At 60.9% G+C, this 46,872-nt stretch carries 49 protein-coding genes and 1 tRNA gene (1 of these 50 running past the window's edge); 22 read left to right on the forward strand and 28 right to left on the reverse strand.

From position 1 onward, the window contains the following. Both GIW48_RS16275 and GIW48_RS16280 read right to left on the reverse strand, forming a co-directional pair. Positions 1–32, reverse strand: partial view of a 4-hydroxyproline epimerase gene (locus GIW48_RS16275; RefSeq protein WP_236447743.1) — the beginning only. It extends 895 nt beyond the left edge of the window; the window shows 32 of its 927 coding nt (coding positions 1–32); its start codon is at positions 30–32; its stop codon lies off the left edge, out of view. Positions 33–43: 11 nt separating this feature from the next. Continuing rightward, positions 44–1,669, reverse strand: coding sequence for an APC family permease (locus GIW48_RS16280; protein ID WP_236447742.1), 1,626 nt, complete (start codon positions 1,667–1,669; stop codon positions 44–46). A gap of 321 nt (positions 1,670–1,990) precedes the next feature. On the opposite strand from GIW48_RS16280, the gene GIW48_RS16285 reads away from it, so the two are divergent. The 3 genes from GIW48_RS16285 (at position 1,991) to GIW48_RS16295 (ending at position 5,466) form a co-directional block, all read left to right on the forward strand. Continuing rightward, positions 1,991–2,749, forward strand: coding sequence for an AraC family transcriptional regulator (locus GIW48_RS16285; RefSeq protein ID WP_099549696.1), 759 nt, complete (start codon positions 1,991–1,993; stop codon positions 2,747–2,749). 72 nt (positions 2,750–2,821) lie between these two features. After that, the gene (gene treS, locus GIW48_RS16290; protein WP_099549697.1) at positions 2,822–4,888 is read left to right on the forward strand and encodes a maltose alpha-D-glucosyltransferase; all 2,067 of its coding nucleotides are present in this window, start codon (positions 2,822–2,824) and stop codon (positions 4,886–4,888) included. 185 nt (positions 4,889–5,073) lie between these two features. Further along, a complete protein-coding gene (locus GIW48_RS16295) occupies positions 5,074–5,466 on the forward strand; it encodes a tautomerase family protein (RefSeq protein ID WP_017138868.1) in 393 nt (130 codons plus the stop codon). A gap of 48 nt (positions 5,467–5,514) precedes the next feature. Here GIW48_RS16295 and GIW48_RS16300 read toward each other — a convergent pair whose 3' ends face one another. After that, positions 5,515–6,120, reverse strand: a complete 606-nt coding sequence (locus GIW48_RS16300) for a cysteine hydrolase family protein (RefSeq protein ID WP_236461009.1) — start codon at positions 6,118–6,120, stop codon at positions 5,515–5,517. A gap of 227 nt (positions 6,121–6,347) precedes the next feature. Here GIW48_RS16300 and GIW48_RS16305 point away from each other — a divergent pair, with 227 nt between their 5' ends. Further along, positions 6,348–7,217 carry an alpha/beta hydrolase family protein gene (locus GIW48_RS16305; RefSeq protein WP_236461011.1) on the forward strand — a complete coding sequence of 290 codons (870 nt, stop codon included), beginning with the start codon at positions 6,348–6,350 and terminating at the stop codon, positions 7,215–7,217. Positions 7,218–7,223: 6 nt separating this feature from the next. Here GIW48_RS16305 and GIW48_RS16310 read toward each other — a convergent pair whose 3' ends face one another. Genes GIW48_RS16310 through GIW48_RS16320 form a run of 3 tightly spaced genes read right to left on the reverse strand, consistent with a single transcriptional unit; the run spans position 7,224 to position 8,798 of the window. Beyond that, positions 7,224–7,925 carry a 2OG-Fe(II) oxygenase gene (locus GIW48_RS16310; RefSeq protein WP_176992169.1) on the reverse strand — a complete coding sequence of 234 codons (702 nt, stop codon included), beginning with the start codon at positions 7,923–7,925 and terminating at the stop codon, positions 7,224–7,226. Continuing rightward, positions 7,922–8,191 carry a metal-binding protein gene (locus GIW48_RS16315; protein ID WP_099549701.1) on the reverse strand — a complete coding sequence of 90 codons (270 nt, stop codon included), beginning with the start codon at positions 8,189–8,191 and terminating at the stop codon, positions 7,922–7,924. Before GIW48_RS16315 ends, GIW48_RS16310 begins: the two co-directional genes overlap by 4 nt. After that, complete coding sequence (locus tag GIW48_RS16320; protein ID WP_236461013.1) at positions 8,184–8,798, reverse strand: 2OG-Fe(II) oxygenase; 615 nt, start codon at positions 8,796–8,798, stop codon at positions 8,184–8,186. The genes GIW48_RS16315 and GIW48_RS16320 overlap by 8 nt, the downstream gene beginning before the upstream one ends. A 211-nt stretch (positions 8,799–9,009) precedes the next feature. Here GIW48_RS16320 and GIW48_RS16325 point away from each other — a divergent pair, with 211 nt between their 5' ends. Then, entirely contained in the window at positions 9,010–10,728 is a 1,719-nt protein-coding gene (locus tag GIW48_RS16325) for a hydrogenase maturation protein (protein WP_236461015.1), read from the forward strand. A gap of 83 nt (positions 10,729–10,811) precedes the next feature. Beyond that, positions 10,812–11,357 (forward strand): GNAT family N-acetyltransferase, encoded by a 546-nt coding sequence (locus GIW48_RS16330; protein WP_236461016.1) that lies wholly within the window; start codon positions 10,812–10,814, stop codon positions 11,355–11,357. Positions 11,358–11,377: 20 nt separating this feature from the next. On the opposite strand, the gene GIW48_RS16335 is transcribed toward GIW48_RS16330, so the two are convergent. Next, on the reverse strand, positions 11,378–11,788 hold the full coding sequence (locus GIW48_RS16335) for a VOC family protein (RefSeq protein WP_017138850.1): 411 nt from the start codon (positions 11,786–11,788) through the stop codon (positions 11,378–11,380). A gap of 263 nt (positions 11,789–12,051) precedes the next feature. Between GIW48_RS16335 and GIW48_RS16340 the strand changes: the two genes are divergently transcribed. The 4 genes from GIW48_RS16340 to GIW48_RS16355 all read left to right on the forward strand — a co-directional run bounded on the left by GIW48_RS16340 (position 12,052) and on the right by GIW48_RS16355 (position 17,116). Beyond that, positions 12,052–12,138: transfer RNA gene (locus GIW48_RS16340), tRNA-Leu, on the forward strand. A gap of 376 nt (positions 12,139–12,514) precedes the next feature. Next, positions 12,515–15,346, forward strand: a complete 2,832-nt coding sequence (locus GIW48_RS16345) for a xanthine dehydrogenase family protein molybdopterin-binding subunit (RefSeq protein ID WP_236461017.1) — start codon at positions 12,515–12,517, stop codon at positions 15,344–15,346. Continuing rightward, positions 15,339–15,878: a (2Fe-2S)-binding protein gene (locus tag GIW48_RS16350; RefSeq protein WP_017138848.1), complete on the forward strand. Its 540-nt coding sequence runs from the start codon at positions 15,339–15,341 to the stop codon at positions 15,876–15,878. The genes GIW48_RS16345 and GIW48_RS16350 overlap by 8 nt, the downstream gene beginning before the upstream one ends. A gap of 2 nt (positions 15,879–15,880) precedes the next feature. After that, positions 15,881–17,116, forward strand: a complete 1,236-nt coding sequence (locus GIW48_RS16355; RefSeq protein ID WP_236461018.1) for a c-type cytochrome — start codon at positions 15,881–15,883, stop codon at positions 17,114–17,116. Positions 17,117–17,181: 65 nt separating this feature from the next. Here GIW48_RS16355 and GIW48_RS16360 read toward each other — a convergent pair whose 3' ends face one another. Continuing rightward, positions 17,182–17,463 carry a hypothetical protein gene (locus GIW48_RS16360; protein ID WP_017138846.1) on the reverse strand — a complete coding sequence of 94 codons (282 nt, stop codon included), beginning with the start codon at positions 17,461–17,463 and terminating at the stop codon, positions 17,182–17,184. A gap of 184 nt (positions 17,464–17,647) precedes the next feature. Here GIW48_RS16360 and GIW48_RS16365 point away from each other — a divergent pair, with 184 nt between their 5' ends. Further along, positions 17,648–18,106, forward strand: a complete 459-nt coding sequence (locus GIW48_RS16365) for a GFA family protein (protein WP_017138845.1) — start codon at positions 17,648–17,650, stop codon at positions 18,104–18,106. A gap of 2 nt (positions 18,107–18,108) precedes the next feature. Here the strand turns inward: GIW48_RS16365 and GIW48_RS16370 are convergent, their stop codons facing one another. Further along, a complete protein-coding gene (locus GIW48_RS16370) occupies positions 18,109–18,636 on the reverse strand; it encodes a DinB family protein (protein WP_170037512.1) in 528 nt (175 codons plus the stop codon). Between the two features lie 122 nt (positions 18,637–18,758). Between GIW48_RS16370 and GIW48_RS16375 the strand changes: the two genes are divergently transcribed. Further along, positions 18,759–19,475: a tellurite resistance TerB family protein gene (locus tag GIW48_RS16375; RefSeq protein WP_170037509.1), complete on the forward strand. Its 717-nt coding sequence runs from the start codon at positions 18,759–18,761 to the stop codon at positions 19,473–19,475. On the opposite strand, the gene GIW48_RS16380 is transcribed toward GIW48_RS16375, so the two are convergent. The 10 genes from GIW48_RS16380 to GIW48_RS16425 all read right to left on the reverse strand — a co-directional run bounded on the left by GIW48_RS16380 (position 19,472) and on the right by GIW48_RS16425 (position 28,670). Next, a complete protein-coding gene (locus GIW48_RS16380; RefSeq protein ID WP_170037506.1) occupies positions 19,472–20,293 on the reverse strand; it encodes a hypothetical protein in 822 nt (273 codons plus the stop codon). The two genes, GIW48_RS16375 and GIW48_RS16380, sit on opposite strands and share 4 nt — an antisense overlap. Before the next feature lie 18 nt (positions 20,294–20,311). Continuing rightward, a complete protein-coding gene (locus GIW48_RS16385; protein WP_026013827.1) occupies positions 20,312–20,659 on the reverse strand; it encodes a DUF2493 domain-containing protein in 348 nt (115 codons plus the stop codon). A gap of 65 nt (positions 20,660–20,724) precedes the next feature. Then, positions 20,725–23,439 (reverse strand): magnesium-translocating P-type ATPase, encoded by a 2,715-nt coding sequence (mgtA, locus tag GIW48_RS16390; protein WP_176992180.1) that lies wholly within the window; start codon positions 23,437–23,439, stop codon positions 20,725–20,727. 235 nt (positions 23,440–23,674) lie between these two features. Next, positions 23,675–23,983 carry a hypothetical protein gene (locus GIW48_RS16395; RefSeq protein ID WP_099549718.1) on the reverse strand — a complete coding sequence of 103 codons (309 nt, stop codon included), beginning with the start codon at positions 23,981–23,983 and terminating at the stop codon, positions 23,675–23,677. 318 nt (positions 23,984–24,301) lie between these two features. Next, on the reverse strand, positions 24,302–24,913 hold the full coding sequence (locus tag GIW48_RS16400; protein ID WP_017138838.1) for a LysE family transporter: 612 nt from the start codon (positions 24,911–24,913) through the stop codon (positions 24,302–24,304). A 74-nt stretch (positions 24,914–24,987) separates the two neighbouring features. After that, a complete protein-coding gene (locus tag GIW48_RS16405; RefSeq protein WP_017138837.1) occupies positions 24,988–25,779 on the reverse strand; it encodes an AraC family transcriptional regulator in 792 nt (263 codons plus the stop codon). A 48-nt stretch (positions 25,780–25,827) separates the two neighbouring features. Beyond that, positions 25,828–26,517: an arsenical resistance protein ArsH gene (gene arsH / locus GIW48_RS16410; protein ID WP_419789517.1), complete on the reverse strand. Its 690-nt coding sequence runs from the start codon at positions 26,515–26,517 to the stop codon at positions 25,828–25,830. 9 nt (positions 26,518–26,526) lie between these two features. Next, positions 26,527–26,997, reverse strand: coding sequence for an arsenate reductase ArsC (locus tag GIW48_RS16415; RefSeq protein ID WP_170037474.1), 471 nt, complete (start codon positions 26,995–26,997; stop codon positions 26,527–26,529). 13 nt (positions 26,998–27,010) lie between these two features. Further along, on the reverse strand, positions 27,011–28,294 hold the full coding sequence (locus GIW48_RS16420) for an arsenic transporter (protein WP_099549721.1): 1,284 nt from the start codon (positions 28,292–28,294) through the stop codon (positions 27,011–27,013). A gap of 19 nt (positions 28,295–28,313) precedes the next feature. Further along, positions 28,314–28,670 carry a metalloregulator ArsR/SmtB family transcription factor gene (locus tag GIW48_RS16425; RefSeq protein WP_138454111.1) on the reverse strand — a complete coding sequence of 119 codons (357 nt, stop codon included), beginning with the start codon at positions 28,668–28,670 and terminating at the stop codon, positions 28,314–28,316. A 179-nt stretch (positions 28,671–28,849) separates the two neighbouring features. On the opposite strand from GIW48_RS16425, the gene GIW48_RS16430 reads away from it, so the two are divergent. The 3 genes from GIW48_RS16430 (at position 28,850) to GIW48_RS16440 (ending at position 30,144) form a co-directional block, all read left to right on the forward strand. Continuing rightward, positions 28,850–29,065 carry a hypothetical protein gene (locus tag GIW48_RS16430; RefSeq protein ID WP_017138831.1) on the forward strand — a complete coding sequence of 72 codons (216 nt, stop codon included), beginning with the start codon at positions 28,850–28,852 and terminating at the stop codon, positions 29,063–29,065. 75 nt (positions 29,066–29,140) lie between these two features. Then, positions 29,141–29,836 carry an AzlC family ABC transporter permease gene (locus tag GIW48_RS16435; protein ID WP_017138830.1) on the forward strand — a complete coding sequence of 232 codons (696 nt, stop codon included), beginning with the start codon at positions 29,141–29,143 and terminating at the stop codon, positions 29,834–29,836. Then, positions 29,833–30,144 carry an AzlD domain-containing protein gene (locus GIW48_RS16440; RefSeq protein ID WP_017138829.1) on the forward strand — a complete coding sequence of 104 codons (312 nt, stop codon included), beginning with the start codon at positions 29,833–29,835 and terminating at the stop codon, positions 30,142–30,144. Before GIW48_RS16435 ends, GIW48_RS16440 begins: the two co-directional genes overlap by 4 nt. A gap of 349 nt (positions 30,145–30,493) precedes the next feature. Here the strand turns inward: GIW48_RS16440 and GIW48_RS16445 are convergent, their stop codons facing one another. Beyond that, the gene (locus GIW48_RS16445; protein ID WP_176992183.1) at positions 30,494–31,141 is read right to left on the reverse strand and encodes a TetR/AcrR family transcriptional regulator; all 648 of its coding nucleotides are present in this window, start codon (positions 31,139–31,141) and stop codon (positions 30,494–30,496) included. 159 nt (positions 31,142–31,300) lie between these two features. On the opposite strand from GIW48_RS16445, the gene ggt reads away from it, so the two are divergent. Then, complete coding sequence (gene ggt / locus GIW48_RS16450; protein WP_170037464.1) at positions 31,301–33,025, forward strand: gamma-glutamyltransferase; 1,725 nt, start codon at positions 31,301–31,303, stop codon at positions 33,023–33,025. Here the strand turns inward: ggt and GIW48_RS16455 are convergent. From GIW48_RS16455 to GIW48_RS16470, 4 genes are all read right to left on the reverse strand, one after another. Continuing rightward, entirely contained in the window at positions 33,019–34,140 is a 1,122-nt protein-coding gene (locus tag GIW48_RS16455; protein WP_236462295.1) for an FAD-dependent oxidoreductase, read from the reverse strand. The genes ggt and GIW48_RS16455 overlap by 7 nt on opposite strands. Then, positions 34,137–34,682, reverse strand: coding sequence for an AAA family ATPase (locus GIW48_RS16460; RefSeq protein ID WP_099549725.1), 546 nt, complete (start codon positions 34,680–34,682; stop codon positions 34,137–34,139). Before GIW48_RS16460 ends, GIW48_RS16455 begins: the two co-directional genes overlap by 4 nt. Beyond that, positions 34,679–35,242, reverse strand: a complete 564-nt coding sequence (gene pnuC, locus GIW48_RS16465) for a nicotinamide riboside transporter PnuC (RefSeq protein ID WP_017138825.1) — start codon at positions 35,240–35,242, stop codon at positions 34,679–34,681. The genes GIW48_RS16460 and pnuC overlap by 4 nt, the downstream gene beginning before the upstream one ends. Positions 35,243–35,417: 175 nt before the next feature. Continuing rightward, positions 35,418–37,052 (reverse strand): methyl-accepting chemotaxis protein, encoded by a 1,635-nt coding sequence (locus tag GIW48_RS16470; RefSeq protein WP_099549726.1) that lies wholly within the window; start codon positions 37,050–37,052, stop codon positions 35,418–35,420. Positions 37,053–37,276: 224 nt separating this feature from the next. Between GIW48_RS16470 and GIW48_RS16475 the strand changes: the two genes are divergently transcribed. The 3 genes from GIW48_RS16475 (at position 37,277) to GIW48_RS16485 (ending at position 39,895) form a co-directional block, all read left to right on the forward strand. Further along, on the forward strand, positions 37,277–38,107 hold the full coding sequence (locus tag GIW48_RS16475) for an undecaprenyl-diphosphate phosphatase (protein WP_170037458.1): 831 nt from the start codon (positions 37,277–37,279) through the stop codon (positions 38,105–38,107). Next, positions 38,104–38,487 (forward strand): DUF1294 domain-containing protein, encoded by a 384-nt coding sequence (locus tag GIW48_RS16480; RefSeq protein ID WP_170037455.1) that lies wholly within the window; start codon positions 38,104–38,106, stop codon positions 38,485–38,487. Before GIW48_RS16475 ends, GIW48_RS16480 begins: the two co-directional genes overlap by 4 nt. Before the next feature lie 121 nt (positions 38,488–38,608). Next, entirely contained in the window at positions 38,609–39,895 is a 1,287-nt protein-coding gene (locus GIW48_RS16485) for an amidase (protein WP_170037452.1), read from the forward strand. Positions 39,896–39,899: 4 nt separating this feature from the next. On the opposite strand, the gene GIW48_RS16490 is transcribed toward GIW48_RS16485, so the two are convergent. The 3 genes from GIW48_RS16490 to GIW48_RS16500 form a co-directional block, all read right to left on the reverse strand. Then, on the reverse strand, positions 39,900–40,253 hold the full coding sequence (locus tag GIW48_RS16490; RefSeq protein WP_017138820.1) for an MmcQ/YjbR family DNA-binding protein: 354 nt from the start codon (positions 40,251–40,253) through the stop codon (positions 39,900–39,902). Further along, the gene (locus GIW48_RS16495) at positions 40,250–41,158 is read right to left on the reverse strand and encodes a LysR substrate-binding domain-containing protein (protein ID WP_017138819.1); all 909 of its coding nucleotides are present in this window, start codon (positions 41,156–41,158) and stop codon (positions 40,250–40,252) included. The genes GIW48_RS16490 and GIW48_RS16495 overlap by 4 nt, the downstream gene beginning before the upstream one ends. Positions 41,159–41,270: 112 nt before the next feature. Beyond that, a complete protein-coding gene (locus GIW48_RS16500; protein WP_236462297.1) occupies positions 41,271–42,650 on the reverse strand; it encodes an NAD-dependent succinate-semialdehyde dehydrogenase in 1,380 nt (459 codons plus the stop codon). 157 nt (positions 42,651–42,807) lie between these two features. On the opposite strand from GIW48_RS16500, the gene GIW48_RS16505 reads away from it, so the two are divergent. From GIW48_RS16505 to GIW48_RS16515, 3 genes are all read left to right on the forward strand, one after another. Next, the gene (locus GIW48_RS16505) at positions 42,808–43,734 is read left to right on the forward strand and encodes an AraC family transcriptional regulator (RefSeq protein WP_236462301.1); all 927 of its coding nucleotides are present in this window, start codon (positions 42,808–42,810) and stop codon (positions 43,732–43,734) included. A gap of 129 nt (positions 43,735–43,863) precedes the next feature. Beyond that, positions 43,864–44,475 (forward strand): FMN-dependent NADH-azoreductase, encoded by a 612-nt coding sequence (locus tag GIW48_RS16510; RefSeq protein WP_236462304.1) that lies wholly within the window; start codon positions 43,864–43,866, stop codon positions 44,473–44,475. Between the two features lie 241 nt (positions 44,476–44,716). Further along, positions 44,717–45,754 (forward strand): alpha/beta hydrolase family protein, encoded by a 1,038-nt coding sequence (locus GIW48_RS16515; protein ID WP_017138815.1) that lies wholly within the window; start codon positions 44,717–44,719, stop codon positions 45,752–45,754. Here the strand turns inward: GIW48_RS16515 and GIW48_RS16520 are convergent. Further along, a partial coding sequence (locus GIW48_RS16520) for an MFS transporter (RefSeq protein ID WP_236490672.1) occupies positions 45,748–46,872 on the reverse strand: 1,125 nt, incomplete at its 5' end. The two genes, GIW48_RS16515 and GIW48_RS16520, sit on opposite strands and share 7 nt — an antisense overlap.

A 46,872-nucleotide genomic window follows, 5' to 3' on the forward strand; every position in this document is an offset into this window, starting at 1 on the left:
GTGTGGGAGTCGATAACATGCAGGCGCTTCATAACAGGCTCCATCAGTGAGTGGCCGGGGACAGTGGCGCGTTGTAATGCGCGTCGCTGACCGCTTCGCTTTCGTCGTCTTCGTGTTCCAGGCGCACCAGGTGCGCGGGCACGCCAGTGGCGGCGCCCCAGTAGTAAATGCCCAGGGCGCAGAGGGCGACGACCAGCGTGTCAAACGGGTGGCTGATCGCGCCGATACCGCCGAAACTGCCGAGCTTGGACAGCAGGATAGTCACCGCGTAGAAGCCGATCAGCCAGGCCGACGAGCGCACTTGTTGCTTGAGATTCAGGTGCGCGGTCGGCACCCAGCGTGCGCACAGCAGGTACACCACAAACATCAGGATTTGCAGGCCAAGCAGCCACGACACGGTGCTCCAGCCGGACCAGTAAACGATCAGCGCGGCGATGATGAACGACAGCGGGCCGAGCACCGCCATGCCCTTGACCCGGAACGGCCGGGCCATGCCGGGCGCATTGCGGCGCAGCGCGGCGACGGTCACCGGGGCCACGGCGTAGCTTAAGATCAGCGCCGCCGACACCACATTGATCAGTGCTTCCCAGGACGGAAACGGCAGGGTCCAGAACACCGACAAACCAAAGGTCAACCACAGCGCCGGGCGCGGGATGCCGGACTTCTCATCAATGCGCGTAAAGATCTTGAAAAACGTGCCGGTCTGCGCCCAGCCGTACACCACACGCGGCGTGGCATTCATGTAGATATTGCCGCAGCCGCTGGGTGAGATCACCGCATCGGCCACCACCAGGTAGGCCAGCCAACCCACGCCCAACGCCAGGGCAATATCACGATAAGGCAGCGCCAGTTGCTTGCTGATACCCGCCCAGCCATCGGCCAGCATCTCGGTCGGCACGCCACCGAGGAATGCGGTTTGCAGCAGCACATAAATAGCGGTCGACAGCAGCACCGAGAGGATCAAGGCAATCGGGATCGTGCGTTGTGGGTTCTTCACTTCACTGGCCACCGAGATGATCGGCGTGAGGCCCAGGTAGGCGAAGATCACGCCGCCGGCCGACACCGCCATCTCGATGCCCGACAGGCCGAACGGGGCAAAACCCTGGGTCTGGAAATTCGCCGGTTTGAAGAAGGTGAACAGCACACCAATCACCAGCAGCGGCACGATGAACTTGAATACGCTCACCAGGTTATTGGCGATGGCGAAGGTCTTTACACTGCGGTAATTGAGCACAAAGAACAGGCACAGCAGTGCAAATTGCACCAACCAGCCCAGGGTGGTCGGGTCGCTGGAACCGACCTTGGTCAGCTCGGGAAACCAGGCCGCGGCGTATTGGCGCGAGGCGACCACTTCGATCGCCACCAGGCTGGAGAACGCGATCAGCGTGATAAAGCCCATCAGGTAGCCCAGCAGCGGGCCATGGGAATACACCGGGTAACGCACCACGCCACCGGCGCGGGGCAGGGCGGCGCCGAGTTCGCAGTACACAATGCCCAGCAGCAGCACGGCGAAACCGCCGATCAGCCAGGAAATAATCCCCGCCGGGCCGGCGATGGCGGACACGTGGCTGGCCGCAAACAACCAGCCCGAACCGAAGATGGCGCCTAACCCGATAAAGGTCAGGTCCATCAGTGAAAGTTGTTTCTTGAACTTGCCTTGAGCAGACATGGCGGCGCCTTCTTGTGAGTTATTGGATAGGCATGCAGTGGCGATATCCTGAACCGATCAAGGGCGCTGCGATTGATGTTTTGCGTTGATGTGAATGACGAATTCGGCACAGTTTGAATGCGTAGATCCAGGCTTTTTTGTGGGAGCTGGCTTGCCTGCGATTGCATCACCTCGGTTTGCCTGAATGACCGAGGCGTCTGCATCGCAGGCAAGCCAGCTCCCACATTTTTGATCGAGTGTGGCCTCCAAGGCTGCCACAACCTTGTGTGGATACTCAGGCTGGCATAGGGCAATCTGCTTAAAAAAAATGGAGTGCAGGCCATGCTGCCCAGTGCATTTGCGAGCTTTCTACAGGCCAACCGCCCCAACAGCATCGAGCAACTATTGGCGGGGGTCGCGCAGTTGCTGCCCTTGCTCGACGTAATCCCCAACGCGGCGATTTTCATCAAGGATATCGACGCCCGCTACGTCCTCGCCAACCACACCCTGGTGCAACGCTGCGGCCTCAAACAGCTGCAGCCGCTGCTGGGTAAGACCAGCGCCGAAGTGTTCCCCGCACAATTGGGGCCGGGCTACACCGAGCAAGACCGGCGCGTGCTGGAGCAGGGTTTTGTGCTCGAAGACCAGCTTGAGCTGCACCTGTATGGCAGCCGCGAACCGGGCTGGTGCCTGACGCACAAATGGCCGCTGTACAACGACAAGGGCGCGATCATCGGCCTGGCGGGTATTTCGGTGGACCTGCAATCGGCCAGCGAAAAGCATCCGGCCTACCAGCGCCTGGCCGCCGTGGATGAACACATTCGCCAGCATTTCAACCGCCGTGTCACCCTCGGCGAGCTGACCCGCATTGCCGGGATTTCCGTCGCGCAACTGGAGCGCTACTGCAAACGTGTATTCCACCTCACACCCCGGCAGATGATCCAGAAGGTGCGCCTGGAGCATGCGCACCGGCTGTTGCACACCGACCTGCCGATCACCGAGGTGGCGTTGCAATGCGGCTACACCGACCACAGCGCATTTACCCGCCAGTTCAAGGCATTGACCGGCTTTACTCCCAGGCAGTACCGGCAATTGGAGTAAATGCAACGAATCAAGGCCTCCGCCGCTCCTATGCTTACCAATAACCTTTTCACGGCAATAGGAAACAGGCTTATGACGGCGGCGGATAACGATCATGTGAACTGGCTGGTGCAACAATCCATGCTCAATGCGGCGCGTCAGCGGGCAAGGCTGTACAGCGGGCAAGGGCGTTTGTGGCAGCAGCCGTATGCGCAGACCCGGCCGCGTGATGCCTCAGCGTTGTCGTCGGTATGGTTCACCGCTTATCCGGCCTCGATTGTGACCCGTGAGAACGGCACGGTGCTCGAAGCCCTGGGCGATGAAAGCCTGTGGCAGGCGTTGTCGAAGATCGGCATCCAGGGCATTCACAACGGCCCGTTGAAAAAGTCCGGCGGGCTCGACGGTACACGGCATACGCCGACCATCGATGGCAATTTCGACCGCATCAGCTTCGAGATTGACCCACAGCTGGGCACCGAAGCGCAGTTGCAGGCCCTGACGCGCATGGCCGCCGCGCACAACGCGGTGATCATCGACGATGTGATCCCCTCCCACACGGGCAAGGGCGCGGACTTCCGCCTGGCCGAGATGGCGTATGAGGACTATCCGGGGCTCTACCACATGGTCGAGATCCGCGAGGAAGACTGGCCGCTGTTACCTGACGTCGCCGAAGGGCGTGATGCGCAGAACCTCAGCCCCGCGCAGGTGGATGCGCTGCGCGACAAGCATTACATCGTTGGCCAGTTGCAGCGGGTGATCTTCTTCGAACCCGGCGTCAAGGAAACTGACTGGAGTGCAACCCCGGTAGTCATCGGTGTGGATGACAAGCCGCGCCGCTGGGTGTACCTGCATTACTTCAAGGAAGGCCAGCCGTCATTGAACTGGCTGGACCCCTCGTTTGCCGCGCAGCAGATGATCATCGGCGACGCCCTGCATGCCATTGATGTGATGGGCGCCAAGATCCTGCGCCTGGACGCCAACGGCTTCCTCGGCGTGGAACGCAAGCTGGACGGCACTGCCTGGTCGGAAAGCCACCCGTTGTCGATCACCGGCAACCAGTTGCTGGGCGGGGCGATTCGCAAGGCGGGCGGGTTCAGCTTTCAGGAGTTGAACCTCACTGTCGACGATATTGCCGCCATGTCCCACGGCGGCGCCGACCTGTCCTATGACTTCATCACGCGCCCGGCGTATCAGCATGCCTTGCTGCTGGGCGACACCGAATTTCTGCGCCTGATGCTGCGTGAGATGCACAGCCAGGGCATTGACCCAGGCTCCTTGATCCATGCGCTGCAAAACCACGATGAGCTGACCCTGGAGCTGGTGCATTTCTGGACCCTGCACGCCCACGACAGTTACCTCTACCAAGGCCAGACGTTCCCCGGCAACAGCCTGCGTGAGCATATCCGCGAGCAGATGTACGAGCGCCTGGCCGGCGAGCATGCGCCGTATAACCTCAAGTTCGTCACCAATGGGGTTTCCTGCACCACCGCCAGCATTATCACGGCGGCCCTGGGCATCCGTGACCTGGAGGCGATCACGCCGGCCGATATCGAGCAGATCCGCCGGATCCATGTGCTGCTGGTGATGTACAACGCCATGCAGCCTGGGGTGTTTGCCCTGTCGGGTTGGGACCTGGTCGGCGCGTTGCCGTTGGCGGCCGATGCGGTAGCCCATTTGATGGGCGATGGCGACACGCGCTGGATTCATCGCGGCGCCTATGACCTGGTGGATTTGAACCCGGATGCTGAGCTGTCCGCCGGCCAGATGCCAAGGGCGAAAACCCTCTACGGCAGCCTCAACAGCCAGTTGCAGGACCCGGATTCGTTCGCGTCACAGCTGCAGAAAATTCTCGCGGTGCGCAACGCCTATGGAATCGCCGCCAGCCGCCAGATCCTGGTGCCGGATGTGGAGCACCCGGGGCTGCTGATCATGGTTCACGAGTTGCCGGCCGGGAAGGGCACGCAAATCACTGCGCTCAACTTCGGCAGTACGGCGCTGACCGAAACCCTGCACCTGCCCGACATTGCGCCGGGGCCGGTGGTGGACATCATCAATGAGCGGGTCGAGGGCGATCTCACCGCTGAAGGTGAGTTCACCATCACGTTGGACGCATATGAGGGGCTGGCGCTGCGGGTGGTCAGCCTGTCGCCGATGCTTTAGGGGCGCGAAGCGCTGATCGCCTGGTCGATCAGCGCTGATTATGCATTTGCCGGGAGAATGAATAACATGCAATGTTCGCATTATTAAATAAATGAATATGCGCTTGATGAATTTTGTTGTTCGGGCTAGCGTAGTGCCAATGGCCACTTTCGAGTACCGGCCACTGACCTGCCGAGGAATTTCCCATGCCTTTAGTTCGAATCGACCTGGCTGCCGACACCTCCACTGAAACCGCCGCTGCAATTGGTGACGTGATCTACGCCGCCATGACCAGCGTGGCCAATGTGCCTGAGCACGACAAATTCCAGATCATCAATCGTCACGCCAAGGATGAGTTGGTGTATCCGGCAGCGGGTTATCTGGGGATTACCTACACGCCGAACATCGTGTTTATCCAGGTGACCTGGAGCGCCGGGCGTAGCATCGCAGTGAAAAAGGCTTTTTATAAATGTATCGCTGAGGGCATCCACGCCAAAACCGGGCTGCGCAAAGAAGATGTGTGGATCAACCTGGTGGATGTGAAACGCGAAGATTGGTCGTTTGGCAACGGAGAGATGCAGTACGTGCCCGACGAGTGAGGCAGGCCCGCAAGCAGGCGGCGACTCAGTGATGAGTCGCCGCCGTTTTTATTGGGCGTTCAACGCTTGTAGAAACTGGGTGTGTTTCAGCGTTTGCGAGAACATCGGCAAGGTGAAGTTCTCGGCGGCGTGTTGTTGCTCATCACTGAAGGTCGCGGTGCAGTCGGTCAACGTCACCACGTCGTAGCCTTTCTCATAGCCCGAACGAACCGTGCCTTCAACGCAGCAATTGGTCAAAAAGCCTGCGACGACCAGGTTCTGGATGCCGTTGTTGCGCAGCACCAGGTCCAGGCCGGTGGTGGCAAACGCATCCAGGCCGCGTTTGCCTTCTATGAGGATGTCAGCCGGCTCACGGCTCAGCGCTTCGGTGATTTCAGCGCCCCAGCTGTCGGCCCGGAAGGCACTGCCGTCTGCCACACCCTTGAGAATGCCGTAGGAGCGGTGCGTCAGCTCGGGGTAGCCGTCGGCAAATTGAATCGGCATATGGATGATCTTCACACCAAGTTTTCGGGCTTGCTCAACGGTGGTTGCAGTGTTCGCCAGCATGTCGGTGCTGTGCATGACGCCTTTGACCGCGTCGTGAAACACCCCACCCGCAGTGGTGAAGTCATTTTGGAATTCAATCAGGACCAATGCGGTTTTCGTCGGGTTCATAGTGATGCTCCGTCAGGTGGTTTTTCACAACAGCAGTTATAGGCGCCAAATCCAAGGGCCGCACTCTTCGTGTGGGAGCGGGCTTGCCCGCGAATGCGGTGGGTCAGTCAAAATCCAGGTGTCTGACATACTGTATCTCACTAAAAAGCCGCCAGTCACAAGATAGCAACGCTGCCCAGGCACAGTGGCGCACCGGTACTCGGACGTACCTTTGTGCGGATTGAATCATGCTGCGAAACATCGGCTTTTGGCTGGGCCTTTTCATGTTGACGCCTGGGTTGGCCCTGGCTGCCCGCGCCACTTTTGTGACGCGGGACATTACATTTGCCAACGCTGATGTTGCACTGGCCGGCACGGTTTACCTGCCCGAGCATCCAGTGGCCGGCGTGGTGCTGGTACACGGTTCCGGCCAGATGCCGCGTATGAGTAGTTTTGCCACAACCCTGGCCCAACGTGGCATCGCGGTGTTGACCTATGACAAACGCGGCGTCGGGCAATCTGGCGGTGTGTACGCTGGCCCGGAAGTCGGCGGCAATAACCTCGACGCTTCCAATCTGGCGGCGCTGGCGGGTGATGCGAATGCGGCGCTCGTGGTGTTATCCACCACGCTTGCGGCCAACCCAGTGCCCGTTGGGCTGGTGGGTTTCAGCCAGGCGGGCTGGATCATTCCCCTTGCCGCCGAGCGTAATCGGAGCATCAACTTCATGGTGCTATTCAGCGGCCCACTGCTGACGACACTTGAGCAGCTACGGTTCCAGTTTCTGACCCAGGGCAAGGCAGATTTCTGGCATACCCACAGCGAGGCCGATGCCCGCCAACATATCGCGCAAGACCCGGACCGCTATGATTTTGCCGCTACCGACCCACGCGCCGCACTCGCCAGCATCTCGGTGCCGGGGCTCTGGTTGCTGGGCGGCCAGGACCTGCAAACCCCGGCGTTCATGGCCATCGAACGGCTGGGTGCGCTTAAAGCCCAGGGCAAACCCTTTGAATACCGGCTGTATCCCGAGTTGGGGCACAACGTCTCGCCCGGCGGTGCAGGCCAGTCGGTTGATGATGCGGTTAAGTGGATCAAGGGCGTGAAGCTAACCCGTTGACAGCATTCATTTGGCATCGTGAAAGATGATGCCCAGCGTGTGGCGCTCTCCGCGATGCAGGCGGCTCACCCCATGACGCACGCTGACTGTGCAAAAACCACGCGCGGAACGTGCCGGGCGGCTGTTGACGGCAAAGATCAGTGCCTGGCCTTGTTCAAGGGGCACTACCTCAGCCCGTGCGGGTTTGCTGGAGCCGGTGTGAGTGAGCACGAACTCACCCCCTTCGAAGTCCAGGCCTGGCTGGTCCAGCAGGAACACCGCCTGAAACGGAAACACCTGCTCGCCATACAAGTCCTGATGCAGGCAGGTGTAGTCATTTTGCCGATAGCGCAGCATCAGCGGCGTGGGCCTGCATTGGCCGGCCTGGTGACATAGCGCTTTGAATTCCACATGGGTGTCGGGGAATCGTTGATTCATCTTCAGCGCCGCGTGCCAGCGGTTGGCGACTGGTGCGAGGCGCGCGTAAAGATGCGAGCGCAGGCTGTCGACGAGTGCCGGCAGCGGGTAGCGAAAGTACTGGTATTCACCTCGCCCGAAGGCGTAGCGCTGCATGACGATGCGGCTGCGAAAGTGACTTTCATCAGCATAGAGTGCCGCGAGTTGCCGGCAAGTTTGCCGAGTCAACAGTCGTGGCAGCAGGGCGAAGCCGTCGTTCATCAAGGCCGCTTCGATCATTGGCCAATCGAGATTTTCCAGGTGAGTGTTCATAAAGGCTGCTGAAGTTTCCATTGGCGATACTCGGCCGGCATGCACACGGCGCAAGGGCGATAGCCCGCTGCGATGGCGCTGGATTGATTGAGGAAAAACACCCGGTGCTGCACATAGCAGCCACGGGCGATGGCGTGCAGTGCCGCACGGCAATCCAGCGTGCCGTAGCGTTTACCGCGTCGATGACCAGCCAATGTGCCCGGTTCGGCGCTTGAGTAGGCTTGGCCATCGCTGCCCAATAGCCGCCACATGCGCTCGTCAGTCATGCGCCGCCCCAGGGCATAAGTGAAAACTGAGCAAAAAACCGCGCCGTTCGCCGCTTCGGACGCTGCTGATCGCGTGTTTCATATTCACCCGGTAGTAACCCTTGCTGCCCTTGAACGGGCGGTGTGCCGTGGTGATCACGGCCAGATCGCCGCGCTGCAACGGCACCACCATCGGCCGTGATTGCATTCTGGGGCGTTGCTCGGTAAGGACACATTCGCCGCCGGTGAAATCCTCGCCGGGCGCAGACAGCACGCCGGCCAACTGAAATGGAAATACGTGCTCGCCCTCGGCGTCCTGCCCCAGCGCCTGGTGCTCGTCTTTGCGCAGGCATGTCAGTTGGGGCAGTGCTTGCTGCTGGCCGACGGCGCGGCACTGCGCATGAAAGTCGGTGAGTTGGGGAGGGTAGCGGTAGGGCAGTTGCAGGATGTCGTTCCACCGGTTGGAAACCTGTGCCAATGGCGGATAAAAGCCGTTCAGTAGGTGGGTGAACAAGCCTGGGACCTCAAGCCCGAACATGCCGGGCAGCACGACGAAACCTTCGCGGTCGAGTTCCAGGCCGATGGTTTGCCAATCCAGGCGTTCCAGGGTGGCGGCAAGGGGAGTCATGAAAGCCTCGGTCACTGTGCATTTGCGCCAGTGTAGGCAGGCGCCAAATCACTGAAACTCCGGTTCTTGCGACGCAATTCTCCCTGGCTGACCGAACATTGATCTCGGTCAGGTGCCCCGCCTGACAGGCCTTTTAACCTTGCGCTTCCATCAAAGGCCAGGGACGGCTCAATGCGAGCCTGTGGCCGTGCACCTCAAGGAAGAGTCTGCCATGCGATCACTGAAGATCATCTTGTTGTCCTCTGCATTCAACGGTTTGACCCAACGGGCCTGGCTGGATTTGCGCCAGTCTGGTTTCGACCCCAGCGTGGTGCTGTTCACCGATGAAGCCACGGTGTGCCGGCAAATCGAGGCGGCGGACGCCGACCTGGTGATCTGCCCGTTTCTCAAGGACCGCGTGCCGCAGCAGTTGTGGAGCAACCTCGACCGCCCGGTGGTGATCATTCATCCGGGTATTGTCGGTGACCGTGGCGCCAGCGCGCTGGACTGGGCCATCACCCAGCAGGCCCGTCGCTGGGGCGTCACCGCATTGCAGGCGGTGGAGGAGATGGACGCAGGGCCGGTCTGGTCGACCTGTGAGTTCGACATGCCCGCCGAGGTGCGAAAGTCCGAGTTGTACAACGGCCTGGTGAGTGATGCTGCGATCACCTGTATTCGCGACGTGGTGGAAAAATTCACCCGTGGTGTGCTCCCCGCGCCACTGGATTACACGCAGCCCAACGTTATCGGGCGCTTGCAGCCGAACATGAAGCAGGTAGACCGTGCTTTCAGCTGGCACGACTGCGCGCGCTTCATAAAACGCAGCATCGACGCCGCCGACGGCCAGCCGGGTGTGTTGGCCAGTATCCACGGCGAGCAGTATTACCTGTACGACGCGCACCTGGATGCACGCCGGGGCCTGCCGGGTGAAATGCTCGCGGTACAGGAGGATGCGGTATTGGTCGCAGCCGGCGATCAGAGCGTGTGGGTCGGCTCACTTAAACGCAAGGCCCAGCCAGGCGAGGAAACCTTCAAGTTGCCGGCCCGTCACGTGTTGGCCGGGCGCCTGGCGCGTGTGCCCGTGCTGGACAGCTCAATTGCCCACCAAGCCTTCAATGAGCAGGCCTATCAACCGATTCGCTACCGTGAATGCGGCGATGTCGGCGAATTGACCTTCGAGTTCTACAACGGCGCCATGAGCACTGAACAATGCCAGCGGCTGGTCGTTGCACTGCGCTGGGCCAAGGCACGGGACACCCAGGTGCTGCTGATCAAGGGCGGGCGCGGCAGCTTTTCCAACGGCGTACACCTCAACGTCATCCAGGCCGCACCCGTGCCAGGGCTGGAGGCTTGGGCAAATATCCAGGCGATCGATGATGTGTGCCAGGAACTGCTGACGGCCCGCCAACTGGTGGTCAGCGGCCTGACCGGCAGTGCCGGTGCCGGCGGTGTAATGCTGGCCCTGGCGGCCGATATCGTCTTCGCCCGTGCCGGCGTAGTGCTCAACCCGCATTACAAGAGCATGGGCCTGTATGGCTCCGAATACTGGACCTACAGCCTGCCGCGTGCGGTGGGCAGTGAAATTGCCCATAAGCTCACTGAAGAGTGCCTGCCGATCAGCGCCATTCAGGCACAGCAGTGGGGCATGGTGCAGGACATTGGGCCACGTTGCCCGAGTGCGTTCAGTGCATGGTTGCTGCAAGCGGCCCAAGGCGCGCTGAGCGATGAGAAATACGCCGCGCAACGCATGCGCAAAGCCACTATCGACCTTGAGCCAATGGATCGCTGCCGCCAAAACGAGTTGGCCCAGATGGAACTGGACATGGTGCACAACCGCCAGCAGTTTGCCGAGAAGTGCCGCAACTTTGTGTTCAAGCGTAAAGCCTGCCAGACGCCGCAACGGTTGATTGCGCCGTGGGCGTTGGCGCGTAAGGGCGAACTGGTCGACTGAGCGGTATTGCGCTGCCCCATGTGCTTGCGAGTGCCATATCCCATGCGCGATGATCTGGCACTGTCAGCGCCTGGAGTACAGTGATGCAATCGCTACCCATCCCGCCCTCCATCAAGGGCACGTTACTTGAGCTGCGCCCGCTGAAAGCCGGGGATTTCGAGGCCCTGTATGGCGTCGCCTGCGACCCGTTGATCTGGGCCCAGCACCCCAGCCCCACGCGCTACCAGGAACCGGTGTTTCGCGAATGGTTCGAGCAGGCGCTGGCATCCCCCAGCGTACTGGTGGTGATCGACCTTGAGAGCAACAGGGTGGTGGGCAGCTCTCGTTACTACGACTTCAGTGAGCCGCAACGTGAGGTGGCCATCGGTTACACGTTTCTGGCGCGTGAAAAATGGGGCGGCGGGGCCAATGGCGAGCTTAAGCAACTGATGCTCAAGCACGCCTTTCAGTGGGTCGATACCGTATGGTTCCACGTCGGCGCCGACAATATTCGCTCGCAGCGGGCGATGGAGAAAATCGGCGGGCAGCTTTCGCATACCTCAATAAAAACCTTCGCAGGGCGTTCGCAAGAGAATCGTTTTTATAAAGTTGAGCGAGCTGCATTTGAGCGAGCCGAAACAGGCAGCTGAAACCAAAACCTGACGCCAGCCTAAATGGCAGGGCCTTTGAGCTCGATCCGATTATCATCCGGGTCATTGAAATAGATCGACCAGCCTGTCCCGTCTGCGCCATAGCGCTTCTGCGCCTTTTCCGCAAACACACCCGCCTCAGCCAAGTGGTTGAGAATCGCGGACTCATCAAAAGGCTCAACCCTGAGGCAAACGTGATCGACGTTATGCCTCTGCTTGCCCGCCGGCTCCCCACCCTCACGGCCGATCGACCCGTTCACATCGACCAGGTCAATCAGGGACGTCCCGGCACTCAGGTGGATCATGCCGAGGTCGTCACGGCGTTTTTTGACCTCACAGCCCAGTACCGAGGTGTAAAACGCCAGGCTGCGGGTGATGTCTTTCACGCGTAAAACAACATGATCTATATGTTGGATTGAAAAGGTGCGCATTGCGATCATTCCTGTTTGATCATTGGTTTTGGTGTCGCCAAAGTCTTCAACTTAGCTGATTCTGGAAAACGAGTGCTGCATTTAACCCGTGGCATCGGCCCAGGACAGTCCGCCAACCCGCTTGGTGCAATGCCAGGTTGGCTGCGTAGATCACTGATCTGACAAGGTTTTTCAGCTCAGGATGAGCACGATAAAGGTGCGCCTCGACCTTGCATCCAAGCGCCGGGGTCTATATATTCCCAACCCTGCAACACCGCGCTACCGCCCGAATGGCGAAACTGGTAGACGCATGGGACTTAAAATCCCCCGCTCGTAAGGGCGTCCCGGTTCGATTCCGGGTTCGGGCACCATAGATATCAAGGGCTTGCATGATTTTTCATGCGAGCCCTTTTTCGTTTGTGCTCCCCCAAATTAGAAAACTCCACCGCTCGTTTTGTCGGCATGACATGTTTGCCGATCCTTTTGCGTGTGTAGCCATCCTGACATTCCCCTGATCCTTCGCGACCTTTGCTTCTACTCAGAGCAAAGCGGCAACGCGTTGATTCTTTGTTCGGTTTTTGTAACAGATTGTTTGCGGCAGGCGCAGAAACCTATAAAGTTAACCTTTCGGTCAGCTTTGCACTGTCAACTCCAGCCTTTTGTTTCCAGCGAAAGCGCTCCTGCAAGGATCGAGACCCCCAGAACATAACTAAAAGGGCGGACCCATAACCGCCCAGAGGATGATCCATGTCCAACCGTGATATTTCCCGGCGCTCGTTCCTTCAGGGTGGGCTGGTGGCGGGTGTGAGCGTGACGCTTACACCGCTCAGCACCCAGGCGCTGGCTGCCTTGATGGAAAACAGCGTGACCGTGCCGTCCGAGCAATGGCTGGGCAACAACGGCAAGGCGCGCTCGCGTAACGACGCCTTGTCCAAGGTCTGCGGGAGCAAGGTCTTTGCCCGCGACATCCGCGCCAAGGACATGCCGGGCTGGCCGCAGCAGCAGGGCCACGCCATGTTGCTGAAAACAACCAAGGCCGATCGCATCTACGCCGGCTACGATCTGTCGTGGCTCGGTGCCGATTTGCAGCCTGACCGCATTGTGACCGCCGCCGACCTGGACAAGGACGGTATCGTCTTCCCGGAAGAACACGCGCCGGATCCGCTGCTGCCGGAAGGCAAGGTGCCGATGTTCATCGGTCACCCTGTGGCGATCCTGATCTGGAACGACTTCGAGCGTTTCCGCCAGGCCAAGGCCAAACTCAAATTCAATGACAAAGCCATCCGTTACGGCGCCCAGGTGCCGTACTACGAACGTGACCCATACGGCAGCTTCCGCTACGTGCGCGTCGGCGGTGCGACCTCGGCGGACGAGGATGAATTCGCCAGCCTCAAGGATTCGATCCTGTTCCCCATGCTGAAAAACCGTCGCCCGGTGTGGAATTCCCAGCCGGACCTGCACGGCAACCTGACCGAGCGCGGGCTGTTTTACGCCGACCGGATGCAGCAGCAAATCGACGCGCCGCCCGACAACTGGCTGGTGTTCGACGAGCGCTACAAAACCCCGTCGATTGAACCGGCGGCGATGGAACCGGACAATGGCAACGGCTGGTACGACCCGGCCACCAAAACCTTGCACTTTGTCGTCGCGACTCAGTGCCCGCTGGAAGCCGCCACCGAAACCGCAAAAATGATCGCGCCATCGCGCTTCGGCCTGGCGAACCTGAACATGCACCCGGGCTACACCGTTGGTTACGGTTCCAAGGATCACAACATTTTTGTCTACTACGCAGCCCTCGCCGCGTTGTATGGCGCCGGTGTCCCGGTGCGCCTGGCCAACGACCGCTATGAGCAGTTCCAGAGTGGCATCAAGCGTCACCCGTTCGACATCCGTTACCAATTGGCGGTGGACAAGAACGATCACAGTTTCCAGATTTTTCGCGCCGAGATGAACGTCGATGGCGGCGGGCGGATCAACTACAGCCCTTCGGTGGCGGCGGTTGGCGCCACGGCAGCGCAGTCGATTTACTACATGCCGCAGAACGATTTGCAGGTCACGGCCTACCATTCCCGCGCGGTTGAAGCGGGTTCGATGCGCGGTTACGGCACCCTGCAGAGCATGGCCTCGACCGAGATGATGGTCGACGAAATCGCCGGGCGTCTGGGCATCGACGCCATCGACCTGCGCAAGAAAAACGCCATGCTCTCGGGCATGAAAAACACCCAGGGCGCGGTGCCGGCCGGGGCATTGCGCTTACACGAGATTCTCGACAAAGCGGCTGCCCACGACGTCTGGAAAAACCGCGACCAGATCAAAAAGATGCGCGAAGCCGCTGACCCGGATAACTGGTATGGCGTGGGTTTTGCCATCTGCCAGAAAGACTTCGGCACCGGTTCCGAGGCACCGATGGCCAGCATCGAATTCACCGCCGAAGGCCACGTGACGTTGCGCCATATCGGCATTGAAATCGGCACCGGCATGTCCACCTCGCAAGCGCTGGTGGTGGCGGATTTCATCGGCATTCCGGCCACGCAAGTGAAGACCGGCGAAACCGAATGGGAAGAGTTGCAACTGATCACTGGCGGCAACCCTTACGTCATGAGCCAGGCCGAGCAGGATGGTTTTTTGCGCAACCCACGTTGGGTCGGCAAACTGGCGTCGGCCTCGTCGGCGACCAATTCTGCGTATTACTTCAGCCACGCCACCCGTGAAGCCTCTCGGGTGCTGTTCAACCACGGCCTGTGGCCGGCGGCGTTGCAGATCTGGGGCCAAGGCCCTTACGGCGGCCAGGCCAACCCGTATGTGGTGCGCCGCGAAGACGCGCATTGGGTGGACGGCAAACTTACCGCCAATGGCATGCAGCCGCTGAGTTTTGCGCAATTGGCCAAACACGCCCATGAAAAAGGCCTGGTGACCGGCGCTACCGTGCACGGCTTTAACCGCTGGAGCTGGGCCGAGGCCGATTACAGCATCGACGGCGTGCGTGAACGCCTGCCGCTTGACGGTCTGGCCGTGAAGTACGGCGACGGCGCGCCGAAGGCGAAACAGGCGCAAATGACCAGCAACGGTTTCCACCTGCTGGATCGCCAGAACGTCCACTACCCGGACACCCAGTTGAACAACGCGGCGGTGACTTACTACAGCCCGGTCGCGACGCTGGTGGAATTGAAAGTGAACAAGGGCTCCGCCGACGTGCAAGTGCTCAACCATCACTCGTGGGTCGAGTGCGGTCGGGTGCTGGTGGAAGAGCTGGTCAAGGGTCAGCTCGAAGGCGGGATCGCCATGGGCATTGGCCATGCGTTGATGGAAGAGATGCCGCTGTACGAAGGCGGGCCGGGGGAGGGTGACTGGAATTTCAACCGTTACCGTTTGCCGATGGCCCGCCACGTTGCGGTGTGGAACCAGACGGCCGAAATCCTGGCGCCGCTGTCGCCGAGCGACCCGTCCAAGGGCATTGCCGAAGTGGTGATGATCCCGATTGTCGGCGCCATCGGTAACGCCGTGGCCCACGCCATCGGCAAACGTGTCCGCGACCTGCCCATCACTTCTGCGCGCATCAAGGAGGCCCTCAATGGCTAACCGTCCGTTTCAACTGACCCTCAACGGTCAATCCGTCGGCCCGGTGGACATCCCTGATGACCTGCCGATGATCGATTACCTGCACGAATACAAAAACCTCACCGGCTCGCGGCTCGGCTGCGGCCAGGGCATTTGCCACGCCTGTGTGGTGATCGTCGACAACCCGGACGGCACCAGCGAAGAAGTGCGCACCTGCATCACGGGGGCACACTATTTCGAAGGCAAAAAAGTCCGCACCATCGAAGGCCACGCAACCCGCGACGATCAGGGTAAAGTCACTGAGCTGAACCCGATCCAGCAGCGTTTTGTCGATGAATTCGCCTTCCAGTGCAGCTACTGCGCGCCGGGTTTCGTCAATGCCGCGACCGTGCTGGTCGAGAAGCTGCAGCGTCAGCCCATCGTCAAAAGCCAGCTGGAAAAAGTCATTGAGGACAGCCTCGGCCACCACATCTGCCGCTGCACCGGCTACGTGCGTTACTACAACGCGACCCGCAACGTGCTGACCGATCTCGGCCTGGTCAAGGAGGGTTAAGCATGAAACAACTACTTTCCCGCCTTGCGCTGGCGGTTGGCCTGGCTACGCCGGTGTTGTTGGCGCACGCGGATGATCAAGTCAAACGCGGCGAATACCTCGCCCGCGCCGCTGACTGCATGGCCTGCCACACCGCACCGGGTGGCGCACCGTTTGCAGGCGGTCTGCCGATCATTTCGCCGTTCGGCACCATCTATGGCACCAACATCACCCCGAGCAAAGAGCACGGCATTGGCCTGTACACCGATGACGAATTCTTCGCCGCGCTCACCGAAGGCAAACGCCGGGACGGCGCGAATCTGTACCCGGCGATGCCGTACACCTCGTACCACTTGATGCCCCGTGCAGATTCGGACGCGATCCATGCGTACCTGAAAACCATCGAGCCTATCGAGCGTGCGGCGCCGGTTACCCGCCTGAGCTTTCCGTTCAACGTTCGTCTGGGCCTGATGGGCTGGAACATGCTCTACGGCAAGGATGTAAAACTTGCCCCGACCGAGGGCAAAAGTGAAGCATTCCAGCGTGGCCAATACATGGTCGAGGTGCTCGGCCACTGCGGCGAATGCCACACGCCTCGGGGCTTGCCCGGCGCAATGCAGCAGGATAAACGCCTGACCGGCGGCCTGCTCAATGGCTATCTGGCACCCAGCCTGTTGGCCAATGACCTGGCCGCTCGCGGCTGGAATCATCAGGACCTGAGCACGTTCCTCAAGCACGGCATGAGTGCCCAGGGCACGATGTTCAATGAGATGTTCCCGGTGTTCCACAACAGCACCCAGGGCCTTACCGATCCGGACCTGGCCGCCATGGCGACTTTCCTGCTGGGCGATCAACCGCCGGTGGCCAAGGTGCTGAGCGAGACGTCGCTGGACGCCATGAGCCCAAGCGCCCAACGCGGCCGCCAGGACTATCTGAACGTCTGCGCCGGTTGCCACGCGCCGAACGGCGAGGGCAAGCCGCACATCGCGGTGGCCATGCGCGGCAACACCACGCTGCGCCTGGAAGACCCGCGCAACCTGCTGGGGGTGATCGAGGACGGCATCGGCGAGCAGCAATTCACCGGGTTCGAGCGCATGCAACCGATGCCGGGCTTTGCCGACAAGCTCAATCACCAACAGCTGACCGACCTGCTCAACTATCTGCGCCAGGGTTGGGGTGGCCAGTCGAGTGAGCTGGCGGTCAGCGACGTGCAGAAGTTGCAGGCCGATGCACCGCCAGCCGAGCACAAGGCGCACTGACACCTAGCATCTGCTGCAGGATCCCGATGGGAACCGGGTTAATCTGTTTTCAACGCCTGAACAGCTCAGACAAATGGCTGCCCACTGAAACCGCGTGGCAGGCGCTGCAGCCCAGGCAAGTCGGTGAGGCGTTGCGTCCAGGCACTGCGCCAGTCAACGGCAGTATGGGTTTTGGCTTTGCGCGCGGAGCGGCGGGCAGCGTTGCGCTGGGTGCGGCGCGCTTCTTTGTAGGCGTCGGTATTGCGGCAGGTGCGGCATTTGACTCGGTTCAGCTCGGTGCTGGACGTGAGGTTGGTGCCGTGATGGCCGCAAGCCAGATGCCCGGCGACCTTGAAGTGAGTGACCATGTAAGCGTCTCCTTCTTATGGGGGTACGCGCGGCCATAAAGCAGCGGCGGCGCGTGGGCAGGGCGCGGGCAAACAACCCCGCACCCTCAGGGTTGTGACCTCGCAGGCGGCGCGGCGTTCGGTTTTATTCCGGGGGCAGTTCACGTTACCCTGCGGTGCCAACAATCATGAAAAGGAGTGAGTGATGAGCGTCGAAACCTTGCCGCTGGAAGGCAGTTGTCGTTGTAACCGGGTGCGTTTCAGTGTGAGTTTGCCGCCGGTAATCACCATGGCGTGCCATTGCAACGGCTGCCAGAAGATGACCGCCAGTGCGTTTTCCCTTAGCGCGTTGATTCCGGCCGCAGGCTTCACCGTGACCCAGGGTTGCCCGGTGATAGGTGGCTTGCACGGCGTGGACCGCCATTATTGCTGCCCGCACTGCATGAGCTGGCTGTTTACGCGCCCCCATGGCATCGATGAGTTCGTCAATGTGCGCGCAACCTTGCTGGATAACGCCCGCGATTACGTGCCGTTCATGGAAACCTGGACCAGCGAAAAACTGCCTTGGGCCGCGACGCCGGCGCTCGAAAGCTTCGCGCAACTGCCCGAGCCGCAGGACTTCCCGCGCTTGATGCAGGCTTACGCCACCTTCAGTGCCCGCTGAGTTCAATCAATCAGGGCCAGCAAGTCGGTATCACCGACGTCCACGCCCGCCTGGGTCAGCAACGTGGTTGCCTGGCCTCGGTGGTGGGTCTGGTGGTTGAAAAAATGCACCAGCAGCGCGAAGAACGGCTTGTGGTTCGCCACGCCGCGCATGTTGTGGTACTGCAGGCGCTGGTCCAGATCGGGCTCGCGCAGGCTGTTGGCCCAGTCGATGATCAGTTGGTCCAGCCAGGTGCGGCGGGCCGCCAGCTCCCGCAGGTTGGCGAAAGCCAGTTGCTTCAAGTCAGAGGGCGTGGCAATCGACGTTAATGGCGCCAGCCGGGCAAAGCCTGTCGGATGCTCGGCAAATCGCTTGAGCCACACCGTGTCCCCCAGCGTCAGGTGATTGAGTGTGCCGAGGATCGAGCCGAAGAACGCCTGCCGGTCCGTGGTCAGCTCTGCGTCGGTAAGCTGGCTGGCGGCGGCATAGACTTTGCGGTTCATCCACTGGTTGTAGTCAGCCATCAACACTATGTGCTCAAGACGGTTCACAAGGTTTCTCCTTCAACGTGGTGAGGCCATCATAAGGCGTGCCCGCTCGGCGGTCTTGGTGTTCCTGCGCAGGCGGGCTATGGTTGTTGAACGCCAATATTACGCTGCGGGAGAGTGACACCATGAATACCGGCAATTTACTGGAACAACTGCTGCGTGCCAGCCAGCAAGGCGGCGGCTCAGGCGGTGCGCAGGGCGGTGGGCTCGGCGGCCTGGGTGGTTTGCTGGGCGGCCTGTTGAACAGCTCCGCCAGCGGCACCAACGCTTCGGCAGGCGGTGGGCTGGGTGGTTTATTAGGTGGCCTGGGCGGATTGTTGGGCGGTGCACCTGCAGGTGGCACCCCCCAAACGCGCTCCGGTGGGATGAACTACGCAGCATTGGCCTCCTTGGGCATGGCGGCTTTCCAGGCGTACCAGGCCTGGCAACGCCAGCAGGCCAGCGCACCGCAGCAAGCCATCCAGACGGTTGACCAGCTTGATGGTCCGGAAGCTGAAGCTCATAGCCATGCGGTGTTACGCGCTCTGATTGCGGCAGCGAAGGCCGACGGCAGTATCGATGACAACGAGAAGCAAATGATCTCAGCCGAGATAGGCCGCCATACCGACGACCCTCAATTGCAGCAGTGGCTCGACGAAGAAGTCGCCAAGCCGCTGAACGCCGCCGATTTTGCCGAATATGCCGGTGACGGGGCGATGGCGGCCGAGGTCTACCTGGCCAGCGTGATGCTGGTTAATGACCAGGCGCCGAAGGAGCGCAGCTATCTAGACGAACTGGCGGCGCAGTTGCGACTCGAACCAGAGTTGCAACTACACCTGGAGCAGCAAGCTAAAAAACCTTAAAAACGCACGGTCGCGCCGGTGGTCAACCATTGGTTGTGATCACCGGTGAGGCTCTGCCCGACCACCACATCCACATCCACCAGTTTGCCCACATGGAACCGCGGCCCGGCCTGCCAAGCCTGGTCGCCGCCTTCCTGGCCGTAGCGCTCCCCGATCAGCGTGAGCGCGTCTGCCAACTGGTACTCAAAGCCTGCGCCCCACGTCAGGCGGTGGTTTTGTTCACCGCCGTTGTAGGCATGGGTCCAGCCGCCATTGAGGCTCAGGCGCAATGCCTGCACCGGTTGCCAGGTCAACGGTACATTAAAGTCCGCGCCGTCGAATGCATGCTGGCGGTCCAGGGCAAAGTGGCTGGTGGCAGACACCGCGATTTGCAGCCCCAACGCCTCCTGCGACCACACTTGGGCCTTTACCTGCGGGCTGATTTGCGTCTCGGCATCCCCCGCATTGCTGGCGCGCGACAGTGCTGCACTCCATTCCACGGCAGGTAGCGCGCTGAAGGTACACGCCGGGTTAAGCGTCTGGTTATGAATGTTGCCTTGATGCCGGTTGGCGGTGTACCAGGCGTCGACGCTGCACTCGCCCGGATCGTTGATCCCGCCGTCGTCGACCACATAGGAACCGCCGGCCGCCTGGGCTTTTGAAAACAGCGCGATCAGTAAAATAAGGCCCAGTGTGGTGCCGATAAAGATCAGGTTACGTTGCAGCGCGCGGCGCTTGGCCGGTGGCAGCAACAGCAGGGTGTGGCGAGCGCCGCGATAATGGCGCGCGCGATATTTGGCAAACCCGTCGTGACGGTCAGGGCTGTGTTTTTTGTGCATGATGCACCTCTCTTGAATTCAGCTTTCTACGGTCAGCACCGAAATGCCGCTGGCTTTGGCCTGGCAGACCAGCTCCGAGGTGTCGTCACCACCCGGCAGGGCGATGATCACGTCGGGGCGGCTGTCGGCGAGCATGAAATGGTTGCGCTGGCGTTCCGCCTGCTTGCCGTGGCGTTGCCAATTGGGCGGGTAGCGCACCACGTCGATGCTCATTTCCCGCGCCCATTCCTCGATGTCGCTGCCCAGGAACTGGTTGCCGCCGTGTATCAATACCTGCACCGGGCGCAAGCGGTGGTAGGCGTCCAGCACTTGGCGGGTCTTTTTGGTGTCGGCGTAATGACGACCTGCACAGATCAGGATGCGCATAGTCAGGGTCCTTGTGATGCACGGTGGCGATCGGGCGACCGCCACCGTTTAAACGGCGGGGGTGATCAGTACCACTGCTTGAAGCGGCGGATGTAGATCGTTTTCATCAGTTGGGCCACGCAGCAGTAGGCGAGCAGGGTACCGACCAGCCATGGGAAGTACGCCAGCGGCAGCGGCTCCAGGCCGACCAGGGTGCCCAGCGGCGAGAACGGCACGTAGATCCCCAGGCAGATGACGATAGTGGTCATCATCAACACCGGCCAGGCAGCCGTGCTCTGGAAGAACGGGATCTTGCGGGTGCGCAACATATGCACCACCAGGGTTTGCGAGAGCAGGCCCTCGATAAACCAGCCGGACTGGAACAGCGTCTGCATTTCTACGCTGTTGGCGCTGAACACGTACCACATCAGCGCAAAGGTGGTGATGTCGAAGATCGACGAGGTCGGCCCGATCCAGATCATGAAGCGGCCGATGTTTTTCGCATCCCACTTGCGCGGTTTGGCCAGGTATTCCTTGTCCATCTTGTCCCACGGCAAGGCCAGCTGGGAGATGTCGTACATCAGATTTTGCAGCAGCAGGTGAATCGCCAGCATCGGCATGAACGGGATGAACGCACTGGCCACCAGCACCGAGAACACGTTGCCGAAGTTGGAGCTGGCGGTCATGTTCAGGTACTTCATGATGTTGCCGAAGGTTTCGCGGCCCTTGAGCACGCCTTCTTCGAGCACCATCAGGCTCTTTTCCAGCAGGATGATGTCGGCCGATTCCTTGGCGATATCGGTGCCGCTGTCCACCGAGATACCGACGTCGGCATCACGCAGCGCCGGGGCATCGTTGATGCCGTCGCCGAGGAAGCCCACGGTGTGGCCGTTGGCTTGCAAGGCTTTAAGTACGCGGGACTTCTGCAGTGGCGTGAGCTTGGCAAACACTGTGCGTTCTTCGACGCGACGCAGCAGCGTGGCGTCGTCCATCGCTTCGATTTCCACACCCAGCAGCGGCTGGCCGGGTTCGAGGCCGACCTGGCGGCAGATCTTGCTGGTGACCACAGCGTTGTCACCGGTCAACACTTTTACCGCTACGCCGATTTGTTGCAGTGCGGCAATCGCCGGGCCTGCGGTTTCCTTGGGTGGATCAAGGAAGGTCAGGAAACCCTGGATCACCAGGTTGCGCTCATCGGCCGTTGTGTACTGCTGGCGCGCCATGGATTTAGGGATATTGCGGGTCGCCACCACCAAGACGCGGAAGCCGTCTTCGTTGTAGTCGTTGGCCAATGCCAACAGTTCTTCACGACGTTGATCATCCAGCGGCACGGCGGTGCCACCTTCGAGCGTGTGTGTGGAGATGCTCAACATCTCTTCCACGGCGCCCTTGCACACCAGCAACTGGTCGCCGGCCGTGTCGCGTACCACAATCGACAAGCGACGGCGTACGAAGTCGAACGGCAGTTCATCGACCTTGCTGTAGGCCAGTGGCAACTGGAACTTGGGGTTCTGCTCCGAGAACTGCACCACGGCCTGGTCCATCAGGTTCTTCATGCCGCTCTGGTGGAAGCTGTTGAGCCAGGCCAGGGACAGCACTGCGTCATCACGCTGGCCGAAGGCGTTGACGTGATGCTCAAGGATGATCTTGTCCTGGGTCAGCGTGCCGGTCTTGTCGGTGCACAACACGTCCATCGAACCGAAGTTCTGGATCGCATTGAGGCGCTTGACCACCACTTTGCGCTTGGCCATGGCGGTAGCCCCCTTGGCCAGGTTGGCGCTGACGATCATCGGCAGCATTTCCGGGGTCAGGCCCACGGCCACCGCCAGGGCAAACAGGAAGGCATCGCCCCAGTCACCCTTGGAGAAGCCATTGAGGAAGAACACGATCGGCACCATCACCAGCATGAAGCGGATCAACAGCCAGCTGACGCTGTTCACCCCACGGTCGAAGGCGGTTTGCACGCGGGAGCCGACAATTGCCTTGGCCAGGGAGCCGAAGTAAGTGCGCGGCCCGGTAGCGACCACCACGGCCTTGGCGCGGCCGCTGACCACGTTGGTGCCCATGAAGCAGATGTTCGGCAGGTCCAGCAGGTTGCCTTGGTCGGCCGCCAGTGTAGAGGCGGATTTTTGCGTGACATCGCCCAGGGTGTCGTACTTCTCTACCGGCAAGGCTTCGCCGGTCAGCACGGCCTGGCTGATAAACAGGTCGCGGGATTCGATCAGGCGGATATCGGCCGGAATCATGTCGCCGGCAGACAGCTGCACGATGTCACCGGCGACCAGGTCGCGCATCGGCACTTCGCGCAGGATCGGCTGGCTGCCGACTTGCTCGCGGCGCAATACGGTGGCGGTGGTGCGCACCATGGCTTTGAGGGCTTCGGCGGATTTGGCCGAGCGGTGCTCCTGCCAGAAACGCAGCAGGCTGCTGAGCAGCACCATGGTCATGATGATGATGACCTTGGTCAAATCCACTTCTTCACCGGCCTGCAATGGTAACCAGTAGTCAGTGACAAAGCTGATCCCGGCGAGCGTCAGCAGTACATAGATGAACGGGTTGTTCAGTGCCTGCAGGAACTGGACGATGGCGTGAGGCGGCTTGTCGTGGGCCACTTCGTTGTAGCCTTCGCGTTGCAGACGTGCCGAAGCGTCCAGTTCGGTCAGGCCGTCCTGGGTGGCACGCACATTGGCGAGGGTGGCCGACAGGCCGTTCTGGGCTTCACGGGCGGCACGCATCGACAGTTTGGTGTCGGTGTCGGTGCCATTCTTTTTGTGCAGAGGCGTGTTTTTTACGGCGCTCATTGTCTGTACTCCTGTCGCCAATTCTCGACAAAACATACCCGGTACTTACCTGAATACAGGCGAGCGAAAGCATGCCGAGCCGCGGACTTCGCGATCGGTTTAAATAGGGTGTTCACATAACTTCTACAGCGCCCGCCAAGTGCGCGTTAGTTAACTGGCGCGCAGCGGGCTACTACTGGATGTGTTCATAACGAACTCCAGAATAATTATCAGGAAGTTGCTGTTTCCAGCTGGTTTAAGCGGCGCGATTGCTCAGGTAAAAACCGAGCAACAGGCTGGCTTGAGCCAGGGTGGAAACCTGAGGTCTCTGCGGGTCTTGAGGGTCGGCGTGGTCCCAGTGCTGCAGCAATTGGCCGCTGGCAGGGCAGACACGCCAGTGCGCCAGCGGGGGAGCTGGGCGCAGCTGATCTTTACTGGCTAGGGGAGAGGGTGCAGCAAAGGCCGAGCGGGTAGGTGAAAAGCCAGCGGGCTCGCGGCACAGCTTGGCGCGCAGGGCTGCGGCTAGCGTGCGAATGTCAGGCAAAACAATCAGTTGAAAGGTCATAACACACCTCGGGACCGGACGGGCGACCGGTGAGGCAGTTACGGTGGAGCATCAAGCTCTAGCGCAGCTTACCGGACCTGGAAGGCGAGTCCTGTCATATTCTGGGTTTGGCGCCCGATGCCCGCGTGAACGGTGCTCGGACAGCGACTAGATACTGTGTCCATTGGCTTCTTTTGTGAGGTTTAAAAAAGGCCCCAGTTGTGGGCAGGGGCAATCTACTTAGCTGGTTGCAAAATGTCAACGCAGGATGAGTTAAATTACCCTGTGTTCAGAGTTCATTCAGATAAGAGGCGCAGACAAGTTTCACCTTATATAACTTCATATGCCTTGCGCGGCCAGAACTGCCAGATAAATCAATACCACACCACAGGCGCCATAACTGATGCGTTGCCATAACGCTGAGGCGTTCTTGCGCAGCAGGTTGACCAACGCTGCAATCAGAAAGCAGGACAACACCGAGGCCAGCATAAAGCCTGCAAAAAACATCAGCGTTTGCCCATGGCTGGGCGCAGCCCCGACGATGCCGGACAAGGCGCTGCCCAGCGCGCCCCAATAGACGATATTTTTCGGGTTAGCCAGTGAAATCGCCGCGCCCACCGCCAGCGCATTTTTCCCGGAGCTGGCGGGCGCGTCGCTCGCCTCGGGCAAGCGCCAGGCATCAATCAAGCTGCGGATACCCAGCCAGGCCAGGTACAGCGCGCAGACCACCGTCAGGGGCACACGCACCGCGTCATGCTGGATCAGCAAGGCAATGCCGGTGAGACCGATCACCGCCCACACCGCATCGCCTACCAGCGAGCCGATCTGCACCAGCAAGGCCGGGGTAAAACCGTGCAGCAAGCCACGGCGCAACGTTTCCGCCAGCACGGCACCGGGCGAGAGGCAAAACACAAAACCGAATACCAGCGCATAAAAGAAGATCGTCAACATGCCCGCGTTCCTTCAAGAAAGTCCAGGCAGTGTGGCGATGGGGAAAGCGTTCGTCTTGAACCAGATTGCGCTGTTCAGCGCTTCAACACGCTTTGATAGCGGCCGGGCGTGATGCCATAGGCGGCGCGAAAATGGCGGTTGAGGTGGCTTTGGTCAGCAAAGCCCAAGTCATGGGCGACTTCGCCGGCCGCCACCCCGTTGCGCAACAGGCTTTTGGCGCGGCGGGTGCGCAGTTGCATCGCCCACTGGCGCGGGCTGAGTCCGGTTTCCTTCTGGAAAGCGCGCAGCAGATGGAATTTGGACAATCCCAGCTCATCGCCGAGGTGGTCCAGGGGCAACCCTTGATGCAAGTGTGCAGCGAGCAATTCCTGGGCTCGGCTGATCATGCTTTTGCCCGTTGCCATGCTGCCAGGCACACGTACACCACTGACGCCGACCACTTCACCCAGTAGCAACACCAACGCCTCTTCATTGAGATCGCGGACCAATGCATCGGTACTCAAGGCGCCTTTCACCGCTACAGCCAGGCGCTGCGCCAGATCAGGTTGAAAGCACAACGAGCGATCGAACTCCAGCTGCGCCAACCCAAGGTCAGCCGCCAGCTGATCGGCTGTGGCATACAGGCTGACAAAGTGCCAAGGCGCGCCTTGCGCCGCGCCGCCACCTTGAATCTGACCGGGGTTGTACAGGGTAATGCTGCCCGGTCCGGCCTCGAATTCGCGGCGGTCCAGCCAGACCTTTTCCTCACCGACCAGGTTGACGCCGATTACACACTCATCATGGCTGTGTCTGGCAAAGGTCAGGCCCGTGCAGGCTGTACTGCTGACTTCGTAGTTGCCCAGCAAGGCGTGGTGCAGAGTGCTCATGATTCAGCTCAGGATGCGGTTGGCACGAGCATACGCCAGCAGGGCTGCTCAAATCGACCGTTGGTTGACACGCTGCGACAGCTCATCGGCGCTTTCCTTGCGCTCTGAATAGCGGTCCACCAGGTCCGGGCGATCACGCAGCAAAACGGTGAACTTCACCAACTCTTCCATCACATCCACCACGCGATCGTAGAGCGCCGATGGTTTCATGCGGTCCTGGTCATCGAACTCCATGAACGCCTTGGGCACCGAGGATTGGTTGGGGATCGTGAACATGCGCATCCAGCGCCCCAGCACGCGCAGTTGGTTGACGGTGTTGAACGATTGCGAGCCGCCGGACACCTGCATCACCGCCAGCGTTTTGCCCTGGGTCGGGCGAACGGCGCCGAGGGCCAGCGGCACCCAGTCGAGCTGGGCCTTGAACACTGCCGACATCGAACCGTGGCGCTCGGGCGAGCACCACACCTGGCCTTCGGACCATTGCATCAGGTCCAGCAGCTCCTGGACTTTAGGGTGATCGATGGGCGCATCGTCGGGTAACGGCAGGCCCGAAGGGTTGAAAATCCGCGTGTCGGCTCCGAAGTGGCGCAACAGCCGCGCGGCTTCTTCCACCAGCAAGCGGCTGAATGAGCGCGGGCGTGTGGAGCCGTAAAGCAGCAGGATGCGCGGCGGGTGGCCAGGCCCGACAGGCAGCGGGCCTGCGAGGGTGCTGTTGAGATTGGGCAGGGTGGTCATTATGTTCTCCGGTTAAAGCGCTGCGATGCGGGCCAGTTCTGCCTTCAACTCGGCAGCGCTGAGTTGGGCGAAGGGCAAGGCCAGGAACGCCTTGCAACGCCTTTCGATGGTGCTGAGCGTGGCCTTGAAGGCGGCGTCTACACGGGCCTCGTCACCCTGAACATCCGACGGGTCTTCCAACCCCCAGTGCGCCTTCACCGCCGGCCCGAAATACACCGGGCACGCTTCGCCCGCAGCTTTATCGCACACGGTTATCACCACATCCGGCGGGCTGCCCTCAAAGGCCTCATTGCCCTTGCTGTACAAACCTTCGGTACTGATGCCCGCTGCCTGCAACGTGCTCAGGCTGCGCGGCAGCACCTGGCCCTTGGGGAAACTGCCGGAGCTGATCGCCTCGAAACCTGCTGGCGCCAGGTGGTTGAACATCGCCTCGGACAAGATGCTGCGGCAGCTGTTGGCGGTACACATGAACAGGACTTTCATAGCGGTATTTCCTTCAGAGACTCAGGCGCAAGGCGAGGGCGGCGAGGGTGATCAACAGCACCGGCAAGGTCAGCACGATGCCGACCTTGAAGTAATAACCCCAAGTGATGGTGATGCCTTTGCGCGCCAGGATATGCAGCCACAGCAAGGTGGCCAGGCTGCCGATCGGGGTGATTTTGGGGCCCAGGTCGCTGCCGATCACGTTGGCGTAGATCATCGCGTCCTTGACCACGCCCACGGCATGGCTGGACTCGATCGACAGCGCGCCGATCAGCACCGTCGGCAGGTTGTTCATCGCCGACGACAACAGCGCCGTCAGCACGCCGGTGCCCATGGCCGCGCCCCACACGCCGTAGGTGGCAAAAGTGTCGAGCCAGGTCGCGAGGTAGGTGGTCAGGCCTGCGTTACGCAGGCCGTAGACCACCAGGTACATGCCCAGGGAAAACACCACGATCTGCCACGGCGCTTCTTTCAACACTTTGCGCGTAGAGATCTTGTGGCCCTTGGCGGCGATCACCAGTAGCAAAACGGCGCACACGGCAGAAATCGCACTGATGGGAATGCCCAGCGGCTCTAGCGCGAAACAGCCCACCAGCAAGATACCCAGCACCCACCAGCCCGCGCGAAAGGTCGCACGATCGTGGATGGCGCTGGCGGGGTCTTCCAGGTCGGCCGGGTCGTAGGCTTGGGGAATATCGCGGCGAAAGAACCACAGCAGGACCCCAAGGGTGGCGGCGACACTGACGAAGTTCACCGGCACCATTACTGCTGCGTACTCGTTGAAGCCGATCTTGAAGTAATCCGCCGAGACGATATTCACCAGGTTCGACACCACCAGCGGCAAGCTCGCGGTATCCGCGATGAACCCAGCGCCCATGACAAACGCCAGGGTGGCCGCCGGGGAAAAGCGCAAGGCCAGCAGCATCGACATGACGATGGGCGTGAGGATCAACGCGGCGCCGTCGTTGGCAAACAGCGCCGAGACCAGCGCGCCCAGCAACACCATATAGGCAAACAGCCGCCGGCCACGCCCACGGCCCCAGCGCGCCACGTGCAGGGCGGTCCAGGCAAAGAAGCCGGCTTCGTCGAGCAGCAGGCTGATGATGATCAGCGCAACAAAGGTGCCGGTGGCGTTCCAGATGATGTGCCACACCACCGGAATATCCGCCAGGCTGATCACCCCGCAGGCCAGGGCCAGAATGGCGCCCATGCTTGCACTCCAGCCGACCCCGAGGCCTTTGGGCTGCCAGATGACCAGAACGATGGTGAAGATAAAAATGCCAATTGCGACAAGCATGAATAAACGCTCCGATGGCTCAGCAGCAGGTGCTGGCCCGTTGTGGTCGGTCACCCATGGCATCAAGACGCTGTGCGTCGTGGTGCAACCAGGGTTGGTTGGCTTGCAAGGTAGTGTCCAGCACTTGCGTGACCCAGGCGGGCAGTGCCGGGTTGATGCGGTAGTAGATCCATTGGCCCTGACGACGATCCAGCAGCAGCCCGCAACTGCGCAGTTGCGCCAGGTGCCGGGAGATCTTTGGTTGGCTGTCGTCCAGAGCATGGATCAGTTCGCACACGCAAAGTTCGCCTTCGCGCAGGATCAATAACGTCAAGCGGGCGCGAGTCGCGTCAGCCAGGCATTTGAACAGGGTGGGCGGTGAGAAGGGGGCCGACATGATCAGGGTCTTCTTTGTATATGGTTATCCGAATATACGAATATCCATATATGTAGGTCAATTCCTGAATTCGATTGATGTGGATCAAACCCCGCTCAATCCACCACAAGTGACTGAAATTAAAATGAAACACGAATGTCCTAAAGTGCCTGCCCATTGCTGATGAAGGATGAACCCGCGTGACCCGTGCCACTCGCAACCTGCGCAAGACCCTCGATTCCGTCGCGGACAATAACGAAACCGCGGCGTTTGACCTGATGCGCGCCGTCGAAAAGCTCGGCGATGAAGTGCTGCGCCAACGCCTGCTCAACACCATTCACCGGCTCAATCAGGACGCCCATGAATTGCGTGAGGCGCGCGACTCGGTGGAGCAGGTATCGGTCAAGCTCGCCTGAGTGAGCAAGATCGTTCAAGACAACCCGCTTTAAACGCTGGCATGCTTGTCGACTGTCTGTCGATGAGCCGTCTCCATGCCCACTGCCTTACCGCATTACGCCTTCGCCCGCGGCGCTATCGCCGTTATCCCGTTATCCCTGGCCTGTGCGCCGTGGGGGCTGCTCGCCGGCTCCATGGCCATTGATGCGCAATTTACCCCGCTGCAGGCCCAGGGCTTGTCCGCCATCGTGTTTGCCGGTGCCGCGCAGCTGGTGGCCATCGGCATGGTCAAGAGCGGCGCCAGCCTGATCTCGATCGTGCTGACCACGCTGCTGCTGACTTCCCAACATTTGCTCTACGGCATGCACATGCGCCCGACACTCTCGTCACTCAACGCCCGCTGGCGCATGAGCTTGGGCTTTCTGCTGACCGATGAGTTCTTCGCGCTGGTCAACCACTATGACCGCGAGACGTTCAATCGCTGGTATGCGCTGGGGGTGGGCCTGACGTTCTACATCGCCTGGAACCTCTTCACCCTGGCTGGCATCGTGCTTGGCAAAAGCATTCCCGGGCTTGACCAGTTGGGGTTGGAGTTTTCGATTGCCGCCACCTTTATCGCGTTGATCACACCCGTGGTGCGTGATGTGCCGACGGTTGTGTGCGTGGCGGTGTCGTTGCTGTTTTCGGTGTGGTTGAGCTTTTTGCACTGGGAGTCGGCGGTGGTGGTGTCCGGGGTGTTGGGCATGAGTGCGGGGTTTGCCTGCAAGCGGCTGGGGGTAGGGCAGAAGTGATCTACATCATGATTGTGGCCATGGGGCTGGTGGTTTTTCTTAACCGATACCTGTTTATCGAGCCGCGCCTGCCGGTACGGCTTAATCGGGGGGCGCGGGAGTTCCTGGGGTTTGCGGTGCCGGGCATGCTGACGGCGATCTGCGGGCCGATTATTTTTCTCGCTGATCACACGCTGAATTTGAGCCCCACGAATCCTTACTTGCTGGCGGGAGTCTGCGCGGTGGCCTTGATGTTTTGGACGCGTAGCGTGTTGATTACGGTGCTGTTGAGCATGGGATTGTTTTATTTGTTTCGGTGGTGCTTTTGAGAGGGGCTATGGGTGTATATCCGTTGCTGCGGTGACGGATATGTACACCAAAAGACCGCCATCGCAGCATAGGCATCTACACAACCGGTTAACACGAAGTCTGTTGTAAGTGGGCTGTTGTGGCGAGCAGGCTTGCCCTGCGTTGGGCTGCGAAGCGGCCCCAGTAAAGGCACTGCAATTTTCCTGAAAGAACTCAGCGACTGGGTTTGGGGCTGCTTCGCAGCCCAACGCAGGCGGTGCGACGATTCGACAAGCCTGCTCGCCACAGGAGAAATTGGCTGCCTTCAAAAGTTGTGTAGATACCTATGGCCATCGCAGGCAAGCCAGCTCCCACAGGATGAGCCGGTTGCTACAGTGGAATCGGCGTTACACCACGCAGCACCAAGTCACTGATAAACCCCAGCCAATCCTGCTGATGCTCCTTATCCCCCAAGTCTTCACCCAGGAACGAACTGAGCGTGTGGCGGTTGGAGTTGTAGAAGTAGCAGAGCGAGGCAATCATCAAATACACGTGCTTGAGGTCGATGTCCTGGCGAAACACACCTTGGGCCTGGCCGGCTTCGATGATCGGGCGCAACACGCCAACCGCTTCGCCCGACAGCCTGCGCATTTCGCCGGACTGCTGGGCATGCTTGCCCTGGTGCAGATTCTCGATGCTTAGGATCGCCACAAACTCGGGGTGCTTGACGTAGTAGCTCCAGATAAATGCCACCCGTTCGCGCAAGGCTTGCACGGGGTCTCCCAGGTCCAGCTTGAGTTTGCTTTCGGCTTTATTGAACTGTTCATAGACATGTTCCAGCACACAGACGAACAGGTGTTCCTTGCTGCCGAAATAGTAATAAAGCATGCGGTCGTTGGAGTCGGCGGCCTTGGAAATAGTGTCGACGCGCCCACCGGAATAGCCGTCGCGAGTGAACACCTTGACTGCCGCCTGCAAGATACGCGCACGTGTCTGGTCGGCCTGTTGCGCTCGAATTCCGGTCTTCTTGATCGCCATCACAAAGCGCCTTGCCGCCAGTCTGGGCGCGAAATATAGCATGGGCTTTTTCGTGCCCGTTCTATGACCGACAAGTTCTGTAATAAAAACGCCATTGCGCTGGGGATTGGATCCTAGTCGGGCTATTTTGGTGCACCTCAATAAATAGAGTAGCCATGGATGAAATACCAACCCTTCAGCCGTACCCTGATTGCCACTGCGCTGGTGTTGACGGTCAACGGCGTGCAAGCCGCCTCACAGGCCCCGGTGGCCGGTGAAAACGGCATGGTGGTGACCGCCCAGCATTTGGCCACTCATGTTGGCGTGGATGTACTCAAGGCCGGCGGCAACGCAGTGGATGCGGCGGTTGCCGTGGGCTATGCGCTGGCCGTGGTGTACCCGGCAGCGGGCAACCTCGGTGGCGGCGGCTTTATGACCGTGCAGCTGGCAGATGGGCGCAAGACCTTCCTGGACTTCCGTGAAAAAGCCCCGCTGGCGGCCACTGCCGACATGTACCTGGACAAAGACGGCAAGGTGATCGACGGCCTCAGCGCCAAGGGCCACTTGGCCGTCGGCGTACCCGGCACCGTGTCCGGCATGGAAACCGCGCTGAACAAATACGGCACCCTCAAGCGCGCCCAGGTGATTGCCCCGGCGATCAAACTGGCCGAAAACGGCTTTGAACTGGAGCAGGGCGATATCGACCTGCTGCACACCGCCACCGGCGAGTTCGAAAAAGACAAAGACCTGCGCGGGATCTTCCTGCACAACGGCCAACCGATGCAGGTCGGCCAGAAACTGGTGCAGAAAGACCTGGCCAAGACCCTCAAGGAAATCTCCGCCAAGGGCACCGACGGCTTTTATAAAGGCTGGGTGGCCAAGGCGCTGGTGGATTCCAGCCAGGCCGGCAAGGGCATCATCACCCAGGCCGACCTCGACAAATACAAGACTCGCGAGCTGGCGCCCATCGAGTGCGACTACCGTGGCTACCACGTGGTCTCGGCACCGCCGCCAAGCTCCGGCGGTGTGGTGATCTGCCAGATCATGAACATCCTCGAAGGTTACCCGATGGCCGACCTCGGCTATCACTCGGCCCAAGGCCTGCACTACCAGATCGAAGCGATGCGTCACGCTTACGTGGACCGTAACAGCTACCTGGGTGACCCGGATTTCGTCAAGAACCCTATCGCGCACCTGTTGGACAAGGACTACGCCGCCAAGCTGCGTGCCGCCATTGAGCCGCAGAAGGCGGGTGATTCCCAGGCGATCAAGCCGGGTGTGTCGCCCCATGAAGGCAACAACACCACGCACTATTCGATCGTCGACAAGTGGGGTAACGCGGTGTCCGTGACCTACACCCTCAACGACTGGTTCGGTGCCGGCGTGATGGCGAGCAAGACCGGGGTGATCCTCAACGATGAAATGGACGACTTCACCGTCAAGGTCGGTGTGCCGAACATGTACGGGCTGGTGCAGGGCGAAGCCAACGCCATCGCACCGGGCAAGGCGCCGCTGTCGTCGATGAGCCCGACCATCGTCACCAAGGATGGCAAGGCGGTGATGGTGGTCGGTACGCCGGGCGGCAGCCGGATCATCACCGCGACCTTGCTGACCATCCTCAATGTCATCGACTACAAGATGAACATCCAGGAAGCCGTGGACGCGCCACGCTTCCACCAGCAGTGGATGCCTGAAACCACCAACCTGGAAACCTTCGCGGTAAGCCCTGACACCCAGAAGATTCTGGAAAGCTGGGGCCACAAGTTTGCCGGCCCCCAGGATGCCAACCACTTGGCGGCGATCCTGGTGGGTGCGCCTTCGCTGGGTGGCAAGCCCGTGGGCAACAACCGTTTCTACGGGGCTAACGACCCACGCCGCAATACCGGATTGTCGCTCGGTTACTGAGGTGTGAGGTGTTGATTCAGGAAGGCCAGGGACAGCGCCAGGCTGTCGTGGGATAACTGGATGGCGGCGCCCTCGGCGCTGCCCTGGGCTGCCGGTATCACCCGTTCGAACATGTGGTTTTCATACGCCTGCACTGCGGCTGAGCAGTCAGGCGTGTGGAGCAGGTGCTGGGCCAGTTCGGCCGCATCGAGCATCGCGGCATTTACGCCTTCGCCGCCAAACGGCGACATCAGGTGCGCCGCATCCCCAATCAACGTCAACCCCTGGCGGTGGACCCAGCGATGGCCCACCGGCAGGGCGTGGATGTGCCTGGCCAGGACGGTTGCATTTGCCGCTTCAAACAGCGCCAGAATGTCCGGGTGCCAGCCTGCAAACTGAGCCTTGAGTGCAGGCAGGCTGAGGTGGTCGGCTGCCCACTCGGTGGGCACGCGAAAAATCGCATACCCGCGCAGATGCGCATGGGCGTTGCGCTGCACGATGATCGCTTTGGCGCCGCCCAGCACTTGCAGGCTGCCGCGCCCCACCAGCGTGGCAATGTGCGGGTGTTGGCGGTCGACATCATCGATGCCGAATTCGATAAACGTCAGCCCGCTGTACTGCGGCAGGTAGGGCGAGAGCAATGGGCGCAGTTTGGACCAGGCGCCATCGGCACCGACCACCAGGTCGAAGGGGCCGTGGGTGATCTCGCCTTGATGCAGTGTCCAGCGTGCAACACCGGCCGGGCGGATGTCATTGATGTTCACACCCCATTTCACACAGCCTTCAGGCAGCGAATCCAGCAGGATCTGGCGCAATTGGGTGCGGTCGACTTCCGGGCGCTCGCCGTCATCGGGGTTGGGGGCTTCGAACAGCAGATGGCCGTGCTGATCCATCAGGCGCGCACCTTGGTCTTCATAGCGCGCGATACGCCGGAAGGCGTCTTCCAGCCCGGCCTGCTGCAGCGCCAGTTGGCCGGATTCGACATGCAGATCCAGGGTGCCGCCCTGGGGGCGTTCCAGAGGCCCGCGTTCGCGTTCGAATACGCAGGCGGCCACGCCGTGGCGGTGGAGGATACGCGCCAAGGTCAAACCGCCGGGGCCGGCGCCGACAATGGCGATACGCAGTGAGATGGTCATGCAAGATGTCCTCGGCACGGCTGGGCAAGCAGTTGCTCGACCGCCTCAAAGGCTATGGCGCGGCGTGCTTCCCAGTCGCCACGAATCACCAGGGCGGGTTGCTGATGCTGTTCGATCCAGTCCAGGCTGCCCTGGAAAAACACCCGGCGATCCGCCAGTTCCGGCTGGCAGCGCTGGCCGTCGGCGCTCCATTCCACGTCCTCGGGGGACAGCAACAGGTGCAGGTCGTAATGGCGGGCCAGCAACTCATCATCCAGCCACGCCGGGTAATCACCGAACAGGGTCTGGCTCCAGAGTTTGTTGGTCAGCAGGTGGGTGTCGAGGATCAGCAGGCGAGGCTGCTCGGCGCGCGCAGCGTCTTCCCAGGCCAGTTGGCCACGGGCGATGGCCGGGATGTCCGCCAGGGTAGTGTCGCGCTGGTAATGGTCGATGAAGTAGCGCACGTATTCACCCACCATCAACCCACCGAAACGGGCGTGCAGTTGCGCGGCCAGCCAGCTTTTGCCGCTGGATTCGGGGCCGGCCAGTACCACCACTTTCATGCGTGCAACGCCGGGTCGGCGCGCCATTCACGCCAGCCTTGTACGGCGATCGCGGTGAACAGTGCATACAGCGCGGCGGTAAGGTAGAGGCCTTTGTAGAGGAACAGGCCGACGAAGATCACGTCCACGGCGATCCACAGCGGCCAGCATTGCACGCGTTTTTGCGCCATCCACATTTGCGCCACCAGGCTGAAACCGGTGAGTGCGGCGTCGAGCCAGGGTTGCGCGGCATCGGTCCAGTGGGCCATGGCGGCGCCGAGCAGGCCACTGAACACGGCACCGACGGTGAGGCTGACCATGATCGCGGACCAGCCCAGGCTGGTGACCTGGCGACCCTGCGCGACCTCACCGGCGCGGGTCCACTGCCACCAGCCGTAGAGTTGCAGGGCGGCGTAGACCACTTGCAGGAGCATGTCGGAATAGAGTTTTACGTCGAAGAACACCCAGGTGTAGAGCAGCACCATCACCAGGCCGATGGGCCAGCACCAGGGGTTTTGCTTGACCGTCAGCCAGACAGCGATCACCCCCAGGGCGGCGGCGAACAATTCAAGCCCGGACATGGCGGTTCCTTGGGAGAGTGGGTGAGGGCGGTGATTGTAACCAAGATGGTGGGACGGAGGAATGCTCGTTCCCACGCTCTGCGTGGGAATGCATCCCCAGACGCTCCGCGTCAGGCCTGGACGCAGAGCGTCCGTGGCGGCGTTCCCACGCGGAGCGTGGGAACGAGCATGAGTGCTAGATCTTGAACTGGCGCAACAACCCTCCAAGCTGCTCACTCAACCCACGCAAATGCGCGCTCGCCACACTGGACTGCTCCGCCGCCAGCGCCGTGCTGTGGGACAAACCCGCCGCCTGGGTGACGTTCTGGTTGATATCCTCCACCACGTGCGCCTGTTGCAAGGTCGCGCTGGCGATCGAGGCATTCAGCCCATTGAGGTTGCGCAACGCCTGGCCAATGGCGGTGAGGCTCGCACCTGCCTGGCCAGCTTGTTCAATGGTCAGTTGCGAGGCACTGTGGCTGTCGCTGATCACTTTGACCGCCGCTTCCGAATGCCCTTGCAGGCGCTCAATCATCACCTGGATTTCGGCGGTGGATTTCTGCGTGCGCTGGGCCAACAGCCGCACTTCATCGGCGACCACGGCAAACCCGCGACCCTGTTCACCGGCACGCGCCGCCTCGATGGCGGCGTTGAGGGCCAACAAGTTGGTCTGGTCGGCAATCGAACGGATCACTTCCAGCACACCACCAATCTGTGTGCTTTCACTGGACAGCGTGCGGATCACCTCCACGGCCTGGCTGATGGTGCTGGAGAGCTGGTCGATCTGTTGCAGGCTGCCGTCGATATTCACCTGGCCCTGCTGCGCCTGGGCCTGGGCGTCGCGCATTTCGCTGGCGGCATGCTCGGCATTTTTTGCCACGTCCTGCACGCCATAGGTCACTTCGTTGATCGCGGTAGCCACCAGCTCCATCTGCTGGGATTGTTGCTGGCTACGGTCGTGGGCCTGGCTGGCATTGGTGCCCAGTTCCGTGGAAGATTGGCCCAGCGCGTTGGCACACTCCTGTAACTGGCCGACCACCTGGCGCAGCTTGGCGGTAAAGCTATTGAAGTGCTGCGACAATTGAGTGACCTCGTCGCGCCCGTGGGTGTCGAGGGTGCGGGTCAGGTCGCTTTCGCCGCTGGCAATATTGCCCATGGCATTCACTGCCGCCTGCAATGGATGCACAATGCTGCGCGCGATCAGGATCACCAACAGCGCCATCAGCAGCGCAATGCCCAGGCCGATCAACGAGGCTTTCCACACCTGGCCGGTGAATTCGGCCTGCACATCGTCCACGTACACGCCCGAGCCGATAATCCAGCCCCACGGCTCGAACAGTTGGATATACGAGGTCTTCTCCACCGGCGCGTCGGCGCCCGGTTTGGGCCAGCGATAGTTGACGATGCCGGCGCCCTTGGCCTTGGCCAGGAGCACAAATTCATTGAACACCGCAAAACCGTCCGGGTCGCGGATGGCCGAGAGGTTCTGGCCGTCGAGCTTGGGGTTGGCCGCGTGCATGATCATCACGGGCGTCAGGTCGTTGATCCAGAAGTAATCATCGTGGTCGTAGCGCAAGCCACGGACTGCGCTGAGGGCTTGCTGTTGCGCGGCCTCGCGGGTGAGAACGCCGGTTTTTTCAAGGTTCTGGTAGTAAGCCAGCACGCCGCTGGCGGTTTGCACCACGTGCTGGGTCTGCTGGCGTTTGGCCTGGTAGAGGTCGCCATGGATCTGCTTTAGCATCAACAGCCCCAAGGTTAGCAGCATCAACACGGCGACTATCAGGATCAGCCAAAGACGGCGGCTGATCGACATGCTGCGCAAACTGTTCATCGTCCTGTCACTCCGTGCTTTTTATAATTGTGTGCTGCATCGACAATTCCAGCTTGTCTGATAGGCTTTCGGCCTGTAATCGAAAAACCTGAGTACTCCCTGATTTTTCACGAAATTTTTGCGCACGGCTGGTGAAAATCCGCAGCGCATCACGATTGCACGTGGTCAGTGAACATTAAAAAGACAGACAAGGCATGCCGCAGCGCATGACCTTTGGGGGATACATGGATTTTTGGACCGCCATACAGGCATTGATTCTTGGCGTGGTGGAGGGGCTGACCGAGTTCCTGCCGATCTCCAGCACCGGGCACCAGATTATCGTCGCCGACTTGATCGGCTTCGGCGGAGAACGCTTTGAAGCGTTCAACATCATTATTCAACTGGGCGCGATCCTCGCGGTGGTCTGGGAGTTTCGGCGCAAGATCCTCGACGTGGTGATCGGCTTGCCGACCCAGAGCAACGCCCAGCGCTTTACCGTCAACCTGATCATCGCAGTGCTGCCGGCGGTGGTGTTGGGGGTGATTTTTGCCGACCTGATCAAGCATTACCTGTTTAACCCGATCACGGTGGCCACCGCGCTGGTGGTGGGCGGGGTGATCATGCTGTGGGCCGAGCGCCGCCAACATGCAGTGCACGCTGAAACGGTGGATGAGATCACCTGGAAAGACGCGCTCAAGGTCGGTGTGGCCCAGTGCCTGGCAATGATTCCAGGCACTTCGCGCTCCGGCGCGACCATTATCGGCGGCCTGTTGTTCGGCCTGTCGCGCAAGACCGCCACCGAGTTCTCGTTCTTCCTGGCCATGCCGACCATGGTCGGCGCGGCGGTGTATTCGGGCTACAAGTACCGTCACCTGTTCCAGCCCGATGACGTGCCGGTGTTTGCCATCGGCTTTGTCACCTCGTTCATCTTCGCGATGATTGCGGTCAAGGCGTTGCTCAAGTTCATCGCCAGCCACAGTTACGCGGCGTTTGCCTGGTATCGGATTGCGTTTGGCCTGGTGATCCTGGCGACCTGGCAGTTTGGCTGGATCGACTGGACGGCGGTCAAGCCATGAGCATTCAACACCCGCGCTTGAAGGCGTTCATCTTTGTTTTGCTATGCGCCGCGCCGCTGACTGGCGCGGCACTGTTGTGGCATCGCGGCGAGACGCTGATCCCGCTGGCCGCCTATGGCGTGGTCAGCGTGGTGGCGTTTTTCCTGTACTGGGGCGACAAACGCAAGGCCCAAGCCGAAGGCCCGCGCGTGCGCGAAAATATCCTGCATGCCGTGGAGCTGGCGGGCGGTTGGCCGGGGGCGCTGATTGCCCAGCAGGTGTTTCGCCACAAGACGCGCAAGGTGTCGTATCAGGTGCTGTTCTGGGTGATTGTGTTGCTGCACCAAGTGTTCTGGCTGGACCAGTTGCTCCTGGGCGGCACGCTGCTCTCGGTTTTATAGTGTTGAGGCGTCTGGGATATTTCCTACGCGATTGCGGGAGGCAACTTACCCAGACGGCCCTGTAAACCGGCAACAGGCTCGCGTTATGCTTCGGGCACTTGAGCGCACGGGGCCCACACGAATGTCTTTTTCAGATTCATTGCTCCATCATTCGGCAACTGAGCTTGCAGCGCTGATTCAACAGCGCAAGTTTACTTCCACCGCTATCGTCAGCTTTTACCTTGCGCGTATCGAGGCGCTCAACCCCTCGGTCAACGCGCTGGTGCAGGTCTGTGCCGATACGGCGTTGGCCGATGCCTGGGCGGTTGATCGTGCTATCGCCCAAGGCGAGTATGGCGGCGTGTTGCAGGGCGTTCCCTTCACGGTCAAAGATGTTTTCGATACCCGTGGGGTGGTGTCGGCAGCGGGTCTGGTTGATCGGGCTCATTATTGTCCTCAGCACGATGCTGTTGCAGTGACGCGCATGAAAGCGGCCGGCGCCATTCTTTTGGGTAAAAGCAACTGCCCGCCGGGCGGTGGCGGTGGAGTGACCGATAACCCGGTCTACGGCGCTACCCGTAACCCGCATGCGCTGTCCCATGGCCCCGGCGGCAGCAGCGGTGGCGAAGCTGCTGCGGTGGCTGCCGGCCTTTCGCCGCTGGGGCTGGGCAGCGATTCGGGTGGCAGCCTGCGCATACCGGCGCATTTTTGCGGGGTCAGTACCTTGAAGCCCACCACGGGCCGGGTGCCCAACACCGGGGTTTTCGATCACCCGGGTGGGTTGAGTGATAGCCGCAGCCAGATCGGCCCGATGGCCCGGCATGTCGAAGACCTGGACCTGGTGTTCCGGGTGATCGCCGGTGAGGATGGGCACGATTGTGGGGTGATTCCAATGCCGCTGCCGGATATGCCTCCACAGGCACTGAATGGTTTGCGCGTCGCCTGGTACAGCGAGGGCGGCATCGAACCGGTAGACACATGTACCCAGGTCACGCTGCAGGTGGCTGCCGACTTGCTGGCAGGTGCGGGCGCCGTGGTCCGTCAGGCGTTCCCTTCGGCATTACGTAATGCTCGCGATATTACCGAGCGCTACTGGGCAATGGGCAAAGGCTCCGGGGCACAGGCGATACAGTTGCTCTCGGATTGGGATCAGTTTCGCAGTGCCATGCTGGGGTTCATGGCGGACTACGACATTATCCTGTGCCCGGTTGACGCGGCCTCGGCGCCGCTGCTGGGCACCGCCCGGCCAGGGTTGTTCAGCCATACGCTGCCATACAGCCTGGCCGGCTGGCCCTGTGTGGTGGTGCGCGCCGGTACTGCTGACTCGGGTTTGCCGGTGGGTGTACAGATCGTTGCACGGCCCTGGCACGAGCATTTGGCGCTGGGGGCGGCGATGGCCATTGAGCGCGCACTGCCGTTTGCGCGTTGAACCATCAATCCAGCTTCAGTCCCACCTGCGCGCGCTTGGGCAATTTGCTTACCACCAACTGGTGCGAGCGCTGCAACAGGCCACGCAGTTCCTCGGCGCCCAGCGGGTAGGGCGTGTTCATGATCACCCACTGCGCCCGCGCCAGGTACGGCGCGGGGTGGATGCCAGGGCGGTCCACATGGCCGAGGAACAGCTCCTTGTCGACCTTGAACGCCAGCGAGTCACCGCGCAGGTTCTGCAGGGCGAACATCTTGTTGCCGGCAATCGAGAACACGCGCACGCCGCCCCATTTGTAGTCTTCCCGCGCGCCGGGCAGGCCCAGGCAGAATGCCGCGACTTGTGCTTCGCTCATCTTCATAGCAAACGGTCTCCGCAACCCTTGAAGGCTTCTTCCAGATAGTCGATCCAGGCCCGAATCGCCGGTAACACGCCACGGCGGTGCGGGTAGACCGCCTGCAACCAGCCGCCCGGCGAAGACCATTGCGGCAGCAACTGCACCAATTGGCCGCTGGCCAGCTCCTCTTCGCAATACATCATTGGCAGCAGGGTAAAGCCCAGGCCCTGCAAGGCGCAGGCTTTGCGCACGATAAAGTCGTCGATGCCCAGGCGCGCTTCCATGGATAGGTTTTCGGTATTGCCCTGCGGGTCGATCAACCGCAAGTGCACCAGGCGATCGGCCTCAAGCGCAGCGAGTACCGGCAATTGCTTGAGATCGTCCGGGGTGTTGATTTGGCGGCCTTGCAGGAACTGCGGGCTGGCCACCAAGACTGTCTGGGCCTGGCGCAGGCGCTTGGTCACCAGCAACGGGTCTTCATCGCCCAACTCGCGCACGCGCAGGGCCACATCGATACCTTCGGCCACCAGGTCGACGCGTCGGTTGACCAGGGTCATCTCCAGCTGCACCAGTGGGTGAGCGGCGAGAAAGCCGGCAACGATGCCTGGCAACATGTGCTGCGCCATGCCCACCGGACAACTCACGCGCAGGCGCCCGCGGGGTTCGCTGGACATGCTGGCCACGGCCTCGTCGGCCATTTCCGCTTCCAGCAGCATCGCCTGGCAATGGCGCAGGTAGCGCTCGCCGACGGCAGTGAGGGTCAATTGCCGCGTGGTGCGTTGCAACAGGCGGGCGCCAAGGCGTTCTTCCAGTTCAGCGATGCGCCGCGACAGCCGTGACTTGGGAATCCCCAGCAGCCGGCCGGCCGCCGCAAAGCCGCCGGCTTCGACGACTTTGGCGAAGTAGTAGAGGTCGTTGAGGTCTTGCATGGTCAACCTATTGTCCTGTCAGTGGGACGAACTATCCGCGTGTGGCGTGCGCAAATCCAGCCTAAAAAAAGCCAGCACCTTGCAGGCACTGGCTTTTGGAGGGTGAGAGGGCTTAGAACTGCGCCCCCGCCATCAACACATACTTCACGTGCACGTACTCCTCGATCCCGTAATAGCTGCCTTCACGCCCATAGCCGGACTGCTTGATGCCACCAAACGGGACCGACGCCGTGCCCACAGAACCCGAGTTGAGGATCACCATGCCGGCCTCCAGTTGACGTGACAGGCGCAACGACCGGCCCAGCGCGCTGGTGTAGGCATAGGCCACCAGGCCGAACTCGGTCTGGTTAGCGCGGGCGATGACTTCTTCTTCGTCCTTGAACGAGTAGACGGCGAACACGGGGCCGAAGATCTCCTCGGTCGCCAGCGGTGAATCGTCCTGCAAGCCGGTCAATACGGTCGGTTCATAGAACAGCCCGCCCTTGGCGTGGGGTTTGCCGCCCATCAGCACCTTGGCGCCCGCCGCCTTGGCGTCCTCGACCAGACGCACGACTTTGTCAAAACCCAGTTGATTGACCAGCGGCCCGACCACAAAGCCTTCGCGCAGGCCCTGGTCCACTTCGATGTTGGCGACGGCAGCCTTCATGCGTTCGATAAAGTCTTCGAGAATGCTGTGCTGCACAAAGATCCGGTTCGGCGAGATGCACACCTGGCCCGAGTTGCGCAGTTTGGCGCCGACCAGTCCTTTTACCGCTTCATCCAGGTTGGCGTCCTCAAACACAATAAACGGCGCATTGCCGCCCAGCTCCAGGGTCATCTTCTTGATAGTCGCTGCGCACTGCGCTGCGAGCAATTTGCCCACACCGGTGGAGCCGGTGAACGAGATCTTGCGGATACGTGGGTCGCCAGTGAGGATCAGGCCGATCTCCTTGGGATCACCCACCACCACTTCAAGCACACCGGCTTCGATACCGGCCTTGCGTGCGTAGTCCAGCAGCTTGAGGGCGGTGAGCGGTGTGTCTTCGGCGGGCTTTATCACCATGGTGCAGCCGGCGGCCAGGGCCGTGGCGACTTTGCGGGTGATCATCATGAACGGGAAGTTCCACGGCGTAATGGCCGCTACGGGGCCGATGGCTTCTTTGGTCACCATGACATTGGCATTGCGGTCGTGGGTGGGAATGGTGTCGCCATAAACGCGTTTGGCCTCTTCGGCGTACCACTCGATAAAGCCCAGGCCGTAGTCGATTTCACCTCGGGCTTCGCTCAGGCACTTGCCGTTTTCACGGCACAGCAGTTCGGCGAAGGCCTCCTTGTCCGCCTTAACGCTGTCGTGCCAGCGGCGCAGAATGTCGCTGCGCTCCTTGGCGAGTTTGCCGGACCATTCGGGGAAGGCGGCGCAGGTGCGGTCAACGGCGGCCTTGACCTGGGCTGAGGTGTGCTTGGCCACACGGCCGATTTCTTCGCCAGTGGCAGGGTTGTAGACGATAAGCATGGGCAAACTCCGAAGGCTGAAAGTGCTGTTTCAGGCTACGGAACACTGCGGGTTGAGCGAATATCCATTCCAATGTGCTGATTGCCTATTCCTATGAGTGCATAGCCATACCGGTGTTTGCGCAGTACCGTGCTGTTTTCGCCAGGAGCCATGCGCCATGGGCCGCACCCAAAAAATCATCGAGCTGATGGGGCGCTTGGCGCCTGTCGAAGGCTATAACCTGAGCGCTCTGGAGGATGTGCGTTTCCTGCGCTCAAATCGGCCGCTGCACCGGGTGTCGGTGCTGTACGACCCCGGCATCGTGATCGTCTGCCAGGGGCGCAAGCGCGGTTACCTGGGTGAAGAGATTTACCTGTACGACGCCCAGCATTACCTGGTGGTGTCGGTGCCGGTGCCGTTCACCATGGAAACCGAGGCCAGCGAAGCAGAGCCGATGCTGGCGGTGTACTTGCGCCTGGATTTCACCCTCGCCGCCGAATTGATGTTGGCGCTGGATGCGTTTCCCGAATTGCTCGAAGCCAAGCCGCGCGGCATGTATTCCTCGCCCATGGACGACAAACTCAGTGAGTCGCTGCTGCGGTTTCTCGAAGCCATGAGTGCGCCGATGGAGGCACAGGTTCTCGGCCCCGCGCTGATGCGCGAGATCTACTACCGCATCCTTACAGGCGAGCAGGGTGGTTCGATGCGCGCCGCGCTTAACCGCCAAGGCCAGTTCGGCAAGGTGGCACGCGCAATCCGCAAGATTCATGGGGACTACCACCAGCACCTGGACGTGGAAGCGTTGGCGCGCGAGGCGATGATGAGCGTGCCGAGTTTTCATGCGCACTTTCGCACGGTCACCGACACCTCACCGATGCAATACCTCAAGTCCACGCGCCTGCACCAGGCGCGTTTGCTGATGCTGCGCAACGACATCACTGCCGCCACGGCGTGTGCTCAGGTGGGCTATGAAAGCGCCTCGCAGTTCAGCCGAGAGTTCAAGCGCTTGTTCGGGCGTACGCCCCAGGAGGAGATTCAGTGGATGAAACGCACCTATGCGCTGCCGGCGCCTACGTCGGCATTGATTTATGTGTCTTCGCACTGAGTTGGCGAGCTAATTGTCCTGCTGGCAGGACGAACAATCACATTTGTGCCGTCTAATCGACTATTGGGTTCATGTGTAGGATTAACTTCATTCGATCGCCCAGCCGCGATCCTCACTTGGAGAACCCGCATGAAACTGTTGCATATCGATTCCAGCATCCTCGGCGACAACTCGGCTTCGCGTCAGCTCAGCGCTGGTGTGGTCAAGGCCTGGCAAGCGGCTGAGCCAGGTGTGGAAGTGACCTATCGTGACTTGGCTGCCGAAGGCATCAGCCACTTTTCCGGCCTGACCCTGGGCGCCCTGGGTACCGCTGCCGAATTGCGCGACGCCTTACAAAAACACGAGGCCGAACTGAGCGCTACGTCCCTGGCTGAATTCATCGCCGCCGACGCTGTAGTCATTGGTGCGCCGATGTACAACTTCTCGGTGCCGTCCCAGCTCAAGGCCTGGATCGACCGTATTGCCGTGGCCGGCCAAACCTTCCGTTACACCGAAGCCGGCCCTGAAGGCCTGTGCGGCGGCAAGAAGCTGATCATTGTTTCCACCGCTGGCGGTCTGCATGCGGGCCAGGCGAGCAATGTGGGGCACGAGGATTACTTGAAACTGGTGTTTGGCTTCCTCGGCATCACTGATATCGAATTTGTCCGCGCCCAAGGCCTGGCGTACGGTGAAGAAGTTCGCAGCAAGGCCTTGAGCGACGCCAACGTAGTGATCAACGAACAATTGTTCGCCGCCGCGTAAGGCTTGTGTAAAGTTCGCCTCTGTTCGGTTCCAATCTGAACCGGGGCGCCTAAACTCTGTATTCTGATCGCCTGAACGCGACCGGAGTACGGAGTTTTTTCGTTTACCCGCTGTCATTACTTTGGCCCAGGTTATGCACGCATGGGTTTATCACCCGGAGCGAGTGCCTTGGCCCATGGACTTTTCAAACCGACATGCCGCGGGTGTTGAACGTGGTCGCGCAGCAAAGGTGGACATCCCCATGATGCGTCTTTGTGCTGTTTTGGTTCTTTCCCTGCTCGGTGGCCTGATTTCAGTGCACGCCGCCCCGGCGCCGCACCCGCATTGGAGTGTGGGCTTTCATCGCATGAGTTTTCTCGACCCGCTGGATCAGCAGCCGATGAACGCCATCGCGTTCTATCCGTCCACCGATGACGAGCATTCCACGCAGTTGGGTCCCTACCACGTGGCTGCCACCCAGGATTCCAAAGTGGCCATCGGGCGTTTCCCGATGCTGATGTTGTCCCACGGCAACACCGGTACACCGCTGGCGCTGCACGACCTGGCCACTTCCCTGGCGCGCAAGGGGTTTGTAGTGGTAGCCGTGCTGCATCCCGGCGACAACTACAAGGATCACAGCCGCCTGGGCACGGTGAGCAACTTGTACGGGCGGCCGATTCAGATTTCCGCAGCCATTACCGCGACCCTGGGCGACACGATGCTGTCGCCGTTCGTCAATGTCGACCAGGTGGGGGTCATCGGTTATTCCGCCGGCGGCGAAACCGCGCTGATCCTGGCCGGTGCCAAGCCGGATTTCGACCGCCTGCGCCGCTATTGCCAGGAGCGCCCGGAAGACCGCGACGCCTGCACCACCAAAGGTGAACTGGTGGTCGACCGTGAAGACCTGCAGCCGCAAGCCGACCCGCGTATTCACGCCTTGATGCTGATGGCGCCGTTGAGCCTGATGTTTGGCCGCCACACGTTGGCCGATGTGCACGTGCCGGTGCTGCTCTACAGTGGCGACGGCGACAAGCTGGTGGCCGTGGACAAGAACGCCGCTGCCCTGGCGCGCAAACTGCCGCAGCCGCCGGATTTCAAACTATTGGCCGGGGCCGGGCACTTTGTGTTCATGGCGCCGTGTGACAGCGACCAACTGCTGGCCATGCCGGCGATTTGCACGGATGCCGACGGTGTCGACCGCGAAGGCATCCACCGCGACCTGATCTCGGAGGCGGGGCGCTTCTTCGTGCATACCCTGGGTCAGTCGACCCGCGCCGGTTTGCAGACCGCTGATCAGTAAGCGCGGCGCTTGAGCTGCACGGTCAGGCACAGGGCCGTGACCGACAGCAGCGCGGCGCAGAAGAAGATCCAGCCATAGCCGAGGTTCAGTGCCACGGCGCCCATCAATGGCCCGGCAATCGCCAGGGCCAGATCAAAAAACACCGCATACGCACTCAGCCCCGCGCCACGGCTGCTGTTGGGCACTTGCTTGATGGCCTCCACGCCGAGCGCCGGGTACACCAGCGACAAACCGAAGCCGGTCAGCCCGGCGCCGATCAGCGCCACACCGGTGGAGGGCGCCAGCCACAACAGGGTCAGGCCGACGGTCTCGATGGTCATGCAGGCAATCGCCGCGCTGAACCCGCCGAAGCGGCTGATGGCGGAGATAAACACCAGGCGCGACAAGATAAAACACACGCCAAACACCGTCAGGCAGTACGCCGCACCGACCCAGCCACGGTTGAGGTAATACAGGGTGATAAAGGTGGTCAGCGTGCCGTAGCCGATAGACGCCAGGCACAGGCTGGCGCCAAACGGCGCGATGCGCCCGAACACCGACCAGAATGGCAGCCGCTCGCCACGCACCACCGGCACCGACGGTTTATTGCGGATCAACACCAGGCCCAAGGCGGCCAACACGGACAGCGCGACGCCCAGGCTGGTGTAGCCATAATCGGCCACCATCACCACGCCCAGCGGCGCGCCAATCGCGATGGCGCCGTAGGACGCGATGCCATTCCAGGAGATCGAGCGCGCCGTGTGTTCGGCACCGACCGCGCCCATGCACCAACTGATGGTGCCAACGCCGATCAGGCCTTGGGCCACGCCGAGCAACAGCCTGCCGACGATCAACACCCCAAGGCTCACGGCGGGGATGCTTTCAAGCAAGGTTGCGAAAAATGTCAGCACGCCACTGACCAGGATGCCAGCCAAACCCAACACAATGGCGCGTTTGGTGCCGACGTTATCCGACATGCGCCCAGCCATCGGGCGGCTGAGCAGGGTGGCCAGGTATTGCGAGCCGATGGTGACCCCGGCGACTACGGCGCTGAAGCCCAGTTGTTCATGCACATAGCCTGGGATCACCGCAATCGGCAGGCCGATGCAGATAAACGCGATAAAGGTGTAGAAGACAAT

It is taken from the genome of Pseudomonas sp. PA-6-3C, from assembly GCF_021605825.1.
GTDB lineage: Bacteria > Pseudomonadota > Gammaproteobacteria > Pseudomonadales > Pseudomonadaceae > Aquipseudomonas > Aquipseudomonas edaphica.

Bases quoted from the DNA above. Each gene is read 5' to 3' on its own strand.
- GIW48_RS16515 (WP_017138815.1), top strand. From the start codon at position 44,717: ATGATGCGTCTTTGTGCTGTTTTGGTTCTTTCCCTGCTCGGTGGCCTG.
- GIW48_RS16325 (WP_236461015.1), top strand. From the start codon at position 9,010: ATGCGATCACTGAAGATCATCTTGTTGTCCTCTGCATTCAACGGTTTG.
- GIW48_RS16435 (WP_017138830.1), top strand. From the start codon at position 29,141: ATGCCCACTGCCTTACCGCATTACGCCTTCGCCCGCGGCGCTATCGCC.
- GIW48_RS16280 (WP_236447742.1), bottom strand. From the start codon at position 1,669: ATGTCTGCTCAAGGCAAGTTCAAGAAACAACTTTCACTGATGGACCTG.
- GIW48_RS16350 (WP_017138848.1), top strand. From the start codon at position 15,339: ATGGCTAACCGTCCGTTTCAACTGACCCTCAACGGTCAATCCGTCGGC.
- GIW48_RS16510 (WP_236462304.1), top strand. From the start codon at position 43,864: ATGAAACTGTTGCATATCGATTCCAGCATCCTCGGCGACAACTCGGCT.
- GIW48_RS16495 (WP_017138819.1), bottom strand. From the start codon at position 41,158: ATGCAAGACCTCAACGACCTCTACTACTTCGCCAAAGTCGTCGAAGCC.
- GIW48_RS16345 (WP_236461017.1), top strand. From the start codon at position 12,515: ATGTCCAACCGTGATATTTCCCGGCGCTCGTTCCTTCAGGGTGGGCTG.
- GIW48_RS16305 (WP_236461011.1), top strand. From the start codon at position 6,348: ATGCTGCGAAACATCGGCTTTTGGCTGGGCCTTTTCATGTTGACGCCT.
- GIW48_RS16355 (WP_236461018.1), top strand. From the start codon at position 15,881: ATGAAACAACTACTTTCCCGCCTTGCGCTGGCGGTTGGCCTGGCTACG.
- GIW48_RS16485 (WP_170037452.1), top strand. From the start codon at position 38,609: ATGTCTTTTTCAGATTCATTGCTCCATCATTCGGCAACTGAGCTTGCA.
- GIW48_RS16395 (WP_099549718.1), bottom strand. From the start codon at position 23,983: ATGACCTTTCAACTGATTGTTTTGCCTGACATTCGCACGCTAGCCGCA.
- GIW48_RS16480 (WP_170037455.1), top strand. From the start codon at position 38,104: ATGAGCATTCAACACCCGCGCTTGAAGGCGTTCATCTTTGTTTTGCTA.
- GIW48_RS16385 (WP_026013827.1), bottom strand. From the start codon at position 20,659: ATGCGCATCCTGATCTGTGCAGGTCGTCATTACGCCGACACCAAAAAG.
- GIW48_RS16310 (WP_176992169.1), bottom strand. From the start codon at position 7,925: ATGAACACTCACCTGGAAAATCTCGATTGGCCAATGATCGAAGCGGCC.
- GIW48_RS16360 (WP_017138846.1), bottom strand. From the start codon at position 17,463: ATGGTCACTCACTTCAAGGTCGCCGGGCATCTGGCTTGCGGCCATCAC.
- mgtA (WP_176992180.1), bottom strand. From the start codon at position 23,439: ATGAGCGCCGTAAAAAACACGCCTCTGCACAAAAAGAATGGCACCGAC.
- GIW48_RS16470 (WP_099549726.1), bottom strand. From the start codon at position 37,052: ATGAACAGTTTGCGCAGCATGTCGATCAGCCGCCGTCTTTGGCTGATC.
- GIW48_RS16295 (WP_017138868.1), top strand. From the start codon at position 5,074: ATGCCTTTAGTTCGAATCGACCTGGCTGCCGACACCTCCACTGAAACC.
- pnuC (WP_017138825.1), bottom strand. From the start codon at position 35,242: ATGTCCGGGCTTGAATTGTTCGCCGCCGCCCTGGGGGTGATCGCTGTC.
- GIW48_RS16490 (WP_017138820.1), bottom strand. From the start codon at position 40,253: ATGAAGATGAGCGAAGCACAAGTCGCGGCATTCTGCCTGGGCCTGCCC.
- GIW48_RS16415 (WP_170037474.1), bottom strand. From the start codon at position 26,997: ATGAAAGTCCTGTTCATGTGTACCGCCAACAGCTGCCGCAGCATCTTG.
- GIW48_RS16500 (WP_236462297.1), bottom strand. From the start codon at position 42,650: ATGCTTATCGTCTACAACCCTGCCACTGGCGAAGAAATCGGCCGTGTG.
- GIW48_RS16380 (WP_170037506.1), bottom strand. From the start codon at position 20,293: ATGCACAAAAAACACAGCCCTGACCGTCACGACGGGTTTGCCAAATAT.
- treS (WP_099549697.1), top strand. From the start codon at position 2,822: ATGACGGCGGCGGATAACGATCATGTGAACTGGCTGGTGCAACAATCC.
- GIW48_RS16365 (WP_017138845.1), top strand. From the start codon at position 17,648: ATGAGCGTCGAAACCTTGCCGCTGGAAGGCAGTTGTCGTTGTAACCGG.
- GIW48_RS16455 (WP_236462295.1), bottom strand. From the start codon at position 34,140: ATGACCATCTCACTGCGTATCGCCATTGTCGGCGCCGGCCCCGGCGGT.
- GIW48_RS16320 (WP_236461013.1), bottom strand. From the start codon at position 8,798: ATGACTCCCCTTGCCGCCACCCTGGAACGCCTGGATTGGCAAACCATC.
- GIW48_RS16420 (WP_099549721.1), bottom strand. From the start codon at position 28,294: ATGCTTGTCGCAATTGGCATTTTTATCTTCACCATCGTTCTGGTCATC.
- GIW48_RS16330 (WP_236461016.1), top strand. From the start codon at position 10,812: ATGCAATCGCTACCCATCCCGCCCTCCATCAAGGGCACGTTACTTGAG.
- ggt (WP_170037464.1), top strand. From the start codon at position 31,301: ATGAAATACCAACCCTTCAGCCGTACCCTGATTGCCACTGCGCTGGTG.
- GIW48_RS16475 (WP_170037458.1), top strand. From the start codon at position 37,277: ATGGATTTTTGGACCGCCATACAGGCATTGATTCTTGGCGTGGTGGAG.
- GIW48_RS16445 (WP_176992183.1), bottom strand. From the start codon at position 31,141: ATGGCGATCAAGAAGACCGGAATTCGAGCGCAACAGGCCGACCAGACA.
- GIW48_RS16300 (WP_236461009.1), bottom strand. From the start codon at position 6,120: ATGAACCCGACGAAAACCGCATTGGTCCTGATTGAATTCCAAAATGAC.
- GIW48_RS16285 (WP_099549696.1), top strand. From the start codon at position 1,991: ATGCTGCCCAGTGCATTTGCGAGCTTTCTACAGGCCAACCGCCCCAAC.
- GIW48_RS16375 (WP_170037509.1), top strand. From the start codon at position 18,759: ATGAATACCGGCAATTTACTGGAACAACTGCTGCGTGCCAGCCAGCAA.
- GIW48_RS16315 (WP_099549701.1), bottom strand. From the start codon at position 8,191: ATGACTGACGAGCGCATGTGGCGGCTATTGGGCAGCGATGGCCAAGCC.
- GIW48_RS16335 (WP_017138850.1), bottom strand. From the start codon at position 11,788: ATGCGCACCTTTTCAATCCAACATATAGATCATGTTGTTTTACGCGTG.
- GIW48_RS16505 (WP_236462301.1), top strand. From the start codon at position 42,808: ATGGGCCGCACCCAAAAAATCATCGAGCTGATGGGGCGCTTGGCGCCT.
- GIW48_RS16425 (WP_138454111.1), bottom strand. From the start codon at position 28,670: ATGTCGGCCCCCTTCTCACCGCCCACCCTGTTCAAATGCCTGGCTGAC.
- GIW48_RS16460 (WP_099549725.1), bottom strand. From the start codon at position 34,682: ATGAAAGTGGTGGTACTGGCCGGCCCCGAATCCAGCGGCAAAAGCTGG.
- GIW48_RS16400 (WP_017138838.1), bottom strand. From the start codon at position 24,913: ATGTTGACGATCTTCTTTTATGCGCTGGTATTCGGTTTTGTGTTTTGC.
- GIW48_RS16405 (WP_017138837.1), bottom strand. From the start codon at position 25,779: ATGAGCACTCTGCACCACGCCTTGCTGGGCAACTACGAAGTCAGCAGT.